The following is a 56,292-nucleotide window of genomic DNA, read 5'->3' as shown; positions in this document are numbered from 1 at the left end:
ATGACCTCCGCAGTTCCCTCTGGATGATTTCGTTTCCGCGCGCCAGCGGTGAGCCCGGGCGCCGCGCCTCGACTAATTATCCCCGGCCCGGCTGAATGAAACCTGACCCCCCTGCCCTCCTACACCTTCCGGTGAATGGATTTGTAGCTCAGGTAGGCGTTGAGGCCCTCGACGCCGTACTCGGTGCCGAGGCCGGAATCGTGACGTCCGCCGAAGGGCGCGGCGTGGTTGGAGGCGAAAAAGTTGATGCCTACCGAGCCGGTGTCCATCCGGTCCGCCACGGCCAGCGCCGCTTCCGGGTCTGCGCCGAACACCAGTCCGCCCAGACCGAACTCGGTGTTGTTCGCCAACTCCACGGCCTCATCAGCGCTGCCGCCGGCGTCGTTGTACTTCAGGATGCAGATGACCGGGCCGAAAATCTCCTCCCGGGAGATCCGCATGTCCGGGGTGACGTCGGCGAACACGGTCGGTTCCACGAAGTACCCGCCTTCGAGTCCGCCTCCCAGTGACGCCGCACGTCCGCCGGTGGTGGCGCGGGCGCCTTCGGCCAGACCCGATTCCACGTACTCCAGCACGGTCCTATACTGCGACTCGGTGGCGCACGGGCCGAAGACCGTATCCGGATCCAGCGGATCTCCCTGCTTGCCGGCGGCGATGGTGCTGGTGACCATGTCCACCACTTCCTCGTAACGGCTGGCGGGGGCCAGGATCCGGGTGGAGATGTAGCAGGTCTGCCCGGTGTTGCGCATCGAGGACCGGATCAGCACCTTGGACATCGCGTCCAGGTCCGCGTCCGGCAGCACGATCGCGCTTGACTTTCCGCCCAACTCCAGCGTGACAGGGCGCAGCAGTTCACCGCAGGCCGCCGCGATCTTCCGGCCGACCGGGGTGGAACCGGTGAAGGCGACCTTGTCCACGCCCGGGTGCTTCACCAGGGAGTCCCCCAGCCGGCCGGAGCCGGTCACCAGGTTGACGACGCCGGCCGGGACGCCGGCCGCGGCCACGGCGTCGATGATCACCCGGAGCGAGAGCGGCGTTGGCGACGCCGGCTTGATCACCACGGTACAGCCGGCCAGCAGCGCCGGAGCCAGCTTGATCACGACGAGGTTGATCGGGAAGTTCCAGGGCGCGATCAGCGCGCACACACCGATTGGTTCGCGTCGGACCACGGACTCGCCGCCGCCCTGGGGGAAAGCCCGCACGTCCTCGCGTTCAAGGTAACCGGCGAGGGTGGCGAAGTACCGGAAGATGCCCGCGGCGTTGGCCGCGGCCCCCGCGGATTCCGAGACCGGCGAGCCGTTCTCCCGGGTGTTCGTCAGCGAGAGCTCCTCGGCGCGCTTCTCCACTTCCTCGGCGATGCGCAGCAGGTACGCCGCCCGCTCAGACGGCGTCAGCCGCGGCCACATGCCGTCGTCGAAAGCCCCGCGGGCGGAGCCGACGGCGGCGTCGACGTCTTCAGGGGATCCGTCCGGAACGGAGCCCCAGACCTCGCCCGTGGCGGGATCGGTGACCGGGTTGCGGCCGGTGCCGCGTGCCGGGGTCCAGGCACCGTCGACGAAGATGTCCTCCACGTGCGTATACGGCAACTTGAGCCCGGCACGGGCGGCCACAGCGGGAGCGTCGTGCGTGGCCGCGGTCATCGGATCACTGCCGTCTTGAGCAGAGCGGTGGAGCGGTTCAGATCGGCCGCCGCCATGTCGTGGGCGGCCTGGGTGATGAGCTCGGGCACGATTTCCGCGGTTAGGCGGTCCGTGTAGGTGGCCGGGTCCATCTTGAACCAGGAGGAGGCCAGGGCAATCCCCGCCTGGTCGAAGCGCCACAGCCGGTCGGCGTCGCGCATCAGTGCGTCCTCCAGCGACTGTGCCACCGGGCGGGTGTCGTGGCCGTCGATAATCTCGCAGACGCGCTCAATGAATGCCTCGGAATAGCCCAGGCCCGGCAGCACCCGGCGGGCGACGTCGCAGCCCTGCTTCTCGTGTTCGAAGCGGATGGCGGCCTTGCGCCAGTCCCCCGCAAAGCCCTCGGAGATAATGCGGGATTCATCTACATGGGCCCAGCCGGTGTCGTGCAGCAACGTGGCCACCCGGACCAGCTCGGCGTCGGCCTCGGGGTAGGCGCGGCAGAGCCGCTCGGCGAAAGCGAGGGAGATCGGCAGGTGGATGTCGTTGCCGCGGGTGCGGGTCTCGTGCACCACGGCTTTCCAGAGCCCGTCAAGTTCCTGGAGCGCTGCCGGTGTCGTGGCGATCGGGGCGGTGTCCACCGGTCCCGGTGCCGGCACGGGGCGGACCGGGTACGCGGCGGCAAAGCGGGCAGCAGCGGGACTGCCTGCCGCCGGATTGTCTGCTGCCGGGTCGCCGGACACGATGTCGAGGGAATCCTGGCTCGCGGTGCCGGGGTCGGCAACCGGGGTCTTGGGGGTGGTCATAATGCTCCTTCGGGTGGGCCGGCCGGCTGGCTAGCTGTCCGTGGTGATCGTTTTGAGGGGGGTGGCCGGGTCCGCGGCGGCGTCGGCGGGGATGTTCTGCCCCTTGGCCAGGGCGTTTTTCACGGCCATGAAGTCCAGCGGCGCATTGACGCAGTCCGCGGCGATGACCTGGCCCTGGCGGTAGTAAAGGACGCTGAATTTCCCGCGTTCCTCGTCCCGCCGCAGCACGGTCCGGTCATAGCCGTTGCAGAGTCCGGCGATCTGGAGTTTGAGGTCGGCCTGGTTGGACCAGAACCACGGGATGCCGGCGTATTCTTCCCGCCGGCCGGTGAGTGAGTAGGCGGCCACCTTGGCGTGTTCGATGGCGTTGTTGACGCTCTCCAGCCGGATCCGCTCGCCGGGTTCCGAGCCGGGCACGGGGTTGGGCATATTGGCGCAGTCTCCGATCGCCACCGTGGTGCCGTCCGAGGCCAGCGCGAAGCGGTCCACGACGATCCCGTTGTCCACGGTCAGGCCGAGCTGTTCGGCGAGTTGGGTGTTGGGGATGACGCCGATGCCCACCAGCACTATCTGCGCGGGCAGCACAGTGCCGTCCTGGAGTTCGACGGCGGCAACTGAAGTTCCGCCGTCGGCCCCGGTGAAGCGCCTGGCGCTGGTATTCAGCCGGATGTCCAGGCCCCGGGACCGGTGTGCCTGCAGGAAATACTCGGCGGTTTCCTCACCCACGGCCCGGCCAACGAGCCGGGGGCCGAACTCCAGCACTGTGACGTTCTTGCCCATCTTCTGCAGGCTGGACGCAGCTTCGAGGCCGATGAACCCGCCGCCGATCACCACAACGTCCTGCGCGTCCCCCACCCTGGCCTTGAGCGCCAGGGCGTCGTCAGCGTTTCGCAAGTAGAGCACGCCGTCAAGATCCCCGCCCTCGATCTCCAGTTTCCGGGCGCGGGCGCCCACGGTGAGGGCCAGCCGTTTGAAGGGGAACTGCTTGCCGGAGGATGAGTGCGCCACGCCGGAGCCGTCGGCCTCCTTGTCGATCCTGACGATGTATTCGCCCTTGACCAGGTCCACGTTGTGTTCGGCCCAGTACTCGTTGGAGCGGAAGATCAGGGATTCGCTCTCCACCGTGCCCTGCAGGAACTCCTTGGACAGGGCCGGGCGCTGGTAGGGGCGGTGGTCCTCGTCGCCGAGCAGGGTGATGTGCTCGTCGAAGCCGAGCGCACGGAGGGAAACCGCGAGCTGGACACCGGACTGGCTGGCGCCGATGATCAGCAGGCCCGTGCGGGTGGGGACGCTGTGGTCCGTAACGGGAGCCGGCTGCTCGGCAGTGTGGGCGCCCATCGCTACACCTGGGTTTCCGGCGTGGTGACGAACAGTTCGAGCTCGTCGGTCAGCCGGAGCTGGCAGGACAGCCGCGAGTTGTCCTCGCGGTCCACTGCGGTGCCGTAGAGCATCTCGTCCTCCATGTCCTCCATCGGCGGAAGCTGGGCGAGGCAGTCCTCGCGGACGAACACATGGCAGGTGGCACAGGACAGCGATCCGCCGCATTCGGCCACGATGCCGGGGACGCCGTTGCGCACCGCGGTCTCCATGACGGAATCGCCGGGATTGCCCTGGACGTCGCGGACAGCGCCTGCGGCGTCGGTGAAATGGACCGTTGGCATTGGTCCTCCTTAGGGTTGGACTCGGGGTTGAAAGCGGGACGTTGAGTGAAAAGGGGCGGTCAGATGAACTGGCGGCCGCCGTCGACCACCATGGTCTGGCCGGTGTAGTAGGAACTGTCCGGCCCGGCCAGGAAGAGCGCCGCGCCCACAATGTCCTCCGGCTGGCTGGCGCGCTTGATGGCGCCCCGGTCCACACCGTAGTTCTCGGCGTTCTCCATCAGCCCGTAACTGGCCTCGGTGAGGGTGAAACCGGGGGCAATCGCGTTGACGGTGATCCCCCGCCGGCCCAGTTCCTTGGCCATCACCCGGGTCAGGGCCACCACGCCGCCCTTGGAGGCGACGTAGTGCAGCCACTGCTCCGAGCCGCTGAAGATCGTGGCGCTGGAGAGGTTGATGACGCGCCCGCCCTCGGGCAGGTACGGGCTGGCGGCCCGGGTGACGAGCCAGGGGCCCTTGAGGTTGACGTTCATCACCAGGTCCCATTCGGCCGGGTCGATGTCCTCGAACGGGCTGCGGGTCACCCCCGCGTACACCGCGGCGTTGTTAAGCACGACGTCGATGCTCCCGTTGCCGAATTCCGCGCAGCTTTTCGCGAGGGCCTCGGTGGAGGCAACGCTGGTGACGTCGGCGTGGAAGGATGCCGCGTCGGCCCCGGTGTCCAGGACCAGCTTGGCCGTTTCCTCCGCGCCGTCGAGGTTCACGTCCGCCACCGCAACGCGGTAGCCGCGGCGGCCGAAGCCGAGCGCGAACGCCCGGCCCAGGCCGCCGGCGGCACCGGTGATCAGGACGGTGCGGTCAGGGTTGCCGCTTTGGCCCGAACTTGCATCGTCTGCAGGGGGCATCGATGCATCAGACATGGCTGTGACTGTGCGCGCCCGGTCCTGCGACGACCAGTTCGTCTTCGGCGTCGAGGATCTGGACCGTGCCCTTGGTGCCGTCCACCCGCAGCCGCTGGCCGGTCTTGATGGTGGTGGACGCCGAGCCGGTGCCGGTCACGGCCGGGAGGCCGTACTCGCGGCACACGATGGCCGCGTGGCTCATCATGCCGCCAATGTCCGTGACCGTGGCCTTGATCTTGCCGAAGATCGGGCCCCAGGACGGCGCGGTGACCGTGGCGACCAGGATCTCGCCCTGTTGCACCTCGGAGAGCTGGTCCGCATCGGTGACCACGCGGGCCAGGCCTTCCACGACGCCGGGCGAGGCGGCCATGCCGCGCAGGCCGCCGCCTTCGACGGCCTCGCCTGCGCCCAGCCACTGCTGGACCTGTTCCGTGGTGATGCCCCAGAGCATCCGGGTGAAGGGTTCGGTGATGATTTCCGGCGGGGTGTTCAGGGCCGGGGCGGGCCGGGCGGTCTTGAGCGCGTCCACGATCCCGCGGCGGCGTTCGATCTCCTCCGGCCAGTAGTCCGGGCCGATCGGCTTGGCGCCGACACCCCAGCCGGTGACCAGGTCGAAGAGCGCGTCGCGGACCTCGTTGCGGCCCAGGTAGAGCAGGTCGTCCGGTTCGGTCCAGAAGCCCTCGGCCTGCATCATGCGGCTGAGTTCGCGAATCTTGCGCCAGAAGACGCCCATGGTCCAGTGCTCGATGTAGAAGTTGTGGTTCTCCACGTACGGGTAGGCGGTGGCGGCAAGCCCGCGCTTGGCGTCGAAGAGCGCCTGGTTTTCGCCTTCCAGCAGATCCCGGTATTCCTCGATGATGCGGTCACGCTCGATGATCAGGGCCTCGATCGGGCGCATGATCTCCTGGCCCTCGTCCACGCGGCGGATGTAGTCCGCGATGTAGCCGAGCGGGATTTCCTGGTGTTCGTTCCAATACTTGTCGTGGCCGTAGAAGCCGTTGCCCACGGTGAAGTTGAACCACGGGTCCTTGGCAGCCTCGTACTGGGCCGTCCAGCGGTCCCCGCCGGGGGCCGCCGCGATGGCACGCAAGGTGGCGTCGACGTCGTCCGTGTTGCTGAAATGCGGCTGCAGCCCCAGTTCGACGGCGAGTTTGGCGAGCTGCTTGAGCTCGTCGTCCGGGCGGAAGAGTTCCATGTCCACACCCTGCACCATGGTGGCGATGGACTGGTCCGGGATGTTGGGAAAGACCTGCTTGCAGAAGTTGAAGAAGTCCAGGTAAGCGATGTAGCCGAGGTTGAGGAACTCGAAGTGGTACTGCCAGTTCTGATAGGCCAGCTGGATCAGCCGGTCGTAGCTCTCCAGCAGCTTCTCCGAGCCGTCCTTGCCCTTTCCGGAGAGGATGTCCTCCATCGGGACCATGTCCGGGAGTCCGGGGAAGGAGATGGTTTCCATCTCGTCGATGGTGCCCTTGACCTTGACGTGCCACTGCTTGAGGAGCTTGTCCCAGTTCTGGAAGTAGTGCCCCACGCGCTGTTCGAACAGGGGCACGCGGGCGGCGATCTGGTCCTCCGGCACCGGAATGGGCGACATGTAGAGGTATCCCAGGTGCACCCGGAATTCGATGCCGTTGGCGTTGGGGATCATCAGGTGCCGGGCGTTGTACTGGCCCAGGCACTTGACAGCGAATTCTCCGCCGATGGTCTCGAAGGGCTTGAAGACGGTGGGCCAGTGCTGGCTGTCGCAGAACCAGAACTTGGCGTCTTCCTGTTCCTTGAGCTTGTCCTGGAAGACCAGGTAGTAGGGGTAGATCTTTTCCCAGCCCTCGGCGCCGGCGGGGACCGCAAGCTCGGAGGGTTTGGGGAAGGACTTCAGGGACATGGCGGTCCTTTCAATACGGGCTCGGCGTTGAGCCTGGGTGATGGAGCGGACGAACGGCAAAAACGGGTGTTAGGCGGACGGCTTGAGCGTGCCGGCACTGAATCCGCTGAAGTAGCCGCCGGAGACCACCGGCTGCGGGGCAGTGTGAGTGGATGCCTTGGAGGAGTGCACGGTTTCGGGGCGGGACTGCAGCAGCAGGAGGTTTTCGCCGTCGGGCAGGTCCGCGTCGAGGGCCCACTCGATGTCCTGCGGGCACTTGTAGTGCTTCTCCGCACGCTTGGCCATCTGCGCGACGGCGGTGAGCTCGGCGTCGCTGAGGCTGCGGCGCCCGCGGCGTACGGCGTCGACCTCCTGCTCCACCAGCCGTCCCGCAACGGCATCCGGGACGAGTTCGGCATGCTTGTCGCCAAGGTGCTCGGAGATGACAGTCAAGGTGACCTTGTCCAGCATGATGTTGTCCGGGGTGACCTGGCCGGAGACCACCATCTCGCCGACCCCGTAGGAGGAGTCGATGGTGATCTTGGACCGGTCGCCGTTGGTGGGGTCCATGGTGATGGCGACGCCGGAGACGCGGGCGTTGACCATCTTCTGCACCACGACGGCCATGGAGAGGCCTTCGTTGGGGATGTTGTTCTTGAGCCGGTAGATGATGGCGCGGGAAGTGAAGAGCGAGGCCCAGCACTGCCGGATGTGCTCGGTGACGGCCTTGACGCCGGCGAGCCAGAGGTAGGTGTCCTGCTGGCCTGCGAACGAGGCATCCGGGAGGTCTTCCGCGGTGGCGCTGGAACGCACGGCCACCGGGACGGGTGCGTCGAAGCGGGACATCAGGGCCTCGTAGGCACCGACGGTGAGTTCACGCATCGCCTGCGGCACCGGGCGGGAGCAGATGTCCTCGCGGATGGCGGCAGAGACCTTGTCCACCTGGCCCATATTCTCTGGGTCCAGGTCGGCGAGGAGCTGGTGGATGTGCCGGGTGATGCCGGCTTCCTCCATAAAAGTGTCGAACTGCGCCGTCGTGACCACAAAGCCGGGCGGGACGGGCATGCCGGCGGAGGTCATGGTGACCAGGGAGGCACCCTTGCCGCCGAGGTTTTCGAGCTTCGGTTCCAGGCCGCCGTCGAAGAACTGGATGAATTCGTTGCTTTGCATATTTCTCAGGCCTTCCAGCTGACGGGGACGGACTCGGGGACTCGGAAGGAGAGGTTTTCCCGGAAGGTGATGGCTTCCGGGTTCTCCAGCTGCAGCGCCGGGGCGAGCCGTGCCACTTCCTCGAGTGCGATCTTGGCCTGGAGTTTGGCGAGCATGTTGCCCAGGCAGTAGTGGATGCCGAACCCGAAGGAGAGGTGCTCGCGGGCGTTGGGGCGGGTGATGTCGAAGTCTTCGCCGGCGTTGAATTTGGTCTCGTCCCGGTTGGCGGAGCCCATCAGGAGCAGCAGCTGCGCGCCCTCCTCAATGGGCACGCCACCAACCTCGGTGTCCTTGAGCGCCTTGCGGCGCCAGCCGACGATCGAGCCGGCGTAGCGCAGGACCTCGTCAATGGCGGCGGGGATCTTCTTGGGGTCCTCGACGAGCTGCTGCCACTGCTCGGGCCGGGACAGCAGCTCGCGCAGGGCGTTGGAGATCAGCGTGGTGGTGGTCTCGTGCCCGGCGAAGAGCAGGCTGTAGAGGACGGAGGCGATCTCGTGGTCGGAAATCTCCGCACCCTCCTGCTGCGACTTCACCAGGTCCGCGGTGAGGTTGTCGCCGCCTTGCTCGTGGGCCACCTTGACCAGCCGGAGACATTCCTGCCAGTACTCCACGAGGTTGTGGGCGTGCGGAATTTGTTCCTCGTCGCTGAGGTCGCCCCAGGTCATGGCCGCGCGGGAGTCGCTCCAGCGCTTGAAGGTGTCCACCTGGGAGACATCCGCTCCGATGAGGGTGAGGATGGTGATGGTGGGGACGTCGTAGGCGAGGTCCTTGACCATGTCCCCGCGGTGTTCCGGGCGCGCCAGCATCTTTTCGATCAGTTCGATGACGTTCTGCCGGATGAAGGGCTCCAGCGCCTTGTAGCGGCGCGGCGTGAAGGCCTTTTGGACCACGGCGCGGATGCGGGTGTGCTCCGGAGGGCGGCGGGCGGACAGACCCGAGTAGGCGGTGAAGCCGCCGTCTTCCATGATTTTCTTCGCGGCGGGGCCGCGTTCGCGGACGGGGGCCTGGGCGTTTTCGCTGGAGAAGGTCTCCCAGTCCTCGAAGACAGCCTTGATGTCGTCATAGCGGGAGACGACGTAGAGGCCGACCCGCTCGTCGAACATCACGGGCTGCTCGGCCCGGAGTTCGGCGTAGGCCGGGAAGGGGTCCTTCATCTGGAACGGCTCGTAGCCGTGGTGCCCTGCGGGTGCTTCGGCGCCGTGTCCAAAGGGACAGCGGCCGGCCGTTTCCGTCGAGGGTGACATCTAAGCTCCTTGGTTTTCGGTCCCGCCGGCAGCGCCAGTGCATGCCGGGGTTCTTATTCACCAGTGTGGCCCGCATCACCCGCCCGGGGCCGAACTTCTTCCACTGAGCGGAAGCGACTTAGTCTGCGGGCCCTGCGAGACGGGAAACGCGGCTTAGTCGGTAAGCGCGGCGTGGCTGCCCAACAGTGTTTCCAGCGGAATCCGCGCCGTGGCGCGCTCAATCTGGGCGGCGATCCCCCGCAGGACAGGAAGGTGCCGGGTCATCGTGGCAGCCTGGTCGGTGGGCAGCACAAGGCCGATGGACGCTCCAATCCTGCCGGTATGGAACACCGGGACGGCAATCGAGCAGGATCCCAGCCGGACTTCCTCCAAGGTTGTGGCGTAGCCCTGCTCACGGATCCGGGTCAGCTCTGCGGCCAGCTGCTTGGGGTCCACGTGGGTGTGCGCGGTGTGCCGCTCCAGCTGCCGGTTCAGGTAGGCGTCACGGACCCAGTCCTCATCGAAGGCGAGGATGACCTTTCCGACGGCGGTCGCGTGCATGGGAAGCCGGCCGCCGACCCGACCGGCGCGGGGCACACGCCTGGAGCCGTAGACCCTGTCGATGTAGAGCACCTCGTGGCCGGCCCTGACCGCCAGGTGCGCGGTTTCGCCGGTGAGCGAAAACAGGTCCTGGACAAAGGGCCGCGCCGCGTCGCGGAGCTGCCGCCCGGTGTTCTGGGCGAGCTCCCAGAGCCGGATGCCCAGCTGGTAGCGGCCGTTGGGTTCGCGGGACAGGAGTCCCCAGTCGGTGAGCTCGGTGACCAGCCGGTGGGCGGTGCTCAGCGGCAGCCCCGATTTTTCGGCAATATCGGTCAGGCTAAGGGCACCACGGGACTTTTCGAAGGCTTCCAGGATGGAGAGAACCTTCGACGTCACGGTCCTGCCGGGTTCGCGGCTGCCGCCGGCCATCGTGGCTCCTTCCAAGGTGCGCGCCCACTGCTTTGCATACTGCGGGCCGCCTCCCGGCGGTCCGATCAGAGTCTAGTCTGCGGTGCCGGGGCAGCGGGTCCGGGACGCAAAAGGCGGGAGGACGACGGCGGTACGTGCCGCCGTCGTCCTCCCGCCTTTGCTGTTCTACTGTCCCTGGACCGGCACCCCGAGCAGGTCATCGATGCTGCCCAGAACCCTGTCCGTGACCTCCTCGATTCCGCCGATCCCGTCCACCTGCGCGAGGATCCCGCGGCCGGCATACCTGGCCACCACGGCCTCCGTCTGCTCGTGGTACAGGTCCAGCCGGTGGCGGATGACGCTTTCGTTGTCGTCGCTTCGGCCGGTTTCCCTGGCCCGGCCCAGCAGGCGGGAGACCAGTTCCTCGTCGTCGGCCGTCAGCTGGAGGACCACTCCGAGCTTCCGGTCGCCGGATGCGAGGATTCCGTCGAGGTAGTCCACCTGCGCAACGGTGCGCGGGTAGCCGTCAAGCAGGAAGCCCTCTTTGGCGTCGTCCTGGCTGAGGCGGCTCCGCACCATTTCATTCGTGACGCTGTCCGGCACGAAGTCTCCGTTATCCATATACTTCTTGGCCTCGACGCCCAGCGGGGTCCCGCCCTTGACGTTGGCCCGGAAGATATCGCCGGTGGAGATCGCCACTACGCCGAGGCGTTCCGAAATCCGTTCCGCCTGGGTTCCCTTGCCGGAACCGGGCGGACCAATAATCAGCATTCTCGTCATTCACTATTCCTTTGCTGGTTATATGGACGTCTTCGTCCTGGCCCGATGCTACTGATCCGGAGGTTGCGGCCGGGCTGCATCGGCGCCTCACAGCAGGGTACGACGGCGGAGGATCCCCGCGGCTGCGCGCCCGCCTTTTGTGCTGTTACCGGTAGTGCTGGTGCAGTGAGCGGCGTCGCCGACGTGGCGTATGACGAGGGGCGACCGGTAAATTTGGGGCGATGATACACATTGATCAGGACAGCCCCGCGCGCGCGGATGTCCACCGGCTCCTGAGCGAGCACCTGGCGGACATGTTCGCCACGTCACCGGCCGAAAGTGTGCACGCGCTGGACCACTCAGCGCTCTCCGGACCCTCAATTACATTCTGGACGGCCCGCGAGGAAGGCGAACTCCTCGGGTGCGGCGCACTTAAACTCCTCGATTCCCGGACCGGTTCAGCGAAGCACGGCGAAATCAAGTCGATGCGCACCGCAGCAAGCGCACGGGGGCGCGGCGTCGCCACCATGATGCTCAGGCACATCGTGGACGAAGCCCGAAGCCGGGACTACAGGCGCATCTACCTTGAGACGGGAACAGAGGAGTATTTCGCTCCCGCAAGGCGACTATACGTCCGCACCGGATTCACCGAATGCCCGCCCTTTGCCGGCTATGCCCTGGATCCGAACAGCGTTTTCATGGAACTCCGCCTCTAAGCAGTCAGACAGCGCCGGGCTGCCACCCCTCCCCCGCACCTCCCACCCCTCCCTGCTAGCATGTGGGCGAGGTGGCTCATGGAAAGCAGGACGGCAGGGCGTGCAGCGGCCGACGCGATGGCCGCTGTTGCCGCGTACGGGGTGGCAGGAATATGGCTCTCCACGTTGCACTCCCCCGGTATCGGACTACAGTCTGTGGGCCTGGGCGCCGGCGCTGTGGTCATTGGAGCCGCCGCCAACTCCGTCATGCGACGCACTCCCCGCTTCTCCACAGCCGCCGACCGGGTAACCCTGTTGCGGGCAGTCCTCGTGGCCCTTTGCGGGGTACTGGCCGTGCCTGTGCTGGTCGGCGGGCAGCGCCCGGACCAGCTCCTCGTCATCGTGGGTGCCGTTGCCTTCCTTCTCGACGCCGTTGACGGTTTCGTCGCCCGTCGCACACGGACAGCCTCGACGGCCGGGGCACGCCTTGATAGCGCTACCGACGCCGCTCTGGTGCTCGTTCTTTCTGTTGCGACGTGCGCGGTCATCGGGCTCTGGACCCTCTGCATCGGTGCGCTTTACTACGTTTTTGTGGCCGCGGGACGCCTCCGGCCCCACCTTCGCGGCCCGCTTCCGCCCAACGCTGCGCGCAAGGCAATCGGGGCCTTCCAGCCGTTCGCGCTGCTTCTTGCGCTGACCCCGGGTATCCCGCCCGCTGTTGCTGCCGCAGCGCCCGCGCTGGCCCTTCCGCTGCTTGTTTTCTCCTTCGGCCGCGACGTCGTCGCGCTGGAACGCCGCCGCCGTCAACCCCGCACGCACCCGCATTAGGTGGGTGTCGCCGGAATTGTCCCTTGGATGAAACGCCTTTGTTAGCGTGGCAATGTCTGGGCCGATGCAGCTGTTAGTCGTCCAGGCGCACGCCGCGGACCAGCAGAAGCGTTCCGCCCACAACGACCGCTGACGCCAGGAACACTCCGGCCGCCCCGAGCCCAGCCGCCACAACCCCGATGGCGCTGGGCAGGACCACCTGGCCCACCCTGTTCCCGGCAAGCCGCAGGGCCAGGGCCTTTCCGCGCTGGCCGTCCGGGGCCTGCGCCGAAAGCCAGGACATGGTCAGCGGCTGGCCGATGCCCAGCCCGAGGCCCAGCCCGGCCATCACCATGAAGAGGAGCCACTGCGGCATCGGAATCGCGGCGACGGCCAGTGCGACGGTGGAAAGCGCGAGGCTTGAAGCCATGAGCCGCCCCCGGCCGAACCTCCGGGACAGGCGCCCGAGCCCCAGCCTCGAAACCATCGAGAACCCGGCCCGCACCGCGAGCATGAGGCCCACTGCGGCCGCACTGAACCCGCGCTCCGTGCCGAGTGCCGGCAGGTAGACCACGGTCAGGTCCACCACGGCCAGCACCGTGGCGCTGGTAGCCAGTGCCCGGACCAGCCCCGGCGTCCTGAGCAGCGATGCGACACTTCCTTGAGGGCCGTCTGTTGCTGCGGCACCGGACTTCCTTCCGGTGGCCTTCGTCGAGATGAGGAAGGTGGTGAGGAAGAGAACCAGGCTCATGCCGGCCGAGAGGAAGAAGATTGCCTGCGTGTCCGGACGGACGGAGGCTCCACCAACCACGGAGATTGCCAGCGGGCCCAGCGCCTGGCCCAACGACGCCGCGAAGGTCAGGTATCCGAACGCGGAGTCAAGCCCTGACGCCACGGCATTGTTTGCGACGACAGCCTGCTGCCCCACGACACACGCCAGCTGTCCTGCGCCAAGCAGCGCCGTACCGCCAACCAACGCAGGGACTGAGGTCCCCCAAAACAGCAGGAAAAGGGAACAACCAAGTACGACGGCGGCCCCGGTCACCATGAGCCGCCTCTCACCTAACCGGTCCACGAGGGCGCCGGTTGGGACTGCCAGGAGCAGGGGAAAAACAGCGTAGCTGGCCGCGAGGACGCCCAGGGCATATCCCGGCACGTCCAGTTCCAGCGCCCGGTAAGTGGTTGCCGGCCGGACCAGGAAGGTCACGGCCTGGATCAGAGTCGAGTGAAGGAGAAGTGCCAGCGCTGAACGGCGGCCCAGTTCACCGATCACGGGGTGACGGGTGCGGTGCCGGAGACGGCCCGCACCGCTGCATCCCGGGCGCCGACGACATGGTCGAAAGCGATTTTGGCGGCTGCTTCCGGCTTGCCCGAGGCAATGGCCTCCACCAGGATGCGGTGGTCGGCGAGAGCATGGTCACGGCGTTCCTGCGTGTTGTTGGTGAAGTGCCGGTAGCGCTCCATCTGGCTGGAGACCTGGTCATGAAACTTCCGGGCCCACGAATTTCCGGCAATGTCCGAGATAGCGGTATGCAGCGACATCCCGTACTTCATGGCTTCGTCGGCGAACTCCACCATGGCCGCATTGCGTTCCACGATGCCCTCCAGGGCCGCGATATCGGCCGGCGTCGCTTTGGCGCACGCTTCCCGGGCCATCAGGGACTCCAAAGCCGCGCGTACGCCGTAAAGCTCGGCGATCACCCCTTCGTTCAGGTTCGGGACCAGCACGCCTCCCGTGGGTTGCTGTTCCAGCAGACCCTCCGAGATCAGCCGCCGGATCGCCTCCCGCAGCGGCGTCCGGCTGACCTGAAGCGCCGTCGCCATTGCCGGTTCGAAGATGCGTTCGCCCGGCTTCAGTTCCAGAGTGAGGATCCGGCGTTTCAGCTCTCCGTAGACCAGATGTGCTCCGGTATTCCGGGACTGCGATTAGACCATCGACGACCTCCACCATCTCGAACTTGTATACAACTATACAAGTACAGTCTTTTGCGACGGTAAAGGTGCGGATGTGTCCTATGAAGCCCAGTCGGCGTCGTCGAAGGGGCGTCCGCGGAAATGAGCGCGGAGATATTCCCCCACGACGGCAGCCCCCAGGTCCCCGGCCTCGGGCGCAACGACCCGGCCGTCGATTCGGCGGGCCATGCGCTGGACGAACCGCTCGAGCCCCGGGTCACTCCCCAGCCGGAAGAACGTGGCCTGCGTTCCTGCGCGGCCGAGACGGTCGAGCTCGGCGATCGTGACGCGGATGGTCTCCGGGTCCGGCGGGTAATCGAACCAAGAGTCCCCCTCCGGCAACAGGTGCGCGGTAGGCTCGCCGTCGGTCACCACGAGGAGGACGTGTTGCATCGACGGATGCTGGCGGAAGAAGCGGTTGGCCAGCAACAACCCGTGATGGAGATTGGTTCCCTGTTCCCGCCGCGATGCCAAGGCCGTAAGTTCGCCGATGTCCATGGTCTGCGCGTAGCGGCCGAAGGTGATCAGCTGCAGCCGGTCCCCGCGAAACCGGGTGGATACGAGATGGTGCAAGGCCAGTGCGGTGCGTTTCATCGGCACCCACCGGCCCTCGGCGGCCATCGAGAACGACACGTCGACGAGCAGGACGACGGCAGCCTGGGTGCGCGCCTCTGTCTCCGTCACCTCGATATCTTCTACCTCGAGGCGCACCCCTCGGCCCGGGTCACCGCCGCCGGCCATGGTGCGGCGGATCGCGTTTGTCATGGTGCGGGTAACGTCCCACGGCCCGGCGTCCCCGAACTCCCATTGACGGCTGGAGCCGGTCTGCTCTCCGGCTGCCCCGGCGACGCGCGTGTCCCGGCGCCCCTGCCGGCCGGACAGCTGCCTGGCGGTCTCCCGCAACAGTGACTTACCGAGCCGTCTCATGGCCTGGGGGGACAACCGGAGGTCGCCGTCGGCGCCGCGCCGCAGGTAGCCGCCGTCCTGCATGGCCCGCTCGATCTCGGCGAGCGTGCGGGCTGACACGGCGGCTTTTGGCCCGAGTTGGCGGGCCAGTGCATCAAGGTCCAGATCGTCGAGACGTGACCCGTTGTAGGACTGCGAGAGCTGCTCGGCCAGCTCGTCGAGCTCGGCGATGTCCTGGAGCACACCGGTGCCGTCGCCCAGCCCGAGTCCTTCCTGGCCCTCGAAGCGTTCGGATCCATTCCAGTCCTCCCCCGGGCGCAGGGCACGCAGGCTGGAGTCCAGCTGATCGAGCTGGGCCATGAGTTCGGGCGAGCCGAACGCCTGGGCGGACAGACGCATCAGCTCATCGCGCTGCTCCGCGGACATGGACTGCAGGAGCCGCTGGGCAGCAGCTGCGCGCTTGGCCAGTGCGTCGATCAGTTCCTCGACGGATTGTGGATTCTCCGGAAAGAAGTGGCCGTGCCGGGCCATCAACTCCTGAAAGTCCGTGTCGGTGTCTTGCCCGTGCCGGTGCTTGTCCAGTAGCCCGTTGAGGTCACGCAGCATCTCGTTCACCGCCTCGCGGTCCTCGTCTGTGGCGTTCTGGAGCGCTTCCTTCATGCCGGCGAACCGCTGGTCGAGGACCTCACGGCCCAGCAGATCCTTGATCCGCTCGTAGGCTTCCCGGGCGGTGCCCGACTGCCAGTCATAGGAGGCGAGTTCGTTGACCGCTGCCGCTGTGGACGAGGGCAGGTTCTGCAGCTGCATCTCCCTGAATGCGCGGTCTGTGTTGTCCATCATGGCGTCGCGGGCGAGCTGCTTGCGCTCCTCAAGCACCGCAGTGTCGAGGAGTTTCTTGACCTCGCTGAGGGTGCCGTCCAGCCGGTGGCGGCCCAGGAGTTCACTCCGGCGTTGCTGTACGCGGCTGGCGAGGTCGTCGAGCCCTTCACGGTTCCGGCCGCCGCGCCGCAGGAACTCCTGCAGGGCGCGCCGGGGCGAGTAGCCTGCCATGACGTCCTCGGCGATGGCGTCGAGCGCCTCGGCGAGGTCCACCGGCGGGGCGAGCGGATCGGGTCCTCCCCTGTACCGGCCGTATCTGGACCGGTTGTGCACACCCATGATGCCGCCTATCCGTAGCCCTGGTTCCTAGCCATAGACCGTCTCCTCGTCGTCGGACTCCTTGGAGATCCGCCGGGCGAGGTAAAGGCCTTCCAATGCAAGTTCGATTGCGGCGGCACGCTGTCCGTCGTTCATGGCGCCCAGGCGCCCGCTGATCTCGTCATAGAGGCCGGATGAGTTAAGGGACGGGAGGTTTTCCAGGAACTCCCGTGCAGTGACCTGCTCTCCGGTGGTCACTGTCCTGTGGCCGTCGAGGGCCGCCACCAGCGGACCGAGGTCGATTCCGTGGTAGTGCGCCCGCACAGCTTCGGCCGTGGCCGTGCGCAGGAGGTGGTCGAGGACCGCCTGTTCATGCCCTTCCTCACCGGATTCAAACTCGATCTTGCCTGTGAGGACTTCCACTGCAGTCTCCAGGTCAATGATGCGGGCGACGGCCTCGTCCTCGCCGCGCACGCTGGCACGGCGCAGCGCCGCAGCGGCAACGGTTTCCGCGCCCGCGATGGCGAACCGCGCCGAGACTCCGGAAGTCTGGCTGATAGCCGGGGACTGCCGCAGCGCCCGGGTGTAACGCGCCAGGATCTCAAGGATGACGGGCGGGACGTCAGCCACAAGCCGCCCCTCCTGCCGGATGACAGACACCTCGTCCTCCAGCTCTATCGGGTAGTGGGTCCGGATCTCGGCGCCGAAGCGATCCTTCAAGGGCGTGATGATCCGGCCGCGGTTGGTATAGTCCTCCGGGTTGGCGGACGCGACGACGAGCACGTCGAGGGGCAACCGCAGCACATAGCCGCGGATCTGGATGTCGCGCTCCTCCATCACGTTGAGCATCGCGACCTGTATCCGCTCGGCGAGGTCGGGCAGTTCGTTGATGGCGATGATGCCGCGGTTGGAGCGCGGGACGAGTCCGTAGTGGATGGTTTCCGGGTCCCCGAGCCGCCGGCCTTCAGCCACCCGCATCGGGTCGACGTCGCCGATGAGGTCGGCCACGGAGGTGTCAGGCGTAGCGAGCTTCTCGACGTACCGTTCCGAGCGGTGCCGCCACGACACGCGCAACCGGTCCCCCTCGGTCAGCACACGGGCACGGGAGTGCTCCGTGATCGGCTCGAAGGGGTGTTCGTTCAGTTCGGAACCTTCGATCACCGGGGACCACTCGTCGAGCAGACCCACCAGGGTGCGGAGCAGCCGTGTCTTGCCCTGACCACGCTCACCGAGCAGGACGACGTCGTGGCCGGCGATCAGCGCACGCTCGAGCTGGGGAAGAACAGTCCGGCTGAAACCGTACATCCCGGGCCACGGATCACGGCCGGCGGCAAGCGCGGTGAGCAGGTTGCCGCGGATCTCCTGACGCAGATCCTTGAGCACATGGCCTGCTGCACGCAGTTCACCAACGGTGAAGATATCGGGACGATCGCTCACTCCTCTACCGTAGACCTCCACTGTGCCCGGAATCGAGGGAATCTCCCCGGTTTTTCACCCGCAGGTGCTGGCCGTGGCCGCTGGTGGAGACGACCCTGAGCACTGTCTTCCTCACGAAGATGCGGTACCTGTGGCATGATGGCGGCAACTGTCCAGCAGAGGGGGGTCTCGTGATCAGTCGTACGCCGGTGCTTATTGCATGCAAATGCCGGACCCGGTAACCGGGAAGGCCCGGAACCAAGCGGCGGTCACGAGGGAAAGGGTGCAGCGCCTGCGGCGCATCCGGAAAGTTCTTCCGGCCGACATCCGCAGGATCCCGGCCGGATGCTGGCTGGCTCTGGTCGTCCTCGCGGAGGTGCTGCTTGCTCTTGCAGTGCGAGTCCCCTCGTTGTTCGCACCGGAAATCCGCGGCGGGGCGTCTGAGCGGCTCTGGGTGCTGGATATTGTGGCGCTGTCATTAGTGCCGATCGTCGTCTTCGCGGCCATCCAGCTGAACCGCCAACGGCAGCGGGAGCGCGCCCAGGCGTCAGAATCTTCCGGGTACATCGAGAAACTGATGCGAACGAGCCGCGAGTGGCTCTGGGCAGTCGACCATAACGGGACGATCACCTTCTCCAGTCCGATGTGCGGGCCACTGATCGGCTACACACCATCAGAGCTGGTAGGAAGTCCAATCGGCCTGGTCCTGGATCCCGCCGACCTGGCCGCTGCCCTCAAGTCACAACCCGTGGTCGAGGACGAATCCAGCTTCAACGGGCTGGTCCTCGTCTGCCGGCACCGGGACGGCAGCCGGGTGCTGATGGAGGTCACCGGGCACACGGTATACGGAGCCGAGGGAACCGGGAAAGGCTTTGAAGGCACTGCCCGCGCCCTTGATAGCCCCTCCCCGTCGGACCGTGCCGCAGAGCGGATCCGGGAGCGAGTCACGGCCTTGGTGTCCGGCCAAGGCATCGTCACTGCCTTCCAGCCGATCCGATGCCTCAGAAGCGGGACTGTCATCGGCGCCGAAGCCCTGAGCCGGTTTCCCACATCCGACGGCACCACCACCGAGGCCTGGTTCATGCAGGCTGCTTCCATCGGCATGGAGGCAGAGATGGAACTGCTCGCGTTGCGCACCGCTCTGCACACAGCGGCTGCTCTGCCCCGGGGAATCTTCGTTGCCATCAACCTCTCTCCGGGCGTATGTCTGGACCCTCGCGTGCTGGAGTCGATCTCGCAGGGCACAATCCACCCCTCGGGCTTGGTGCTCGAAGTGACAGAACGCCAGAAAGTGGACGACTACGGGCAGTTGCTAAGCGCGCTTGCACCGCTGAGGAGTTCCGGGGTGCGGGTGGCCATCGATGACGCCGGGGCAGGATTCGCCTCCATGCAGCACATCGTCCAGCTCAAGCCCGATCTGATCAAACTCGACCGGACGATCATCAGAGACATCGACTCGGATCGGAGCCACCGCGCCCTAGGGGCCGCAATAGTCGGTTTCGCGGCAGAGACAGCCGCCCTCCTGGTGGCAGAAGGAATCGAGACCGCGGCGGAACTGGATGCCGTCACGACGCTCGGCATGACCGCCGGTCAGGGATATTTCCTCGGCAGGCCGTCCCTCGAACCCGCCGACTGGGCGCTCTGGCAGGACACCACGCAACCCGGTAGCGTCTTCTAGCCGTGAACCTCTGCGGTGCGGGGTGACCCGACGGATCCGCGATGGATCAGTCTGGCAGTAAGTTCTGTGACTGGTACCGATGGTTTGCGTCCTTCGATCTGTCGGATGAGGGCGTTGGCGGCCGCTATCCCCATCTCGTAGACAGGCTGGGCAATGACGGTGAGGGGCGGCGTGGTGAGGCGGGTCCATGCGAAGTCGTCGTACATCAGGAACGAGACATCTGTTGGAATAGACAGTCCCAGTTCCTGGATGGCCTCCACGATGCTCAACGCGATAAGACCGTCCGAGGCAACGATCGCTGTCGCCGCATCCGGGCCCTCCAACAGTTCCCTGGTGATCTTCTTGATGGATTCGGCGTCTCCGGCGTTGAGCCGCACCAGATCCTCAGGCTGGCTGAGGCCCTTCTCTTCGAAGGCCTGAAACATGCCCCGGCAACGCTCCGAAATCTGCGAGGAATCCAATTTCATGCCCGCAACGTAGGGCCGGTCCGTCTTGAGCGTCGAAACGAAGGCGATCCGTCGGTGCCCGGCATCAAGCAAGTACCGGGTCGACTCGTAGGAGATCGCTGTCATGTCCACGGCAATCGTTGCGATGTCGAGCCCTTCTGCTGCCCGGTCAAGAAGGACCAAAGGACGTCCCGAATCATAAACGTGCCGTAAATGTTCTGTCTCCACAGAGGACGCTGGCGCCACGATGAGGCCGTCTACACGCTTGTCCAAGAGCACTTGGACGGCCTCAACTTCGGCCGCCTTTTCCTCGTCGGTGTTGACCAGAATGACGTTGTAGCCGCTCTTCTTTGCCGTGTCAGTGATGCCCCGGGTGGCCAGACCGAAGTGGGGATTTTCAATGTCCCCCACCACAACACCGATAGTGTGTGATTTCCCGGTATTCATGCTGCGCGCGAGCTCATTCGGGCGGTAGGAAAGCTCCTCGGCCGCGGCCAGGACCCGCTCCCGCACATCCTCGCTCACTGCGCCGTAATTCCCCAGGGCGCGTGCGGCCTGGGCCTTGGAAACGTTGGCGGCCTTTGCGACGTCGGCGACCGTGATGTCGCGGCGCCTGGATCCATTACTGATCATTTCAGCCTTCCGAAAGGGGCCTTGACGGCCAATGTGGCTTAGGTTACATTCATAGCAACCCCTTATGAGTCCGGTCTCAATCTTAGCGATTGAGACCGGACTCAACAAGAGATTCCCACCATGAAAGGCCACAGGCCGCCTTCTGCTTCCTACGATTGGAAAAACCTTGAGTAAACGATTGAACTTCGGTCCCGGTGCGGTCGTCGCTGCTGCCGTCGCGGCACTCCTCGCCCTGTCAGGCTGCGGAGGATCGACTGCCGCATCAACCTCGACTGCGGCGGATAACCCCTACGGCCTGATACAGCCGGGCACCATCCGGGTAGCCAGCCTGGGAGACTCCAAGCCTTACACCTTCGCTGATGCGCAGGGGAACTTCACCGGCTTTGACGTCGAACTCTTCAAGGACGTGGCCCACCGTGCCGGCGTGGACAATGTGGTCTTCACCGGACAAGACTTCTCGGGGCTGCTGTCCGCCGTGGCCAACGGCCAGTTCGACGTCGGCGTGGCCGCCATAGGCATCACGGACAAGCGCAAGGAGACTGTTGAGTTCTCCGACGGCTACCTAGCCGGCTACCTGACCGTCATCACCACCAAGACCTCGGGCATCAAGGACGCCGAGGGCCTGTCCGGTAAGCGGCTCGGCGTAGTCCAAGGAACTCTCCAGGAAGCCTACGCGGTCAAGAACTTCACGTCGGCCAGCCTGGTGCGTTTCCCGGACAACAACACAGCCATCGCAGCCGTGAACAGCGGCACCGTGGACGCCCATTTCCTGGACTACGAGGCCGCCAAGGCCTATGAGGAACAGCACGGCCTGGTTAGCGCGGCAGACATTCCCTCCTTCGACGCACCGGCCGGGTTCGCCATCGCCAAAGGCAAGACAGCATTCAGGGACGCATTGAACAAGGGTCTGGCTGCGGCGATGGAGGACGGCACCTGGAAGAAGCTCTACCAGAAATGGTTCCCGGGCTCCCCGATGCCTGAGCAGTACTTGCCCAAGGCGGAGCAGAAAGCCACGCCGGCACCCAGCAAATAAGGCACCACAGCCGGCAAGCGATCCGGCACACGACCGGGCGGGCCGCCTACCGCGGCCCGCCCCGGGATTCACAAGCTACCTACGTCTGAGAGCACCCCATGGACTGGTTCAACACCATCATCCGCACCTTCTTCGACTTCGGCGCAATGGCCGAAGTCCTACCCCAACTGCTGGGGGTCGGTCTTCTTAATACCCTCATCATCTCCGTCGCCGCCACCATCATTGGCGTAGCGCTGGGCATGGTCGTCGCAGTCATGGGTATATCCCCTTCGAAATGGCTCCGCGTCCCGGCCCGGATCTACACCGACCTCTTCCGCGGCCTGCCCGCAATCCTGACCATCCTGTTGATTGGCCAGGGATTCGCGCGTCTCAGCCAGTCCATTTTTGGGCCTTCCCCCTACCCGCTGGGAATCATTGCGCTGAGTCTCATCGCCAGCGCCTATATCGGTGAAATTTTCCGCGCGGGCATCCAAAGCGTCGACAGAGGCCAAGGCGAGGCCTGCCGCGCACTGGGCATGAGCTATGCCAAGTCCATGGCCCTTGTCGTGGTTCCACAAGGGATTCGCCGGGTCCTACCTGCATTGGTCAACCAGTTCATCGCCATCGTCAAAGACTCCTCCCTCGTCTACTTCCTGGGACTGCTGGTTACTGAACGTGAACTCTTCCGAGTAGGCCAGGACGCCGCAGTACTTTCCGGAAACCTCTCCCCCTTGGTCATGGCGGGCATCTTCTACCTCATCATCACGGTCCCCCTGACCCATCTGGTCAACTACTTCGACAGCCGCTTCAGGACCGGCCGCCGCCGTCCTTCCGCCCCCACCAGCGGACTAAACGAAGTCAAGGAACTCGACGCGGCCTCGCCGCTGATCACCGGGAGCAACACGTGAACCTCACAAGCAGCACCAGCACGAACAATACCGCGCCGGACATCGAGACCTTCCACGGTTCCAGCCTGGAACTGAGAAACCTGACCATGGCCTACGGCGAGGTCGAGGTCCTCCGCAACGTAAGTCTCACTGTGGCCCCCGGCACCACAACGTGCATCATCGGGCCTTCAGGTTCCGGGAAGTCAACCCTGCTTCGCGGCATAAACCGCCTGCATGAACCCAAGAGCGGGGACGTCCTCCTGGCCGGCCAAAGCGCACTCGAAGTCAAGCCGGACACCCTGCGGGCCCGCATCGGCATGGTCTTCCAGCACTTCAACCTTTTCCCGGACCATACCGCCCTCGAAAACGTTGCCTTGGCCCTCTGGAGCGTCAAGGGCATGCCCAAGGCCGAGGCGAGGGAGCGCGCCCGGCGCCGCCTCGCCGAGGTGGGCCTCGCCGAACGTGCCGACCACCGCCCGCGCGACCTCTCCGGCGGCCAGCAACAGCGTGTCGCCATAGCCCGGGCCCTGGCCATGGAGCCCGAGGTGATGCTTTTCGACGAGGCCACCAGCGCGCTGGACCCGGAACTGGTCAAGGGCGTGCTGAACCTCATGGCCGGGCTCGGCAAACGCGGCATGACCATGCTTGTGGTCACCCATGAAATGGGTTTCGCCCGCAAAGTGGCCGATCAGGTCGTCTTCATGGATGAAGGCGAGGTGGTGGAGGCAGGCACACCGGCGGAAATCTTCGACAATCCCCGCAGCGAACGTCTACGGCGCTTCCTGTCGGAGGTGCTGTAATGCCTGAGATTCAAACGTCACCCATCAGGACCGCAGTCGTCGGTTTCGGGATCTCCGGAAGGGTCTTCCACGCACCTCTGATCGAGGCTGATCCCGGCTACTCCCTCGACGCCATCGTGACGGCGGATCCGGCGCGGGCCGCTGAAGCGGCTTTGCGCTACCCGGATACCCGGATCGTTCCCACACCGCAGGCCCTCTTTGCCCTGGCCTCGGACCTTGACCTCGTCATCCTCGGCACTCCGCCGCTCACGCACTTCGATCTTGCAGCAACGGCTATAGCCAGCGGACTCCACGTTGTGGTGGACAAGCCATTCGTCACCACAACGGCTCAAGGCGGTGAGCTCATTTCCCGAGCAGCCGACGCCGGAGTCCACCTGACGGTATTCCAGAACCGCCGGTGGGACGCCGACTTCCTGACTATCCAGAAGCTTGTCCGGGAAAGTTCATTGGGAACGATCCGCAGTTTTGAATCGCGCTTTGAGTGGTGGCGTCCGGGGGGATTCCGGAACTGGCGTGACACCGCCACGCTGACAGAAGGGGGCGGCATACTCCACGACCTCGGCGCCCACCTTATCGATCAGGCAATCCAGCTCTTCGGTCCTGTTGAGCACAGCTACGGGGAGACAGCCAACCACAGTCCGCACCCTGGGAGCGCCGATACCGAAGCCTTTGTGTCCCTGTTCCATGCATCCGGGGTCCGGTCCAGATTGTGGATGAACGGCATGGCCGCCCAGGTAGGCCCGCGCTTCCACGTCCTGGGTTCCAGCGCCGGCTACACAAAATGGGGCCTGGACAGCCAGGAACCGGCCCTCGCTGCAGGAGTGAAACCGTCGGATCCCGCCTACGGCGTTGAGCCCCAGGACTCGTGGGGGGCCCTGGGCATTGACGGCAGCACCACGCCCGTTCCTGCCGAACGGGGCAGTTATCCCCAGTTCTACCGCGGACTTGCCGAGGCCATCCACGGCCGGGGGAAGCTGCCCGTTCAGCCCGCCGAATCCCTTGAAGTCCTCAGCATCATCGAAAAAATCCACGCGTTCGCCTAGGCGCCGGGCCAACGCGCTCGCACCTGGCCAACCAACAAAAAAGAAAGGGAAGACGTATGTCCTCCACTGCCTCACCCAAGCGCGTCGCCGTCATCGGCGGCGGCATCCTTGGAGTCTCCACCGCCGTTCACCTGCTACGCCAAGGCGCATCCGTCGTCCTTCTGACCGAACGCGGCCTTGCAAGTGAGGCCACCGGCCGGTCCCTCTCCTGGCTCAATTCCGCCGGGGAACGCTCCACCCCGTATCACCAGTTGCGCCTCGCCGGGGTGGACCGGTACCGCACGCTCTTCGCTGCAGATCCCGGCAGGGAATGGCTCCAGTTCGACGGTGGCCTCATGTGGAACGCCGCCGGACAGTCGGATGCAACTGAGTCCCGCCACGCCTACGAAAAATCCGTCGGCTATGACTCAAAGCTGCTCGCACCCGAAGAAATCGCTGCCGTCACCCCCGGCATCGATTCACGTGCCATCGCGGACAACGCCATCTTTAATCCGGGCGAAGGCTGGGTCAGCCTCCCCGATCTGGTGGATTTCCTCATGGAGGAATTTCATACCCGCGGCGGCGAGCTGGTTCTCAACGCAGGTAAAGCGTCAGTAACCGTCAACGGGGGCCGGGCCACCGGCGTCGCAACAACGGGAGGCAAAACCTACGAGGCTGGCACGGTGCTGGTAGCGTGCGGTGCGGCAACTCCCGCCGTCGTCGCGCCCCTGGGCGTCCACATTCCCAATGGCTCGCCCGTCTCCATGCTTGTCCTGACGAAGCCGGTGGACCACTCGGTCCGGGCCGTGATGAACACCCCGCGGGCCGCCGTTCGCCCCAACCCCGGAAACACTCTCGCTCTGGACCACGACTGGTACGAGGACCGCATCACCGAGCACGGGGACGGGCAGTTCAGCATCCCGGATGACGTGGTTCAGGAACTGGCCGACGAGGCATCCAAACTCATCGCCGGCAACCCGGAACTCAAGCCAGCTTCCTGGAAGATCGGTTACAAGCCGATTCCCGGTGACGGGGAACCGGTCCTCGGTGAACTGGGCTCGGTTCCCGGCTGCTTCGTGGCCTTTACGCACTCCGGCGCCACGCTCGGACTCATCGCCGGCGAACTACTCGCCGGGGAGATCATGACCGGGAATAAGCACCCGATGCTGGCCACCTTCCGGGCCGAGCGCTTCTCGTAGCAACGGCGGGCCGGCAGGAGCCTTCAGGACGGCTCCTGCCTGCCTTTCGGCGCTCCGTGTTGCGGCCGCACTTTCCTGCTGACGCCGGAGCGGGCGTCGGATAAAATCAGGGTCCCACGGTCCATCAATCCGACGCCCCGGCGCTTCGGCGAGACCGATAGACCCGATAGATCGCCGGGCTGAGCAGAGAGGCCAGCCATGGATTTCGCCGCCGCCAATGAGAACCCGCTGGATCCCTTCCCCTATTACGAGCGAATGAGGGAAGCCGCACCCGTCTTCCACGACGAGCAATCGGGAAGTTGGCATGTCTTCAGGTATGACGACGTGCAGCGGGTCCTGTCCGAATACGCCACCTTTTCTTCCCGGATGGGCGGCGACGATCCTTCCGAGACAGGCCAGCTGTTCGCCTCGAGCCTGATCACCACAGATCCGCCGCGGCACCGTCAATTACGCTCGCTGGTGACCCAGGCGTTCACACCGAAAGCCGTGGACGCGCTTGCTCCCCGCATTTCGGAACTCACGGAAGAGCTTCTGGACGGGATCGTTTCCCGCGGTGGCGCCGACCTGATCGAGGAGTTGGCGTACCCGCTGCCGGTTATCGTGATTTCGGAACTCATGGGTATCCCCGCGGATGACCGGGACCGCTTCAAGCAGTGGTCCGATGTCATCGTCAGCCAAACGCGGACCAATGCGGCAACGGAAGACCACCAGGCCACTAACCGGGAAATGACGGGATACTTCCTGGACCTCATCGAACAGCGACGGCGGCGGCCCGGCGATGACTTGATCAGCAACCTGCTCAGCGCCGAGATTGACGGGCAGAAACTGAACGTGGCCGAACTGCTGGGTTTCTGCGCCCTGCTGCTCGTCGCCGGCAACGAAACAACCACGAACCTGATCGGCAACGCGGTCCTTTGCTTTACCGAGGTGCCCGGCACCATCGATCGGTTAGTGATGGAGCCGGCACTGCTCCCTCAGGCCATCGAAGAAGTGCTTCGCTTTCGGTCCCCGGTCCAGTCCATGTACCGGGTGACGGTCACCGACACCATCCTCGGCGACGTTCAGATGCCGGCCGGCGCACCCGTGGTGGCGTGGATCGGCTCCGCAAACCGCGACGAACGGCAATTTCAACGCCCTGCCGAGTTCGACGTCGACCGGGGCCAGATCCGTCACTTGGCATTCGGCCACGGCGTCCACTTCTGCCTCGGTGCGCCGCTTGCGAGGCTTGAAGCAAGGATCGCACTGGAAGCCATCCTGTCCCGGCTGCCTGGACTGGCACTCGCCCCGGGCGCGCACCTGGAACGGATGGACAGCACCATTGTCTACGGGCTGAAGGCGCTGCCTGCGGGCTGGCAGGCAGCCTGACGGCCGGCTGCCTGCCCCCTCACCCGGCAGGACGCCCCTCCTTCAGTGTCCGGGCTTTGGCGCGCGAGCGGCTGGGCTCTTCGATTGCGCCCATGTTGTGCAACGCTGGTTGCATGGATCTGGAGGTGTCACCCGCGCTCACTATTCCCGCCCCGGAACTCCGCTGGCGCTTCTCGCGTTCGTCGGGGCCTGGCGGTCAGCACGTCAACACCTCGGACAGCCGCGTCGAGCTCTCCTGGAACATCCGCGACTCGCGGGCACTCTTGGACGAGCAACGGCTGATGCTGCTCACGCGCCTCCAACGACGCCTCATTTCCGGGGTCATCACCGTGGCGGCCTCCGAGCAGCGCTCACAGCTGCGCAATCGCGAGATCGCCCTCGCCAAGCTCTCCGGCCTTGTGGCAGAGGCCCTTGCTCCCGAAGCTGCCCCTCGGCGTCCAACCAAACCCACCCGGGGATCGAACCGCCGGCGCCTCGCCGCAAAGGAACAAAGATCGGCGACGAAACAACAACGACGGCGGCCGTCCGCCGAATAACACGCCGGCTGTCTCCGTAGCGGATACCGGAACTACCGCCGCCCGCCCGCTCCGGGGTTGAGCCTCGCGACCGCCGTCGACAAAGCGGTGGCGAACCCGCACCAGAGTGCGTACGGGGCCAGTGCGACGCCGGCGCTGCTGTTCAGCTTGTACGTCCGCCGCACCAGGTCTGCACTGCTTGCAGCCAGCACGGCGGCCTCTGCCGCGGCCAGCCACGGCCGGCGGGCACGCCAGAAGACCCAACTCCACGTCGCGTTGAGAACCAGGTTCGCGGCCAGGGCGCCCCGGTAGGCGCGGATCTCCCGCCGCCCGTCCTGACCGCCCTCGGGGTCGGGGGCATCCTTACTGTCCAGGGCGACGGCGGAACTCACGGCAAGGTCCGCGTAAAGAGCGGTCCACACGACCGGAAAGGCAATGGCGGGCGGCTGCCAGTCCGGCTTGCGCAGCCGCTGGTACCAGCGGCTGTCAGGATCCGTCGCCACCGCACCGGCCGCTGCCGTAGCTGCGCTCGCGGCCGCCGTCCACGCTACAGTCAACAGTTTCATCGTTGATCCTCTTTCCCTTCGTCGTCGCCGTACCCGGGCTGCTTGTACGCCCATACGCTCGATAGTACGGTCCAGGGCCGCCTCGTCCGGTGTCGGGCGTCTCCCTTGGATCCAGGCCCGGGCCCCGGGTGGCAGCAGGGGCATCTGAGAGCCCGCAGGACCGTAGCCGTGGTCACGATGAGCCGATACCGGCCCCGTCGGGCTCCGGCCGGCTCTGGTCCGAGAGGCTGTCCGGAGCGTCCAGGAGCCGGAACGTCGCCCGGACGGGTCGGGAACCGGCGTGGAGCCCGAATGATCGGCACATGGCAAGGGCTTTCTTGTGGCGGCCGGCCGATGGTGGAAGGCCCCGTTTTGTCCAACCGTAGGCGGCGGCCCGGTCAGAGCATCGAAGTAGGCTGCTTCCTTTGAGGTCAACCGCTTACGTCCGGGCCTTCCGATTGGGCGATATCTTCCCGCACGTGTGCCCGGATGGCCCCGATCACGGGAGCCGACCCCTGTGTGCGGTACACATCTATAGGCCGGGACCCCAGCTGCACATTGGGGCTGCACATCCAGATCATGGCCTGGGCCGGCGTGAAAGCACTATGGAGGTGTCCGACGAGAGCGTCCAGGTCCGCAAGCTGAAGCCGGCCGTCGGCATTCGGCGCATCCTGGCCAGATGCCCACCGATCCAATAGTCCTGCACTGACGCCGAGAAGAGGAGCCGCAGCATCAGAGCCAAGCGAATTTATGAGCCTTTCGGCTATTGCCTTCGGGCTGTAGCCGGGAGCGTCCCGCAATTCCGCGAGACTGGCGAAAACTGTGGTGGCAGACAACGCCGGTTCTTCGGCGTTGGCTTCCTGCAACTGTTCCATGACGCAATGCTATGGATTGGCCGCCCCCTCGGAGTAGGGCCACAGGGCCTCCTGCGCGCTGGTTACCGGGAGCCCGCGACACAGCGGCGAAGGCGTCCGTCGGCTGGCGCGCTTTGACGGTGTTGGAAAGCCGCGACCCGCTCTACACTGTCCGGATGAAATGTACGGTCAGTGGAGTGCCTGTGCATTACGCCGAGTATGGCAGCGGCACGCCGGTTCTCGCTCTGCACGGGGCCGGCGTGGATCACCGCGAAATCGCTGGCGCTCTTGAACCAATACTGTGCAACCTGTCCGGATTTCGCCGCCTGTACCCGGACCTGCCGGGGATGGGCCGAACCCCCGCGCCCGAGGTGGTCACGAGCAACGATGACGTGCTGGACATTCTGCACGGACTGATCGACAGCGCTATTGGTGATGAACCGTTTCTTGTCATTGGTCATTCGTATGGCGGGTACTTAGCCCGTGCCGTTGCCAACGGGAGATCTGACCAGGCCGTCGGGCTGGCGCTCATCTGTCCGGTCGGCGCGCATACGCGTGACGTGCCCAAGCACGACGTCCTTGCGTCGATGGTCGACATGCCCGGCGACGTGGGACCGGACCTCGAGGCTTCTTACCGTAGCTACTTCGTTGTGCAGACTGCTGAAACCCTGCGCCGGTTCAGGGATTCCGTGGCTCCCGCAATGCCACTTGTTGACGAGTCCGCCCTGGCGCGAATCTTTTCGCACTGGGAGCTCCGGGATCGGCCGGAAGACGCGAAAGCCTACTCCCATCCCGTGTTGATCCTCGCCGGAAGGCAGGATGCCACGGCCGGGTACGCGGGCCCGTGGGGCTTAGTGGCGCAGTACCCTCGTGCCACGTTTGCGGTGCTAGATCGGGCCGGCCACGCGTTGATGCATGAGCAACCCGAACTCCTGCAAGCCTTCGTCGCCGAATGGTTGATGCGCGTGCGTGAGCACCCCGCCCGACAGTAAAACGACCCGTAGGGCAGTGCCCGCCCGGGGCTATCCCGGGCGGGCACTCGTATCAGCTCCGAAAAGTCAGCGCGCTTCTGCGCCGACGGCCGCTCCGGCCCCGGCCAGGCCTGCCGCGCCGGCGAGCCGGAGCCAGGTGTCCACCACGGTGTCCGGGTTCAACGAAACCGAGTCGATGCCTTCCGCCACCAGCCATTCGGCGAAGTCCGCATGGTCGCTCGGCCCCTGGCCGCAGATGCCCACATATTTGCCGCGCGCCTTGCACGCCTTGATCGCCATGCTCAGGAGCTTCTTGACGGCGGGGTCGCGTTCATCGAAGCCGCCCGAGACAATCGCGGAGTCCCGGTCCAGGCCAAGGGCCAGCTGGGTCATGTCGTTGGAACCGATGGAGAATCCGTCGAAATAGTCCAGGAAATCGTCGGCGAGCAGCGCGTTGGATGGAATCTCGCACATCATGATGACCTCGAGGCCATTTTCGCCGCGGCGCAGGCCGTTCTCGGCGAGCAGGTCGATGACGCCACTGGCCTCGTCCACGGTACGCACGAAGGGGATCATCAGTTTGACGTTGGTCAGCCCCATCTCGTTGCGCACGAAGGACAGGGCCTCGCACTCCAGGTCGAAGCAGTCCCGGAAGGACGGTTCCAGGTAGCGTGACGCGCCGCGGAAGCCGAGCATCGGGTTCTCTTCATGCGGTTCGTACGCGGGGCCGCCGATCAGGTTGGCGTACTCGTTGGACTTGAAGTCGGACATCCTGACAATCACCGGCTCCGGCGCGAAGGCCGCGGCGATGGTGGCCACGCCTTCGGCAAGGCGCTTGATGTAATAGTCGCGCGGGCTGTCGTAGGCGGCGATCCGCTCCCGGATCTCCGCAATGACCTCCGCCGGCTGGTCCTCCAGGTTCAACAGTGCTTTGGGGTGGATCCCGATCTGGCGGTTGATGATGAATTCGAGCCGGGCGAGGCCTACTCCGTCGTTCGGCAGCTGGGCGAACGTGAAGGCCTGTTCGGGCGTGCCGACGTTCATCATGACCTTGACCGGAGCCTCCGGCAGCTGGGTGATCTCGGTTTCCTCGACGCTGAAGTCCAGGAGCCCTTCGTAGATGACGCCGGTTTCACCGTCGGCGCAGGAGACGGTGACTTCGAGGCCGTCCGAGAGTGCTTCAGTGGCGTTCCCGGTGCCGACGACCGCGGGAATCCCCAGTTCGCGGGCAATGATGGCCGCGTGGCACGTGCGTCCCCCGCGGTTGGTGACGATCGCGGAGGCACGTTTCATGATCGGTTCCCAGTCCGGGTCGGTCATGTCGGCGACGAGGACGTCGCCGGTCTTGAAAGCGGCCATCTGGTCGATCGCGGTAAGGATGCGGACGCTGCCGGCACCGATGCGCTGGCCGATGGCGCGGCCCTCCACGAGCACGCGGCCGGTCCCGTTGAGGCGGAAACGGCTCAGGCTGCCGGACGCACGGCGGGACTGCACGGTCTCGGGGCGCGCTTGCAGGATGTACAGGCCGCCGTCAATCCCGTCCTTGCCCCATTCGATGTCCATCGGACGGCCATAGTGGTTTTCGATGGCGACCGCGTGGCGGGCGAGCTGCTCGACGTCGTCGTCAGTGAGGCTGAAGCGGTTCCGCAGCGAAGCCTCAACCGGTACGAAGTCGATGGTGCGGCCGATCTCCCGGCTGCTCGTGTAGGTCATCTGCAGGGCTTTTTCGCCCAGTCCGCGCTTGAGGATGGCGGGTCGGCCGGCCTGCAGGGCGGGCTTGTAGACGTAGAACTCGTCGGGGTTGACGGCGCCCTGGACCACGGCTTCGCCGAGGCCGTACGAGGAGGTGACGAAGACAGCGTCCTTGAACCCGGACTCGGTGTCCATGGTGAACATGACACCGGAAGCGCCCACGTCGGAACGAACCATCCGCTGGATGCCGGCCGACAGCGCGACCTCGGCGTGTTCGAACTTATGGTGCACCCGGTAGGCGATGGCGCGGTCGTTGTAGAGGGACGCGAAGACGTCCTTGATGGCGAGCAGGATGTTCTCGATCCCGCGGACGTTCAGGAAGGTCTCCTGCTGCCCGGCGAAGGAGGCATCGGGAAGGTCTTCCGCCGTTGCGCTGGAACGGACGGCCCAGGACAGGTCATCGGAGCCCCCGTGCTTGTCCACCAGTTCCTGGTACGAGGCGCGGATCTGCGCTTCAAAGTCCGGCAGGAAGGGCGTCTCGCGCATCAGGGTCCGGATTTCCTGGCCGGCCGCGGCGAGTGCCGTCACGTCGTCGGTGTCCAGCCCGACCAGCCGGTCGGCGATCTTCTGGTCCAGGCCGGAGTCAGCCAGGAAGGTGCGGTAGGCGTCGGCCGTCGTGGCGAAGCCGTCAGGGACCTGGACGCCGGCAGAGGTCAGGTTCTGCACCATCTCACCAAGGGAGGCGTTTTTTCCGCCCACCCGGTCCAGGTCCTTGAGTCCGAGTTCTGAGAACCACAGGATGTCTGTCGTCATAGTTGCTGCTCCTTTGCAGATGATGGCATGCAGATGTGCCGCCCCGCTCCCGGCGATGGCCGGTTGGTGGGCGCGAATCCTGTCCACAGTGACAGGTCTCGGACGCGCTTTCCACATGATGTGCGCCACACTGAGTTTGTGAAAATTTTCCCTAATGCTTGAGGTTCATGCGCTGCAGGATGGTCGCAGCCATTTCCTCCACGGACACCGTCGCTGAATTGAGGTATGGAATCCGGTGGGAGACATACAGCTGTTCGGCGCTGCGCAGCTCGAAGCCGCACTGCCGCAGTGATGCGTACGGCGAACCGCGGCGCCTTTCGGTACGGATTTGGCTCAGGCGCAGCGGGTTGGAGGAGAGTCCGAAACATTTCTCAACGAAAGGCCTCAGCGGCTTGGGAAGCCCTTCCCGCTCAAAGTCCTCGTCCACCAGCGGGAAATTAGCGGCGAAAATCCCATGTTGCAGCGCCAGATACATGGTTGTGGGCGTCTTCCCGCAGCGTGAGGGTGCCACGAGGATGACCTGCGCCTTTTCCAGCGCACGCAGGCTCTGGCCGTCGTCGTGTTCCATGGCGTACTCGACGGCGGCCATCCGGGACTGGTACCGCTCTGCATTGCCCAGCCCATGGGCCCTGCCGGGTTCGCCGCTGGCCGGGGCGCCAAGGGCCTGCTCCAGCTGTCCGACATGCGTCCCGATAAGATCCACGACGATCCCCTTGCACTTAGCGAGGGCCCGGCGGATGTCGCTACTGACAGCGGTGGAAAAGACGATCGGCCGCGGGCCGGTGGCGGCCAGGTCGTCGATGGTATGGACCACGGTCCTGGCCTGCTCGACGGTAGTAATGAAGGGGACGGTGATCCTGTCAAAGTTATTGGCGGGGAACTGCGTCAACAACGTGTTGCCGAGCGTTTCCGCCGTGATGCCGGTGCTGTCCGAAAGAAAGTAGACAGGCCGAAGATCGTCATTGGTCATGAACGCATTGTCCACCAGGAGCGGTCCGGTATCCCAACGCGGGGGCCGACGATGTCCCTGGTGGTTCGCAACAGCACCGCGCCAGCCGCGCCGCAACGTCAGCCGCTCAGTACTCGCCCTTGATCACGAAGTAGGAGCCTCGGATAACGCCTGCGAGCTTGGACTTCTGGCGGGCGAATTTGAGACGGGATGCCAGTTCTTCCGGAATATCCATGCCTTCAGCCAGTTTGAATCCAACCGCTCGTTTCCCGCCGTCCTCGATGCTGTACATGACGTTGATCGACAGACCCGACTCGTAGAACACGTAATCCATCCGCAGGCCTTCGACTTCGAAGGCTGTCGCTTCGAGCGGGCGGGAACCGATGACGATGTCGCGTTCCTCCTTGAGGATGCGGCTGACCCGGTCGACCACCTCCGGCATGTCGCTTGCGGGGCTCACGGTGAAAACGTGATCGTACTTGTTCCGGTAGTAGCGGCCCTCGTTGGCGCGCAACCCGGCGAGCGTCTCAGCCACCGGAGACGACTCAAGCCCGACAGTGGAAACGTTCTCGAAGTCAACAACGTACGGCATGCGTCCTCCTGGTGGGATGTGTTGGACCAACGATAACGCGACGATACGCCCCGCCAGCGTCCGAACGCTCCCGTGCGTGCTTGGTGTCCGATCGTGCGGACATGGCAGCACTGGTCGAGGAGGTTGCGCAAACCAGTCTTGAGGAGATCGACTACCTGAGGCGGCGAACTCAGAGCGTTTTGCGGCTGATCTTGCCCACGACGACCGGGTGGATGTGCCCGAGGTCGCGGGCATCGACCCGGCCTTGGTTGCCCCGGTTTTCGATCGGGAGCGGGCCTTCCAAAGCCTGCTTTGAATCGTTACATTGCTTGACTCCCGGCTCATCCGTAGTCCAGACTGGGTCGCAGAAAGCGCTTTCTTGGTTCAGCGGCCATTCTTTGCGTTCACGCGGAGTAGCCCGTAACCGTGGGCCCAGAGTCGTTCGGCGGGCAGCCGTCCCGCGGCCCCGGGCCGCCAAAACTGGGAGTCGGGCCGCAAGCTTGTGCCTTCGGGCAGAAACGGAGATCCATTGAGAACACCATTAGGCGCCGCCGCCAAGTCCCCTTCCCCAAGTGCGGGTCCTGTCCGGCGCCCAGGTGCGTTCGCGTCCCGGCCCGCCGCAGCCGGGCCGATTCGCGCTTCGTACGGAACTCCTTCCTGATGGGCGTCTCCCCCACCCAGGAAACAGTGCCAACCGATACGCGACAGGGCGGACTCCATGCTGCCGGCCTGCTGACAGACGGCCTCGCCCCCTGCCTGACGGCGTCTCTGCGCCCGGTGTTCAGGTGGAGGCTGAGCCAGTCGGAGGACGCCGATCCTGCCGCGGCCTGGCAGACCGGCTATGAGATCACCGTCGAGGATTCGGCTGGAACCGGGATCTGGCACTCCGGACCCGTCCCCTCATCCAGGCAGTCCGGGGTCCCCTACGGTGGACCGGAACTGGCTGAGGACGCCGACTACAGCTGGCGTGTCCGCGTGAATGACGCCGCCGGGAACCCCGGCCCCTGGTCCGAAGCGGCGGTCTTCAGTACCGGACTCTCGGACAGCGGGTGGGGCGCCCACTGGATCCACCGGGCGGCAGGCGGCCGGCCTCCGCTGGACGTCCTGGACGGCGCCCTTCGTGTGGCGGGCTCGCCGTTCCTTCCCGTCCCCTGCGGGCCCGTCCGGCAGTTCATCCTGGACGCCCGCCTCCGTCCGGTGATGGGATGGGCCGGTCTGCTTCTCCGCAGCAGCGGGCCCGGCACGGGGCTGCTGCTGGAACTGAACACCGCGGGCAACGTTGTGCTCCGCCGCGCCCCGGCCTGGGAAATCCCCGCCCCTGTTGCTCCCGACACCGAAGTCTTGGCCAGCGCACAGCTGGAACGCGACGCCGTGGCCAGCCAGGAGCGACTGCCCGGCAAGGACATGGTCCCGGGCACGTGGCAGCACCTGACCGTCACCGACGACGGCGACACCATCAGCGTGACCCTCGACGGCGTTGAGCTGCTCTCCGTGGCTGAACCCTCCCCTGCCGGAGCGAAGGGATTGCTTGCACTCCACCAGGGACCCCGCAGCCAAGCCGAGTACGCCTCCATACGCGTCACCGCCGCCGGGCCCACACCTGACAATGCTCCCATCAGCGCCATGCTAATCCTGGACCACAGATTCGACGCCGGACCTGAGGAAGCCCGTGCCTCCCTCAGCCATTGGGCGCGCACCACGGTTCACCGGCAGCCCGATGAATGGTCACTCTTCCGCACCACCATCCGGCTCACCGGCGGCGTTGCCCGTGCCCGTCTTTTCGCCGCAGCCAGCCATCATGCCCAGCTTGCCGTGAACGGCAGGCCCTGCCTCAGCACCACTTCATTCAGCTATCCTGGCGAAGGATATTACGACGCCGCCGACGTCACTGCGCTCCTGGCTGCCCACACACCGCAAGACACGGCAGCGCCGCCCGCCCAGGCGACAGACCCCGTCCGGCAGCAATCCACAGATGTTTCGCTGACGGCCCTGCTGCACTGGTACGGCCCCGGCCAGGGCAGGGCGGCCAGCGTCCCGGGCCTGCTGGTCCGGCTCAGCGTTGACTACACGGACGGACGCCGCGAGGTCTTCGGCTCCGGCCCGGACTGGCGCGCGGCCGAGGCCCCCTACCGGCAGGCCGGCTACCGCAACGACGAGGGCGATCCCGTTGAGCACCTCGACGGGCAGGCCGCGGTAGCCTTCGACACCCGCCAGGACATGGCCCTGGCCCTAAGCTACGGCCCCCATCCTGTCCCGGCATTCCCCGCACTGCACCCCCGGCGCACTTTCCTGTCCGAGACTTTTGTTGCCCCGGAGGCGTTCCTGACCGCCACCGACGGAACGCTGGTGGCGGACTTCGGCCGGATCATCCCGGCGCGCCCGGAAGTGGACTTCCGCGCCGGCGCGGCCGGGCGGACCGTGATGATCCGGGCCGGGTACTCCCTTGACTCCTGCGGCAGGGTGGACAGCGGCAAAACGGCCAGCCAGAACACGGACATGTCCTTCCCGTATACGCAGGCGGAAGGCCCCCAGCCGTTCCGCAGCAGCGTGCACCTGGGCTTCCGCTACCTGGAAATCCCCGGCGTGGAGGCGTCGGACCTGTCCCGGGTGGGCGCCGTCGTCGTCCATGGCCGGCACCCGCACGAGGGGAGCTTCAACAGCTCAGACCCCGCACTGAATGCCGTGTTCCGGCTGCTGCGCGATTCAGCACTGTACGGCGTCCAGGAACAGTTCGTGGATACGCCCACGCGGGAGAAAGGCCAGTTCCTGGCCGACGCCGTCAACATCTCCTACGCCACCATGGCACTCTTCGGCGAGCACGCCTACACGGCGCAGGCGCTGCGGGAGTTCGGCTGGTCAGCGGCGCGCTACTGGAACGCCTGCGAGGACCGGGGGCGCTACAACGCGGTCTATCCCAATGGCGACGGGAAGCGCGACATCCCCGACTTCTCGCTCATGATGCCGGAGTGGGCCGAGGAATACCACCTCCGGACCGGAGACCTCGCACTCGTGAAGGAACTGCTCCCGCACCTCCGGAACACAGCCGACTACGCGCTGCGGTACCTCGCCACGGACGGCCCGACGGCGGGACTGGTCACCGAACTGGGCGGCGGCTCCGGCCCCTACCTTCACGGCATCGTGGACTGGCCGGCCCCCGGCCGCTTCGGCTACGACATGGAGTGCGCTGCAAAGACCACCGTCAACGCCCAGGCCTACTCGGCCCTCATGTCCACTGCGCGGCTGTGCAGCATCGCCGGCCAGGAGGACGATGCCGTGCGCTACGCCGGACATGCCAGGGCCCTCGCGGAAACCATCCGCACGCGCCTGCGCGTGGACGGCGTGATGGTGGACGGGCTGCACGCCGACGGAACACCCAGCACCCACGCCTCCCAACATGCAACGTCCTTCCCGCTGTCCCTCGGAATCACCGATCCTGCGCACGCAGCGGCTGACGCAGACAGGATCGCGGCCCAGGGCATGCGCCAGGGACCCATGACCGTACACCGGTTGGTGCGCGCCCTGGTGGCCGAGGGACTGACCGACGCCGTCATCGATCTGCTCACATCGTCGGACCAGCCCGGCTGGGCACGGCTCCTCGAGCAGGGCGCCAGCTTCACCTGGGAAGCCTGGGAACTGGAAGACGGCACCGACTACAGCCAGTCCCACGCCTGGTCCGCCTCCGTGTTGAAGGAAATCCTGGAGTCCCTGCTCGGCGTGCGTGTGACGGTTCCCGGAGGCAGCGAACTGCTGATCGAACCGCCGGCCTGCCGGCTCGAGCACGCCCGGGGAAGTCTCCCGCTGCCCAATGGTGACGTTGCTGTTGCGTGGCGGCGGACCACGGCTGGAACGTACTTGGAGTGCACGGTTCCCGCCGGCGTCACCGCCATCGTCCGGTTGCCCGACAGCACCGCCCCGGCCAACGGACCTGCAACGCGTGACTTCCGGGTCCACGCGGGAACCTGGAACTTCACGCCGTCCTGCGAATCCTGACAGCAACCGGGTTAGCACCTTTCTAACCATGACCCGCGTGCCATAGTGTGGGCACGCCAGCCTACTGCCGAAGGTGAGGAAACCCGAGAGCAGGACACAGGACGTTTTGGGAGGGGTCAACCATGCTGATTTGCGCGACCTGCGCCGTCGAACGCGATGAACCCGCCCCGGAGCTCTGCCCGATCTGTACCGATGAGCGGCAGTATGTGCCCGAGGAGGGACAGAAGTGGCTCACACTGGACGGGCTGGCGCAGCAGGGTCAGCAGACGGTGTTGAGGGAGAACGAGCCGGGCCTTATCGGGATTAGGACAGAGCCTAAAGTCGGGATCGGCCAGACCGCTCAGCTTGTGGTGACACATGAGGGGTCGCTGCTGTGGGATCCGGTCGGCTATGTCGATGACAGTGCCGTTAACGCAGCGCTCGAGCGGGGGCCGGTCCTGGCGATCGCGGCCAGCCATCCCCACATGTTTGGTGTGCAGGTCGAATGGTCACATCGGCTCGGGGGCGTTCCTGTGCTGGTGGCGGACGCAGACCGGCGATGGCTGGGGCGCAACGATCCGGTCATCGAATACTGGTCCGGCAGTCACACTATCGCCGAGGGGTTGACACTGCACCAGACCGGGGGGCATTTCCCCGGCAGTGCGGTGGTGCACTGGGCTGCAGGAGCGGCCGGCAGAGGAGTCCTGCTGACCGGTGACAGCGTGTATCCGAATCCAGACCGTCGGTCCATCTCCTTCATGCGCAGCTACCCGAATCATTTGCCGCTATCCGGCGCGGTAGCGTTGCGAATCGCCGCGCAGCTCGGAGAACTCGAGTTCGACCGCATCTACGGCAACTTCAACAATGTCATCGCGTCCGGAGCCAAGGCCGCACTGCACGATTCCGCCCAACGGCACGCGGCTTGGGCGCGAGGAGACTTCGACCACCTGACCTGACCCGCCCTCTGGCTCCTAAGGGTTCGCCAGCTGGCTCAAGGCTGCTCCTGGGCCTCGACGAGCGTGGCCACCCAGACGGTCCGGGTGGCGCGGGGTTCGAGCTCGATGTCGTCGGAGAACTGCTCCAGCATGTCTTCTACGGTGCCGCGGTCATCCGCGGTGAGGGCCGCCAGGTGTGAGAAGCGTGCGAACCACTGCCGGGCATACTCCCGCGCGGCCGGTGTCACTGGTGCGGTGGCCATCACTTCGGACCGGCTGACGGCGAACCCGGCGGCCTCGATGACCGGCGTCCAGTTCGGGTGATGGTTCCACCCCTCGGCCGCCGCAGCGGAGTGGCAGCGCAGCTCCAGCAGCGCTCCGCGCGGATGGCTCAGGAAACGAGGCAGGGCGGCGAGCTCGACGACGACCAGCACCCCGCCCGGGGCCAGCGCCCGGCGGACCCCCGACAAGAGCCGGGCGGGGTGGGTCACGTGGTGGAGCGAGGACGATGCCCACACCAGGTCAACCGGCGCCTCGGCCGTTGCACCCGCCGCTATCAAGGAGCCGCCCAGGGCAGGGAAGCCGTGGTTGAGGTCGGCCTCGACCACGGCGAAGTCCTGCCCGCGCAGCAGCTCGAGCATCTGCGGGTCGTTGTCGACGCACGTCACCGCGGCGTCGGGGAATCGCTGGCGAAGGAGCCGGCTACCTGCGCCGGTGCCCGCGCCGAGGTCAACGATGCTGCGCGCAGCCTGCGCCCCGGCCAGGTCCAGGACGGCTGCGAGATGGTTGCCGAACACCTTGGCATCGAGGTCGAGGAAGCGGTTCTGGTCGTGGCTGTCAGATGCCATCATCAAGGCTATGGCGTCGGTGTGTCAGCACGATCTGAGAGACGGCTGCTTCCGAGGCGGCCGAGAAGGGGCCGAAGTGACCCTCGACAGCCCACCGGGTTTCCTCTTCGATGAGGTCGGCGTTGATCCGTGCGCCGCTCATGACACCCTCGGCCGCCGCGGTGATTACCTGGGCCATGAGGTTGGAGACATTGCCGGCCGCGTACACGCCGCGGACGGCCGTCGCACCCATGGCATCGGTCTCGATAAACCGTCCGGCCCCCGAGGGGTGCACCTGGGAACCTAGTCCGAGTGATTCCAGAAGAGCGGATCTGGCCTCCATCCGGGTTCCGACAGCGAGCGCCTGCAAGTCGAACGAGGGGCCCTGGCGGAGCGTGAGCCCTGTGAGGACGCCATTGACAGTGTCAACAGAAGCCACGGCGCCGTCAACGACCGTGACGGACCGGGCGGCGAGCTTCTCCCACTCTTCGTCGGTGGGTTCCACGGTGTCGTTGAGGAAGAGAGTGATATCCCGGGACCACTGCCTGAACAAGAGCGCCTGATGGACGGACAGCGGGCCTGTGCCCAGCACTCCAATCCGTTGACCGCGGATTTCCCAGCCATGGCAGTAGGGGCAGTGCACAACGCCCTTTCCCCATTGCTCCCGCAGCCCGTCGACGGGAGGCAGTTCGTCTGTCAGGCCGGTGGTGACGAGGAGGCGTCTGCCGCTGAACCGGCGGCCATCTCCGAGAATCACCTCGAATCCATCGAGGGTCCGACGTGCCGAGACGGCTTCACCGTCGATGACCGTTCCTCCGTAGGAGAGCACTTCGCTGCGCCCTGTGGACAGGAGTTCCCAAGGATCCATGCCGTCCCTCGAAAGATAGCCGTGTACGCCCGCGGCGGGTCCGTTGCGTGGAGTTCCGGAATCGATGACCAGCACCGGGCGAAGCGCCCGGCCCAGAGTCGTGGCAGCGCTAAGTCCCGCCGCGCCGCCACCGACAATTACAACGTCATAGCGTGTGGTGCCCATACAGATCTTTCCTACTTCGCGTCCTGGAGGTTCGCCGCCGGAGTCCTGCGGCGGTCACACCAGCTTCCACCGCACAATCGAGAATTGACAAACATGATTGCCGTTATGGCAAAGTGGGGTCATGGAAATTGAGCTTGACGACGTTCTCGGGGCTGTCGGCCCCCGGCTTCGGGCACTCCGCACGGAACGGAACCTCACCCTCGGGGATGTCTCCTCCGCATCCGGCCTGTCGGTGAGCACCCTGTCCCGCCTGGAATCCGGCCAACGCAGGCCCAACCTTGAACTCCTGCTGCCACTCGCGAGGATGTACGGTGTTCCCCTCGATGATCTTGTCGGCGCGCCACCCACCGGGGATCCGAGAATCCACCTGCAGCCCATCACCCACGGCGGCATGACGGCTGTTCCGCTCACACGCCGTCCGGGCGGATTGCAGGCCTTCAAGATGGTGCTCACAGGTGATGCCCGCGGGTCGGAGCCCGACCCGCGCGTTCACGAAGGCTACGAATGGCTCTACATCCTCAACGGACGGCTGCGTCTGGTGCTGGGCGACAAGGACTTCGAACTGCGCCCCGGCGAAGCCGCGGAATTCGACACCCACACACCGCACTGGTTCGCCAGCGCTGACGGCAGACCGGTCGAGTTCATCAGCCTGTTTGGACAGCAGGGCGAACGGATGCACGTACGCGCGCGGCCCAAGCCTTCATAGCCGAAGGGGGCCGAGCCGGTGAATGCCACGACGCGGAGGCCCAGGTGACTCCGGGTTCCGGCAGCCGCGACCTTTGCGACGGCGGCGTCCGCGCCGTCGGCCTCGTCAACAACGCGCATGCCGAACTTCTTCACGTAAAACTCAGCGGATGCCGCGACGTCAGGGGTGAAGACGAGTGCACTTATTGGATGAGTAAGGCTCCGGATGCTGGCCTTCTCTAATGAAATCCTGGTCTGACGGGCGACCCGTTAGGGAGTGTCTTGCGGCACGGATTCTAAACCGGGACAGCAAGACGTGCCGCAGCGGGGCAGCCGGAGTCTTGACAGCCGACTGCTATCAGGAATCATCGGTGGTGTCGCGAACGGGATGGGGCCACGCTGATGACAGACACAGGAGCTAAACAATGGGGACGATGATCGGCGCTGTGCACTCTATGGGGGGCGAGCCGCCTCGGCTCGAACGCGTGCTACTTCCCGAGCGGCATGAGTTCGAGGTGGTAGTTCCGGACGGCTCGGGGGTCCGGGGTTATGTGACCAGCTATGAGGTTTGGGACTCGTTTGTGCGGGTGAACGTGACTTTTATCGATCAACCGCTGCGGAGCGGGCGCGAAGACGCGCTCGTTCTACGGCTCTCAGACGGCACGTTCGCGAAGATGGTTCACGGGAATGGCGGCGGGAGTGACCGGTTCAGCGTTATGGGAACGGCGTTCGCCCGCCCGCTCGTCGCCCAGACTGCGACGCTCGGGCTCGGACGGGACCCGCGCAGACCCCCAGCGCCTCGCATTGTCCAGGATCCGCGAGGCGTGGTGCTGCCTGCTCGCGATCCTACCGAGGAGATGGTTTTCACACCGATCATGGACCTCGCGCTCCCGTAGAGGATCCGGCGGCGGGACTCACCATCCGTTCCCGTTATCCAAAATGGCGGAGCGTTGGCTTCTGGCGTCTCTTGCGGTCAGTGTTGGCTGGGCGTAACGTCCGCAGCATAAGGGCTGCCTTTGGAGGCCTCCATGCGTGTGCTGCTACGCCATTTCATCTCCATGACATCAGTCTTGGCCGTCTGCCTCGGCCTTTCGGCGTGCACCGTCGCCGAGGCGCCATCCCCCACACCGACTACGGAGGCCCGCACGGTCCCACCGTTACCCACGGTCCCACCGCTGCCGAAGAGCGGCGACATCGACGCTGGTACATACCTCGTCACCAGCTTCGCAGAGAATTTCGAGATCACCGTCCCAGACGGCTGGGTGAGTGAAGGCGGCGCCGGCGTGGGCAAGGACGACCCGGATCACCCGGATGAAATGGCGGTCTTCGTGGGTTGGTGGCCCTCCAACCATGTGCCGAGGGACGCATGCGCGTGGCAGGGCGCGCTCGTCGAGGTCAATCCGTCGGTTCAGGCTTTCGTCGACGCGATGACGGCGCAGACGTCAACGGCCAGCACCCCTCCCGTCGAGGTCATGGTGGGCGATTACGCCGGCGTCGAGTTCGACCACTCCGTCGAGGGCGACGTGGACATCAAAGCCTGCGACAACGGTCAGTTTTGCGTTCACTCAGAATATTCGAACCTATGCACCCGCTGGTACTCGAGCGCCGCTGAACGCGAAACCTACCGGGTGGTCAACCTGAACGGCCAGCGCGCTATGTTCTGGGTGGTCCAATTCCACGAATCGATCAATCCGGAGCTGACACGAGAGGCACGCGCCGTCTTCGACTCGATCGTGTTCAAGCTCCGACAAGTGACCAGCTGATGCGATAGGCGATCTCCTTACGGGACGGACGAACCAGGTACTGCCAACTTTGCCGCTGCGTCGTGATAAGTCGCGAACTTGGCGGATGCGCAGGACCAATTCAGCACAGCTCTGGGGCGTCTAGGCCATTTTTCGCGATCGGCGCGTCGAACTGCGCATGTTCCAACACCTCCTTCAGATTGGTGTTGCGACGTTCGTGAGAAGCCGCCCCGGATTTATACCGTGCCTGCCTCCCGCCGATCAAAGCCCTAGCGCCGGAGGGCCGGCGAGCGTAGCGTCGAACACAGAGTTGGCTTCGACGGCAGCGGCCTGGAACCGGGACCGCAGGGGCCTTGATTCCGAGGGAGGCCAAAATGGCTGGGTGGAACTCTGACACGGCGGCCGGTCCCATGGGGGCCGGGACGGTCACCCTGGTCGAGGGATCGTCCTTCTGTATCTCCTTGCCGAACGGCGACATCCACCCGGAACATCCCCATGGCCTTTTTGTCCAGGACACCCGGATCCTTTCCAAGTGGAGCCTGACCATCAACGGACAACCGCTCGAGCCGCTGGCCGCGGAGACGAAGGAGCCGTACCGTGCACTGTTTGCAGGCCGTGTTCCACGCACCGACGGATACGCCGACAGCCCCCTGATTGTTGAACGGCTCCGTGAGGTTGGAGCTGGAATCCGAGAGCAGATTACTGTCCGCAATTTCTCTTTGGACCCTGTCGAATGCTCTGTCTCCCTTACCGTTGAGGCTGATTTCGCCGATCTCTTTGAAGTCAAGGAGGCGCGGATCCAGCGGCAATGGAACGAAAACCGTCAAGCGGAAGGCCATGTGCTGACCATCCGGGCTGCCTGGCAAGACGTCCGGAAAGGCGTTGTAGTCCGCGCCCCGGGAGCGGACGTGACTCCGAACGCCATTACGTACCGGGCCTCTATCGCAGCCCACGGCCAGTGGAGCGCCACCCTCATCGCGGTGCCCGGCATGGACGGAGCCACCTCTGATTCGTTCGTGCATGCTGAGGGTGACGGGCTGTCCCCTAGTGACCGGCGCCGCCAGGAGTGGGTGGCCAGGATCCCGGTGCTCCACATGGGGAGCCCGTCGATCGAACGCACCCTAAGGCGCAGCTACGATGACCTCGGCGCCCTTCGCATCGAGGATCCGAACCACCCGGACCGGGTCGTGGTGGCCGCCGGTGCGCCCTGGTTCATGACTCTGTTCGGACGGGATTCGCTGTGGGCCTCGGAAATGGCGTTACCGGTGGACCCATCGTTGGCTTTGGGCACGCTCCAGACTCTGGCGGACCGCCAAGGGACCGTGGTCGATCCAATGAGCGAGGAGGAACCGGGAAAAATCCTCCACGAGGTCAGGCTCGATGTCTCCAGCGGACTATCCCTGGGAGGTAAGTCCGTCTACTACGGGAGTGTTGACGCCACGCCGTTGTTTGTTGACGTCCTCGGGGCGGTCAGCCGCTGGGGATTCGCCAAGGACACCATCGCCGCACTACTGCCCCACGCGGACCGGGCGCTGGACTGGATCCGTGACTATGGAGACAAAGACGGCGACGGGTTCGTCGAGTATGAGCGCCTCAACGACCAGGGGCTGATCAACCAGGGATGGAAAGACTCCTGGGACGGCATCAACTTCGCCGACGGCCGACTGGCCGAACCACCCATCGCGCTCTGCGAGGTTCAGGCCTATGTTTTCGCGGCGTACCTGGCGCGGGCATGGATGGCATACGACGACGGCGACACGGTTCTGGGCGACAAACTCGCCGGCTGGGCTTCGGCGTTGAAGAAGCAGTTCAATGAACAGTTCTGGATGCCTGAGCGCGGCTACTATGCAGTGGCCCTGGACGGCAAAAAGCAGCAGGTTGATGCCTGCGCATCCAATATGGGCCACTGTCTATGGCTGGGCCTCATCGATGAGGACAAAGCATCCAAAGTGGCCGAACGCCTCATGTCACCGGAGATGTTCAGCGGGTGGGGCGTGCGCACCCTCGCCAGCGACATGGGTGCCTACAACCCCGCCAGCTACCACAACGGCTCAGTCTGGCCGCACGACAATGCAATCATCGCGGCCGGTCTGCTCCGCTATGGCTTCGTGGCGGAAGCACAACGGATCTCCACGGCACTGCTGGAGGCTGCAGAATACTCGGACGGCCGGCTGCCGGAACTGTTCTGCGGCTTCAGCCGTGAGCAGTTTACTGAGCCAGTGCCCTACCCCACGGCCTGTTCACCGCAGGCCTGGGCAGCGACCACACCGATACTTCTGGTGACCAGCCTGATGCGGTATGACGCCCACGTCTCCCGCGGAGGCTTCTGGCTGGATCCGGTGCTTCCGGAATCGTACGGTGACCTCCACATCACCAACGCACCCATGGCCGGCGGCAGGATCACCATAGATATCACCGGGTCCGTCCCATCCGTCCAGGGCCTGCCCGAAGGAATGGCTTTCCACCGCGGGCACCGCCCATGGATAACAGAACTGGTCGAGCAAGCCAGTAAACGACTTCCGCAAGGCCGCCGCCGTCCTTGAGGCTCACGGGAGCCAACCACTACACGACGCATTCCCGCCGCGTCGCGATAAAATGGACCGATCATGATCGGTGCACCGCTCCGTCTTCTTGTGGCCTGGTTCGTCGCCCTGGCGACCCTCCTCTCGGCCTGTGTGCCTGCGATCAGACTCGATGAAGTCACCACCGATCAACCGATCCAGACCCCATCGTCCCGACCGGCCGCACGCGATGACGTCCGCCCTCCTCAAGGGACGCTATCCCCCACCCCGACATCCGTGCCCGCGCCGCCTCCGGTACCCCAAGCGTTCGCCCTCAACCTCTACCAGGAGGGGGACTTCGTGCCGCAGTACACCTTTGAATGGTGTGTGGCGGCAAGCATCCAGATCATGCACAACCTCATCGACAAGACGGGGACCGGGACGTGGGCGGATAGCGTTCAGCAAGGCGAACTCTGGGAGATGGCCCGGGCACGGTCGACCAATTCGTTCAACGGTGCCAACCCCCTAGGCTGGGCGCAAGTGCTCAACGAGGTCGGGATGGGCCCGTACGCCGTCGTCAGCATCGCTGACTACGGGGAAGCGCTGCAGACGGCTGCGCGTGCCATCGTCGACACCGGCCGGCCGGTCGGGCTGGTCCTGTGGCGCGGTCGCCACGTATCGGTGATGAGCGGCTTCGAATCACTAGGCGATCCCGGCCAGTTCCCGGAGTTCGCGGTCACCGCCGTCCGCGTGCAGGATCCGCTCTACCCGTACGGCGGCGAACAGTGGGGTCCATCCCCTGCGCCTAACAGCCTGCTCACTCCCGAGGAGTTGGCGACGCAGTTCGTCGTCCGCGAGCCGCGACGCTGGAGCACTGATCTGCCGACCGGCTACCTGCTGGTGCTGCCGGTTGCCGCGGCCTGATCCGATCTGGCGGACTCTCCCGCCAACGGCCGGCTCGCCTACCGCAATGAAGTGCTGAGCTAGGCTGATTGCCAGGGCTCTCACGGGTCCGCGTTGGGGAGGGTAATGAGCAGCTTCGACGGTGGGGCTTCGGGCAGTGATCTGGCCGGGAACAGCGGCGGCACTGAAGCTGTGGGTTCCGTCAAACTGGGGCGTTCAAGAATCAGACGGGCCTTGCTCTGCGTCGCCGGGCTGATTTGTGCCGTGCTCGGGTTGGGCATTCGTGCGTTGAGCGATGCTGCGTGGACCGGGCCTGCCGGTGACGGCATGTACGCGGCTCTGGTCTACATTCTCGTGGCCATCCTGCTTCCGTCAAAGCCCAAGATGCTGATTGCAGCCGCAGCCGTTACGGTCTGCGTGATGATCGAACTGTTCCAGCTCACCGGTCTTCCTGCCGAATTGGGAGAGTCCTGGCCACCCCTTCGGCTGGCCCTCGGAACCACATTCGGCACCGCGGACTTGTTGGCCTACGCCGTCGGTACTGCAGCCGCCTATGCGGTGGATCGGACGACCAGCGCGGTGGTGAACCGACTCCGCTTCTAGTAATTCACCGCAAACGGGCAGCCCAGCCGGACGCCGCATGGACCAGGGCCCCGGGAGCGGTCCTAATCCGGTGAGGATGCCGTACCGTGCGCGGCGGCCACCACAGGGTCAGCAGTCGAGCGGGTGGGGGTCTCGCTGTCTGTAGCGGGCATCGCGATCACGGCGACGACGGTGAGTACGGCGGCGGCCAGTACGGCTATGAAAACAGCCCCGGAGGCCACGACGACTGTGTGCGGGTCCGTATTGCCGCCCGGAGTGCCTGCGTAGATCGCGTTCGCAACCGCCCCGAAAACCGCGACACCGAGGGAACTACCGATCGACCGCGCGAAAAGATTGGTACCGGTGACAACTCCGCGCTCGTTCCAGTCGACGCTGGACTGGGCGGCGATAAGGCTCGGGGTGGCAACCAGTCCGAGCCCGAGCCCTACGATGAAGCAACTCGCCGCCGCCAGGAGAACGCTGGGTGCGGAGGCGGTGAGCGCAAGTACCGCTGTGCCGATGACGGTGATAGTAATGCCGATCATCGCGGTCTTCCGGAACCCCAACCGAAGATAGAACCGGCCCGATTGTGACGCACTGATCGGCCAGCCGATCGTCAATGCTGCCAGCGCGAGCCCGGCCAGGATCGGGGAGGTCGAGAGGGCTCCTTCGAGGAACGTGGGAACGTAAGAGGTGAGGCCAAGCATGACCGCTCCAACGCCAAAGGAGATCAGTGCCGTCGTCGCCAGCAGCCGCCGGGAGACGACCCATGGCGGCAGGACCGGCTCGGCGGCCCTGCGCTCGACGAGGATGAACACGGCGAACAAGAGCGCTCCGCCGGCGAACACCGCAACGCTGATGGCGGAGGTCCATCCCCACGCCTGGCCGCCTTCGAGGGCCCCAAGAATGATCAGCGTCAGCGAGCCAGTCAGCAGGCCCGCCCCCAGATAGTCGATTCGGTGCCTGGCGCGTTCGACCTTCTCGTGGAACGTCCGGCTCAGCATCCACCCTGCGATGAGGCACAGTGGAATGTTCACGAGGAAGATCCCGCGCCACATGCCCATTGCTGAAAACACGCCCCCGAGCGTCGGGCCAACGACCGAGGACACTGCCCATACGCTCGCAAGGTAGCCTTGCACCTTCGCCCGCTCAGTCAGCGAATAGATATCGCCCGCGATCGTGATCGCCATCGGCTGGACTGCTCCCGCGCCCAGGCCCTGCAGCACACGGAACGCGATGAGGGCAGGCATGCTCCATGCCACTCCGCAAAGGATCGAACCGAATAGGAATAGCCCGATGCCGATCAGGATGATCGGTTTGCGGCCGACGACGTCGGAGAGCTTCGCGTAGACGGGGACGGACACGGCCTGCGCCAACAGGTAGGCAGAAAAGAGCCATGGAAAGGACGCAAAGCCGCCAATGTCATGTACGATCGACGGCACCGCGGTCGCGACGATCGTCGAATCGATCGCCACCAAGCCCGTAGAGAGCATCAGGGAAATTAGTATAGGACCGCGCTTCGAGCGGAAGCCGACTCCCTCTGCAGGCATTGTCGTCACGTGATCTCATTCCCGTCGTCATCGATTAGCGCTGCGCGGAGACCCACTCCGGCTAATGGCACAACTGCCTGATTCAACGAAATAGTCCCGATCCGACAGGCATTCCACAACACGCTCGACAGCCTGGCGTTGGAGGGCCGGCAGGGGCCGTTAGTGGAGAACGACGCGGACCATGCCCGGATGGCCTGGGAAAATGAATTTCCACGCCAGTGTTGCGGCGCACGCCGTCAATGCCAACTCCGCCGCATGGTGGCTGGGTGTCAGGCGGCTCCTGCCCGGCACTTAAGCGGACCAGGCGAAGGGGGCAGAGAAGGAGTTCTTCCCGGCGTTATCCCAGGTCATCCCGAACACGTCGACGCGGGCGGTGCTTGATGTGCCGGCTGCCAGGGTGTCGGCCGGGAATCCGACCCCGCTGACTTTGACTCCTTGTCCTGTGGGATCAAGGGGAGACACGAAGTCCTCGACCACCATGTCGACCGCACTGCCAATCCGGACCTGGTGGACATGCCCGTCGTCTGCGTAGGCCATTTCCAAGGAGGCCATGCCCGCCATTTCACCGATCAAGGGGGCGAGGCCCTCCATCGGACCACCGAGCTGTCCGCCGAAGACTGCACCGAGAGCTTCGGCCTGCTCAGCTGAGGCGGCTGCATCCACCAGCACTCCGACCTTCCAGCCCCCGTCACTCATGAGGGCCGGAGTGTCGGCTACGACGCAGACTGTCAGACCGCCGACGTCGACTCCGTTTACTTCGCCCGTTTCGACGTGGAAAGCCAACGCCACGTCACAGCGTTCGTTATCCGCCGGCGCGGTCAGCCCTGAAGTGGAACACGGGCAGACCATGTCGCAGTTGCAATTCTCAAAATACGTGCCCTCGACATGCCACGGCATTTAGGGCTCCTTTCGAAGAGGCTCCCCCAAAAAAGTCTCCTCGCCGTCCTGAGCGGTGTCAACGGAACGCGGCAGCAAACCCCTGAGCCAGTTCCTCATCGGCCGAAACGGGCCTGTCTGTTCCAGTTCAGACTTTGTTTGCTTCGAGGACGAAGAAGATGAAGGACAGGAACGCTGTCCTCTCGCCGTTGAGGATGCGCGGCGGAAGGAGTTCGTGCGGTGTGTCTGGAGACGGCTCCGGTTCGCTCACGGTGGTGACGTGAAATCCCGTCGACGTGAAGGCGCTGATCATCGCGTGAAGTGGTCGGTGCCAGAAGGTCAGGACCGCAGGCTCGCCGTCGAACTCATAATCCTCCGAGTACTCCCGGATGGCGAAGTAGTCCTCCGTTGGTTGGTTGATCACGCTGACTGTGGGGTGGTTGACCGACAGGATCAGGCGACCACCCGGCTTCAGCACGCGCCGCAGTTCGGCAAGCGGTGCTGACCAGTCCTGCAGATAGTGCAGCACCAAGGAAGAGACAATGTCGTCGAAAGAGCCATCGGCGAAAGGGAGCGGCTTGCTGAGATCGGCCACGTACAGGTCTGCGGTCGCGCCCAATCGCTGTCTTGCCAATTCGAGCATCGCAGGACTGGAATCGAAGCCGGTCATGATCGCGCCTTTCGCGCTCAGTGCAGCGGACAGGGGCCCGGAGCCACACCCTGCGTCCAGGACCCGGTGACCGTCCACGTCACCGGCGAGGCCAATCATCGCCGGTCGCTCGTAGTAGGCGTTGAGGAGGCTGGCTTCGTTCTCGGCGGCGTAGTACTCGGCAAAATCGTCGTAGTGGTTGGCCTTCACTGCTTTTCCCCTTCAGGCGGAGTCTCACGAGCGGGACAATAGGGCTGATCCTAGCAAGCACGGACCGTCCTCCCCCTCCGCTTACGGCGCAGGCCCCGGGCCGGCCAACGGCACCGGCCGCCGCCGACAAATAGCCCGCCACGGGGCGGGACGCCCTCAACGGCCTAACGCCGATCAAGGTTGAGACGGGGAAACAGCGCCTCGGAGTTGCTGCGGTCTATCGCCGCGCGCACTGCGTGATCCAGCGGGTAATTCTCATACTGCATGTTCAGGAAATCGATCGCTGCAGAGGGGGCGAAGGGGAAATCAGTGCCGTATGTGATGCGGCCCGGGTCAGCTACCTCAAGCAGGCTGGGCAACGCTGCCGGGCTGGCAGACAGGGCAACATCGTAGTAAAAGCGTCGCAGGACGGACTGCTTCTTATCTCCCAACGCCGCCAGCGCGCTGAGAGCCAGCTCCCTGTCGAGGAGCATGGTCAGGAGGATTCTGTAGGCAATGAAGGGCACGAAGCCGCCCGCATGGGCCAGGATAAACCTGATCCCGGAGAACTTCTCCATCGCACCGGACAGAACCAGGCTAATCGCCGTGCGGGTGGTGTCGAGCATGAAATCCGCGGCAAAGGCCGGTATGCCCGGCACGGCCGGAGCAGGAAGGTCACCAGGGTGGATGAAGACCACGGCCCGCCGGTGGTGCAGGAACTCCAGCAAAGGCTCAAAACCCGGATCGCCGAGGTAGCGGCCGTCATTATTGGCCAGCAACACGATCCCGTCCGCGTGGAGGGTGTCCAGGGTGTACCGGGCCTCCGCAAGGGCACCTTCCACGTCGGGCAGTGTGAGCGTCGCAAAGAACCCGAACCGATCCGGCCGGGCGGCCACCACCTCCGCACAGAACTCGTTGACCTCCCGCGCCCTCAACCGCGTTTCCATCGCATCCCCGAAATAGACGCCGGGCGTGGACAGGGAAAGGATGCCAGTCTGCACGTCGTGCCTGTCCATGAACTTCAACGCGGAGCGCTCGGACCACGACGGCAGACCAATCCCACCGGGGTGTATCCCCTTTTCACGTATCCACCGCGCATACGCCGGCGGAACGATGTGCTGGTGAGTATCGATACGATACGGAGGGCCCATCCGAATCCCCTGCCAACATGCTCATTTCACTGATCTGCGGGCTATCAGCGGATTCTAGCAATCTACTCGCAGAACGGGCTCTAGTGCAGACCACGGGACGCTGCCTAACCGCGGTGGACTCGCCGCCGCGCAATCGGTTTCGGACCCGGGAACTCTACGGTTCACACCGCCGTCGAGCGGGTGGTTAGGCTGGGGGGATGGCGACAGTTATTCTCGTGCGGCACGGCCGCACCACAGCCAATGCCACTGGACTGCTGGCCGGTCGGGCCGTAGGCGTCAGCCTGGACCAGGTCGGGCGCGAACAGGCGGCTCTGACCGGAGACCGGCTCGCGGCCGTGCGCGTAGTCGGGGTGGTGTCGAGCCCCCTTGAGCGATGTCAGCAGACCGCCCAGCTCATCCTCGATCGCCAGGCCGGCAATCCTTCCGCGCCGGCCGATCCCGATCTCACCGAGTGCGATTACGGCCGGTGGCAGGGCCGGATGCTCAGTGAGCTCGCTACCGAAGACCTGTGGGCTGCTGTGCAGTCGCGGCCGTCCACTGTTGTTTTCCCCGGCGGTGAATCCATGGCGGCGATGCAGGCTCGGTCGGTAGCGGCGATCCGGCGCCACGATGCAGCCTTTGAAGCCGAGTACGGGCCGGGAGCCGTGTGGGTGGCGGTAAGTCACGGCGACGTCATCAAGTCAATCCTGGCCGACGCGCTCGGCATGCACCTCGACCTGTTCCAGCGTATTAACGTGGGCCCTGCCTCCGTTTCGATCGTCCACTATGGTGCTGTTCGGCCGACCGTCTATGCGACGAACACCGACGCGGGGGATCTGTCGTGGCTGTCGAACGGCATCACCTCCGGCGATGCGCCAGTCGGCGGCGGCGCAGGGCAAAAGGCGCAGTAGGCCTCATGTGCCTAAAATACTGACATGCCCACACTTGTTCACGAGTTTGCCTGGCCTGACCGGGTCGTCATCGGCACCATCGGCTTTCCGGGCGCGCGCACGTTCTACCTGCAGGTACGTGCAGGTAAGCAGATTGTGAGCATCGCGCTGGAGAAGCAGCAGTCAGCCCAGCTCGCCGAGAAGATTGACGAAATCCTCGATCAGCTCATTGCCCTCGAAGGCAACCCCTTCAGCGTGCCCACGGGTACTCCCATCGAACTTGTCGACAATGACCAGCTCGAGCCGGTCACGGAGCAGTTTCGAACCGGGGCCATGACGTTAGGTTGGGACCCGACGACGGCGCAGGTAGTCATAGAGGCATACCCACTCACCGAAGTCGATGCTGATGACCTCGAATCGCCGGCTGAGAACGGCCCTGACGTGCCCGAAATGTTGCTGGTGCGGATGCCTGTTGGTACCGCTCGGGCATTCGCCAAGCGGACCCGGGAGGTGGTGGGCGCCGGGCGTCCGGCATGCCCGCTCTGCGGTTATCCCGTAGACGCCGACGGCCACGTCTGCACCTTGCCTGAGGCCTGATGCCGGCACCCGACCTCCTGACTGACGAGCTGATCCTCACCGGCCGCATCACGACGGCATCGAACGCCACCTTCCTGGGCAGCATCGGCGACACAGCGGTCGTTTACAAACCGATTGCCGGGGAGAAACCGCTGTGGGATTTTCCCGACGGCTTCCTTGCCCACCGGGAGGTGGCCGCCTACCTGGTTTCCGAGGTCCTCGGGTGGAACATTGTGCCACGCACATGGCTGCGGGACGGTCCGTTAGGTAAAGGAATGGTGCAGCTGTGGAAGGAGCCAGACCCCGACCAGAACGCTGTGAACCTCGTTGCGGCGGGCGACGTACCGGAGTCCGGGTGGAAGCAAGTCCTTGAGGGTCAGGATGAGTACGGACGGACGGTCGCCCTCGTCCACGAGGACTCTCCGGCGCTCCGGCGCATGGCGGTGTTCGACGCCGTCGTGAACAACGCCGACCGCAAGGGCAACCACGTCCTGGCCATGACAGACGGACACCGGCACGGCGTGGACCATGGGCTCACTTTTCACCGCGACTACAAGCTGCGGACAGTGCTGTGGGGGTGGCTGGGCGACAAACTGACCGCCGAGGAACGCGACGGCATCGATCGAGTCATCGAAGGACTGCACGGCGGGCTGAGCCGAAGCCTGGCGGACTTGCTCAGCGCCGAAGAAATCGCATCGCTCGCCACGCGCTGCGCCCGGTTGCGCTTGGCAGGGCGGTTTCCGGCTCCGAGCGGTGAGATGTCGGCGGTGCCCTGGCCGCTGTTCTAAGAGAAATACGGCTACGGGCTTCGCCGAACGCTCAGGCGTGCCCGTTCCGTTCCGGCGACCCGGGGCCTATTGCTGAGCCGTTTCGGTGAGGGGTGACCTACACCTGCTAAAGTGGTGTTGAAATTCCAACACTCCATGTTCGCATAGCTACTCATGCGCATGGCCGCGACTTCCCGGGAGCAATATGGACCTGTCACCGTCCTTCAAGGCCTACGACGTGAGGGGCGTCGTCGGCGTTTCCATCAGCGAGGAAAGCGCCGAAGCCGTGGGCGCCGCGTTTGTGGACGTGCTGCGCCTGTCCGGCCAGACCATCGCTTGCGGGGGGGACATGCGGCCCTCTTCACCCGGTTTTAGCGGCGCCTTTGCGGCGGGCGCTGCCCGGCGCGGTGCGGACGTGAAGTCCCTGGGCCTTATCTCCACCGATGAGCTTTACTACGTGTGCGGCGCACTGGACATAGCCGGGGCCATTTTCACCGCGAGCCATAACCCCGCGCAATACAACGGGATCAAGATGGCCAAGGCCGGCGCCGTGCCGGTTTCCGCCGAAACCGGGCTCACGGCCATACGGGACCTGGCCCAGCAGTACGTCGACCGCGGGATCCCCGCTGCCGCGGTCCAGGGCACCGTGTCCACGCTTGACGTGCTCGCGGGTTACGCAGAAAAGCTCCGCTCGCTCGTGCCCTTGAATGCCGTCCGGCCGCTGAAAGTGGTGGTGGACGCCGGCAACGGCATGGCGGGGCTGACCGTTCCCGCGGTCCTTGGGAACCAGTTCCACCCCGCATTGCCGCTGACTGTTGTGCCGCTGTACTTCGAGCTCGACGGGACGTTTCCCAACCATCCTGCCAACCCGCTTGAGCCTGAGAACCTCCGCGACCTGCAGGCCGCCGTCATCGCCCACGGCGCCGACATTGGCCTGGCCTTCGACGGCGACGCCGACCGCTGCTTCGTGATCGACGAGAACGGAAGGCCGGTGACGCCGTCGGCCGTTACGGCATTGATTGCCGTGCGGGAGATCCGCCGCGCCCAGGCCGCCGGGGAAGCCGAGCCGGTGATCATCCACAACCTGATCACGTCACGCGCGGTGCCGGAAATTGTTGCCGCGACCGGCGGACGGCCGGTCCGGACCCGGGTGGGACATTCCTTTATCAAGGCTCGGATGGCCGAGGAGGGCGCCGCGTTCGGCGGCGAACACTCGGCCCACTACTACTTCCGCGACTTCTACAACGCGGACACGGGCATGCTTGCCGCCATGCACGTCCTGGCCGCCCTAGGCGAGCAGGAGCGGCCCTTGTCCGAACTGGCCCGCGAGTTCGACCCGTACGCGGCCAGCGGCGAAATCAACTCATCCGTTGACGGCGTCGACGGCAAGCTGGCGGACGTGCGGGCCAGCTACGCGAACGGTGCCGTAATCGATGAACTCGACGGGCTCAGTGTCAGCAGCGAGGCCGGGGACTGGTGGTTCAACCTGAGGGCCTCCAACACGGAGGAACTACTGCGGCTCAACGTCGAAGCCGCCGACGCCGCAACCATGGCCCAGGTGCGCGACGCCGTCCTGCAGCAGATCCGGGCCTAGCCGCCCAGCACCACGTTCACCGGCTCGTCCCCCGCCGGCAGCAGCGAGATCTGCATCGCGTCCGCCACCGGGGCCCGGGCCACGTGCCGGGCCACCCGCAGCGGCGCGCTCACACGGCAACCACGACCTTGACGTTGGCGGCACCCAGTGCGTCCTCGATTTCCCGGGGCGGCGGCGCGTCCGTCACCAGCACGTCCACGGCGTCGAAGGCGGCGAGCCTCGCCAGCGCGTACCGCAGCATTTTCTGGTGTGTTGCCACCACCACCACCTGTTCAGCTGAGTCCATAAGGGCGATCTTGGTGGCGCGCTCCACGTCCCGCTCAATGTAGAACGCCTCGTCGTGGAGCCCGCTGACCCCGATAAAAGCAGTTTTGGCCCGGAGGCCGGCGGCGGCGCTCACCGTCATGGGACCGTTGAACGCCTGGCTGTCCAGGAGCAGCTCACCGCCGAGGCAGATTGTCCGCGCCGCCGTCAGCTGCAGGCAGCGCTGGATGGCGGGGGCCGAGTGCGTGATGATGGTGCCCGCAAACGTCGGCGGCAGCTCCAGGGCAATCTGGTACGTGGTGGTCCCGGCGTCCAAGATGATGGCGTCCCGCGCGCCGATCATGGACACGCAGGCCCGGGCCACCCGCTGCTTGGCGTCAGCATCCTCCCGGACCCGGGCCGCGAAGTCCGCGTTCTGCCCGCTGGCATTGACGGCGCTGACGCCGCCGTGGACCACCCGCACCAGTCCCTTTTGGGACAGCACGCGGGTGTCCCGGCGCACCGTCATGTCCGAGACCGCGAACGTCTCGGCGAGGTCCATCGTGGAGATGAAGCCCCGCTGCTCGAGCTGGTCCAGAATGGTGCGCTGGCGGGGCGTCAATGGCGCCTCTTTCGGTGAGCTGCTCATATCCCCTTCTCCTGCTTCCCTTAACCGGGCGAATTTGACCTGCCAGGGCGTTGCAATTCCAACACAAATCTACTCAGTGACTGAGCCCGGCACCGGCATTCGTCAGCTCTACGGGGCGTCCTTCGATGATGGAGCGCTCGGCGGCCAAGCCCATGCGCACGGACTGCAGGCCGTCGGCAACCGTAACTTCCACCGGCCCGTCACCCAGGATGGCT

General features: G+C 65.3%; 51 protein-coding genes and 2 pseudogenes (1 of these 53 only partly in view). 24 read left to right on the top strand and 29 right to left on the bottom strand.

Annotated features, from left to right (window positions below; genetic code table 11):
- Positions 1-119: 119 nt before the first annotated feature.
- The 10 genes from JOE41_RS20820 to JOE41_RS20775 all read right to left on the bottom strand — a co-directional run bounded on the left by JOE41_RS20820 (position 120) and on the right by JOE41_RS20775 (position 10,934).
- Positions 120-1,640 (bottom strand): aldehyde dehydrogenase family protein, encoded by a 1,521-nt coding sequence (locus JOE41_RS20820; protein ID WP_209753476.1) that lies wholly within the window; start codon positions 1,638-1,640, stop codon positions 120-122.
- Positions 1,637-2,425, bottom strand: coding sequence for an HD domain-containing protein (locus JOE41_RS20815; RefSeq protein ID WP_011691847.1), 789 nt, complete (start codon positions 2,423-2,425; stop codon positions 1,637-1,639). Before JOE41_RS20815 ends, JOE41_RS20820 begins: the two co-directional genes overlap by 4 nt.
- A gap of 30 nt (positions 2,426-2,455) precedes the next feature.
- Positions 2,456-3,763 carry an NAD(P)/FAD-dependent oxidoreductase gene (locus tag JOE41_RS20810; protein WP_209753475.1) on the bottom strand — a complete coding sequence of 436 codons (1,308 nt, stop codon included), beginning with the start codon at positions 3,761-3,763 and terminating at the stop codon, positions 2,456-2,458.
- Between the two features lie 2 nt (positions 3,764-3,765).
- On the bottom strand, positions 3,766-4,086 hold the full coding sequence (locus tag JOE41_RS20805) for a 2Fe-2S iron-sulfur cluster-binding protein (RefSeq protein WP_011691845.1): 321 nt from the start codon (positions 4,084-4,086) through the stop codon (positions 3,766-3,768).
- A 59-nt stretch (positions 4,087-4,145) separates the two neighbouring features.
- Positions 4,146-4,943, bottom strand: a complete 798-nt coding sequence (locus JOE41_RS20800) for an SDR family NAD(P)-dependent oxidoreductase (RefSeq protein ID WP_245200779.1) — start codon at positions 4,941-4,943, stop codon at positions 4,146-4,148.
- Positions 4,936-6,804 (bottom strand): PEP-utilizing enzyme, encoded by a 1,869-nt coding sequence (locus JOE41_RS20795; protein WP_209753474.1) that lies wholly within the window; start codon positions 6,802-6,804, stop codon positions 4,936-4,938. The genes JOE41_RS20800 and JOE41_RS20795 overlap by 8 nt, the downstream gene beginning before the upstream one ends.
- A gap of 69 nt (positions 6,805-6,873) precedes the next feature.
- The gene (locus JOE41_RS20790) at positions 6,874-7,953 is read right to left on the bottom strand and encodes a PEP/pyruvate-binding domain-containing protein (RefSeq protein ID WP_209753473.1); all 1,080 of its coding nucleotides are present in this window, start codon (positions 7,951-7,953) and stop codon (positions 6,874-6,876) included.
- A 5-nt stretch (positions 7,954-7,958) separates the two neighbouring features.
- Positions 7,959-9,236, bottom strand: coding sequence for a cytochrome P450 (locus JOE41_RS20785; protein ID WP_209753472.1), 1,278 nt, complete (start codon positions 9,234-9,236; stop codon positions 7,959-7,961).
- 153 nt (positions 9,237-9,389) lie between these two features.
- The gene (locus JOE41_RS20780) at positions 9,390-10,184 is read right to left on the bottom strand and encodes an IclR family transcriptional regulator (RefSeq protein WP_011691840.1); all 795 of its coding nucleotides are present in this window, start codon (positions 10,182-10,184) and stop codon (positions 9,390-9,392) included.
- Between the two features lie 165 nt (positions 10,185-10,349).
- On the bottom strand, positions 10,350-10,934 hold the full coding sequence (locus JOE41_RS20775; RefSeq protein WP_198011584.1) for an adenylate kinase: 585 nt from the start codon (positions 10,932-10,934) through the stop codon (positions 10,350-10,352).
- A 230-nt stretch (positions 10,935-11,164) separates the two neighbouring features.
- On the opposite strand from JOE41_RS20775, the gene JOE41_RS20770 reads away from it, so the two are divergent.
- Positions 11,165-11,638 carry a GNAT family N-acetyltransferase gene (locus JOE41_RS20770; protein ID WP_209753471.1) on the top strand — a complete coding sequence of 158 codons (474 nt, stop codon included), beginning with the start codon at positions 11,165-11,167 and terminating at the stop codon, positions 11,636-11,638.
- A 78-nt stretch (positions 11,639-11,716) separates the two neighbouring features.
- Entirely contained in the window at positions 11,717-12,445 is a 729-nt protein-coding gene (locus JOE41_RS20765; protein ID WP_209753470.1) for a CDP-alcohol phosphatidyltransferase family protein, read from the top strand.
- A gap of 73 nt (positions 12,446-12,518) precedes the next feature.
- Here JOE41_RS20765 and JOE41_RS20760 read toward each other — a convergent pair whose 3' ends face one another.
- From JOE41_RS20760 to JOE41_RS20745, 4 genes are all read right to left on the bottom strand, one after another.
- Positions 12,519-13,697 carry an MFS transporter gene (locus JOE41_RS20760; RefSeq protein WP_209753469.1) on the bottom strand — a complete coding sequence of 393 codons (1,179 nt, stop codon included), beginning with the start codon at positions 13,695-13,697 and terminating at the stop codon, positions 12,519-12,521.
- The gene (locus tag JOE41_RS20755; RefSeq protein ID WP_209753708.1) at positions 13,694-14,323 is read right to left on the bottom strand and encodes a GntR family transcriptional regulator; all 630 of its coding nucleotides are present in this window, start codon (positions 14,321-14,323) and stop codon (positions 13,694-13,696) included. The genes JOE41_RS20760 and JOE41_RS20755 overlap by 4 nt, the downstream gene beginning before the upstream one ends.
- A gap of 114 nt (positions 14,324-14,437) precedes the next feature.
- Positions 14,438-16,441: a VWA domain-containing protein gene (locus JOE41_RS20750; RefSeq protein ID WP_209753468.1), complete on the bottom strand. Its 2,004-nt coding sequence runs from the start codon at positions 16,439-16,441 to the stop codon at positions 14,438-14,440.
- 27 nt (positions 16,442-16,468) lie between these two features.
- Entirely contained in the window at positions 16,469-17,857 is a 1,389-nt protein-coding gene (locus JOE41_RS20745) for a sigma 54-interacting transcriptional regulator (RefSeq protein ID WP_209753467.1), read from the bottom strand.
- Positions 17,858-18,062: 205 nt separating this feature from the next.
- On the opposite strand from JOE41_RS20745, the gene JOE41_RS20740 reads away from it, so the two are divergent.
- Positions 18,063-19,514 carry an EAL domain-containing protein gene (locus tag JOE41_RS20740; protein ID WP_209753466.1) on the top strand — a complete coding sequence of 484 codons (1,452 nt, stop codon included), beginning with the start codon at positions 18,063-18,065 and terminating at the stop codon, positions 19,512-19,514.
- Here the strand turns inward: JOE41_RS20740 and JOE41_RS20735 are convergent.
- On the bottom strand, positions 19,511-20,593 hold the full coding sequence (locus JOE41_RS20735; RefSeq protein ID WP_011691831.1) for a LacI family DNA-binding transcriptional regulator: 1,083 nt from the start codon (positions 20,591-20,593) through the stop codon (positions 19,511-19,513). The genes JOE41_RS20740 and JOE41_RS20735 overlap by 4 nt on opposite strands.
- A gap of 166 nt (positions 20,594-20,759) precedes the next feature.
- Between JOE41_RS20735 and JOE41_RS20730 the strand changes: the two genes are divergently transcribed.
- The 7 genes from JOE41_RS20730 to arfB all read left to right on the top strand — a co-directional run bounded on the left by JOE41_RS20730 (position 20,760) and on the right by arfB (position 27,414).
- Positions 20,760-21,626 carry an ABC transporter substrate-binding protein gene (locus JOE41_RS20730; RefSeq protein WP_011691830.1) on the top strand — a complete coding sequence of 289 codons (867 nt, stop codon included), beginning with the start codon at positions 20,760-20,762 and terminating at the stop codon, positions 21,624-21,626.
- A gap of 98 nt (positions 21,627-21,724) precedes the next feature.
- The gene (locus JOE41_RS20725) at positions 21,725-22,513 is read left to right on the top strand and encodes an amino acid ABC transporter permease (protein ID WP_011691829.1); all 789 of its coding nucleotides are present in this window, start codon (positions 21,725-21,727) and stop codon (positions 22,511-22,513) included.
- Positions 22,510-23,292 (top strand): amino acid ABC transporter ATP-binding protein, encoded by a 783-nt coding sequence (locus JOE41_RS20720; protein ID WP_307800734.1) that lies wholly within the window; start codon positions 22,510-22,512, stop codon positions 23,290-23,292. Before JOE41_RS20725 ends, JOE41_RS20720 begins: the two co-directional genes overlap by 4 nt.
- The gene (locus tag JOE41_RS20715) at positions 23,292-24,335 is read left to right on the top strand and encodes a Gfo/Idh/MocA family oxidoreductase (RefSeq protein WP_209753465.1); all 1,044 of its coding nucleotides are present in this window, start codon (positions 23,292-23,294) and stop codon (positions 24,333-24,335) included. The genes JOE41_RS20720 and JOE41_RS20715 overlap by 1 nt, the downstream gene beginning before the upstream one ends.
- A 56-nt stretch (positions 24,336-24,391) precedes the next feature.
- Entirely contained in the window at positions 24,392-25,513 is a 1,122-nt protein-coding gene (locus JOE41_RS20710; protein ID WP_209753464.1) for an FAD-binding oxidoreductase, read from the top strand.
- Between the two features lie 198 nt (positions 25,514-25,711).
- Positions 25,712-26,878 carry a cytochrome P450 gene (locus JOE41_RS20705; protein WP_209753463.1) on the top strand — a complete coding sequence of 389 codons (1,167 nt, stop codon included), beginning with the start codon at positions 25,712-25,714 and terminating at the stop codon, positions 26,876-26,878.
- Between the two features lie 113 nt (positions 26,879-26,991).
- Positions 26,992-27,414, top strand: coding sequence for an alternative ribosome rescue aminoacyl-tRNA hydrolase ArfB (gene arfB / locus JOE41_RS20700; RefSeq protein ID WP_043429721.1), 423 nt, complete (start codon positions 26,992-26,994; stop codon positions 27,412-27,414).
- Positions 27,415-27,446: 32 nt separating this feature from the next.
- Here the strand turns inward: arfB and JOE41_RS20695 are convergent, their stop codons facing one another.
- Together JOE41_RS20695 and JOE41_RS20690 are read right to left on the bottom strand one after the other, a co-directional pair.
- Positions 27,447-27,959, bottom strand: coding sequence for a TspO/MBR family protein (locus JOE41_RS20695; RefSeq protein WP_209753462.1), 513 nt, complete (start codon positions 27,957-27,959; stop codon positions 27,447-27,449).
- Positions 27,960-28,369: 410 nt separating this feature from the next.
- The gene (locus JOE41_RS20690; protein WP_011691821.1) at positions 28,370-28,813 is read right to left on the bottom strand and encodes a hypothetical protein; all 444 of its coding nucleotides are present in this window, start codon (positions 28,811-28,813) and stop codon (positions 28,370-28,372) included.
- Between the two features lie 182 nt (positions 28,814-28,995).
- Here JOE41_RS20690 and JOE41_RS20685 point away from each other — a divergent pair, with 182 nt between their 5' ends.
- Complete coding sequence (locus tag JOE41_RS20685) at positions 28,996-29,784, top strand: alpha/beta hydrolase (protein WP_307800733.1); 789 nt, start codon at positions 28,996-28,998, stop codon at positions 29,782-29,784.
- Positions 29,785-29,850: 66 nt separating this feature from the next.
- On the opposite strand, the gene ppsA is transcribed toward JOE41_RS20685, so the two are convergent.
- From ppsA to JOE41_RS20670, 3 genes are all read right to left on the bottom strand, one after another.
- Entirely contained in the window at positions 29,851-32,268 is a 2,418-nt protein-coding gene (ppsA, locus tag JOE41_RS20680; RefSeq protein ID WP_209753460.1) for a phosphoenolpyruvate synthase, read from the bottom strand.
- Between the two features lie 151 nt (positions 32,269-32,419).
- Complete coding sequence (locus JOE41_RS20675) at positions 32,420-33,238, bottom strand: pyruvate, water dikinase regulatory protein (protein ID WP_209753459.1); 819 nt, start codon at positions 33,236-33,238, stop codon at positions 32,420-32,422.
- Between the two features lie 106 nt (positions 33,239-33,344).
- The gene (locus JOE41_RS20670) at positions 33,345-33,809 is read right to left on the bottom strand and encodes a phage tail protein (protein WP_209753458.1); all 465 of its coding nucleotides are present in this window, start codon (positions 33,807-33,809) and stop codon (positions 33,345-33,347) included.
- Between the two features lie 68 nt (positions 33,810-33,877).
- Between JOE41_RS20670 and JOE41_RS21080 the strand changes: the two are divergent.
- The 3 genes and pseudogenes from JOE41_RS21080 to JOE41_RS20660 form a co-directional block, all read left to right on the top strand.
- Positions 33,878-34,071 (top strand): annotated as a pseudogene (locus tag JOE41_RS21080) (AarF/UbiB family protein); the annotation flags it as partial.
- Between the two features lie 404 nt (positions 34,072-34,475).
- Positions 34,476-37,778 (top strand): family 78 glycoside hydrolase catalytic domain, encoded by a 3,303-nt coding sequence (locus tag JOE41_RS20665; RefSeq protein ID WP_307800732.1) that lies wholly within the window; start codon positions 34,476-34,478, stop codon positions 37,776-37,778.
- Positions 37,779-37,900: 122 nt separating this feature from the next.
- Entirely contained in the window at positions 37,901-38,713 is an 813-nt protein-coding gene (locus JOE41_RS20660) for an MBL fold metallo-hydrolase (RefSeq protein WP_011691816.1), read from the top strand.
- Positions 38,714-38,748: 35 nt separating this feature from the next.
- Here the strand turns inward: JOE41_RS20660 and JOE41_RS20655 are convergent, their stop codons facing one another.
- Together JOE41_RS20655 and JOE41_RS20650 are read right to left on the bottom strand one after the other, a co-directional pair.
- On the bottom strand, positions 38,749-39,540 hold the full coding sequence (locus tag JOE41_RS20655; protein ID WP_209753456.1) for a trans-aconitate 2-methyltransferase: 792 nt from the start codon (positions 39,538-39,540) through the stop codon (positions 38,749-38,751).
- A complete protein-coding gene (locus JOE41_RS20650) occupies positions 39,530-40,552 on the bottom strand; it encodes an NAD(P)/FAD-dependent oxidoreductase (RefSeq protein ID WP_209753455.1) in 1,023 nt (340 codons plus the stop codon). Before JOE41_RS20650 ends, JOE41_RS20655 begins: the two co-directional genes overlap by 11 nt.
- Positions 40,553-40,673: 121 nt before the next feature.
- Here JOE41_RS20650 and JOE41_RS20645 point away from each other — a divergent pair, with 121 nt between their 5' ends.
- On the top strand, positions 40,674-41,258 hold the full coding sequence (locus JOE41_RS20645; RefSeq protein WP_209753454.1) for a helix-turn-helix domain-containing protein: 585 nt from the start codon (positions 40,674-40,676) through the stop codon (positions 41,256-41,258).
- Between the two features lie 59 nt (positions 41,259-41,317).
- Here the strand turns inward: JOE41_RS20645 and JOE41_RS21265 are convergent.
- Positions 41,318-41,443: pseudogene (locus tag JOE41_RS21265) on the bottom strand (VOC family protein); the annotation flags it as partial.
- 218 nt (positions 41,444-41,661) lie between these two features.
- Between JOE41_RS21265 and JOE41_RS20635 the strand changes: the two are divergent.
- From JOE41_RS20635 to JOE41_RS20615, 5 genes are all read left to right on the top strand, one after another.
- Positions 41,662-42,132: a hypothetical protein gene (locus JOE41_RS20635; protein WP_011691812.1), complete on the top strand. Its 471-nt coding sequence runs from the start codon at positions 41,662-41,664 to the stop codon at positions 42,130-42,132.
- 132 nt (positions 42,133-42,264) lie between these two features.
- Positions 42,265-42,999 (top strand): hypothetical protein, encoded by a 735-nt coding sequence (locus tag JOE41_RS20630; RefSeq protein ID WP_209753453.1) that lies wholly within the window; start codon positions 42,265-42,267, stop codon positions 42,997-42,999.
- A 353-nt stretch (positions 43,000-43,352) separates the two neighbouring features.
- On the top strand, positions 43,353-45,521 hold the full coding sequence (locus JOE41_RS20625; RefSeq protein WP_209753452.1) for a glycogen debranching N-terminal domain-containing protein: 2,169 nt from the start codon (positions 43,353-43,355) through the stop codon (positions 45,519-45,521).
- 63 nt (positions 45,522-45,584) lie between these two features.
- On the top strand, positions 45,585-46,403 hold the full coding sequence (locus tag JOE41_RS20620) for a hypothetical protein (RefSeq protein ID WP_209753451.1): 819 nt from the start codon (positions 45,585-45,587) through the stop codon (positions 46,401-46,403).
- 105 nt (positions 46,404-46,508) lie between these two features.
- Positions 46,509-46,985 carry a DUF2809 domain-containing protein gene (locus JOE41_RS20615; RefSeq protein ID WP_209753450.1) on the top strand — a complete coding sequence of 159 codons (477 nt, stop codon included), beginning with the start codon at positions 46,509-46,511 and terminating at the stop codon, positions 46,983-46,985.
- Positions 46,986-47,047: 62 nt separating this feature from the next.
- On the opposite strand, the gene JOE41_RS20610 is transcribed toward JOE41_RS20615, so the two are convergent.
- The 4 genes from JOE41_RS20610 to JOE41_RS20595 all read right to left on the bottom strand — a co-directional run bounded on the left by JOE41_RS20610 (position 47,048) and on the right by JOE41_RS20595 (position 51,379).
- Positions 47,048-48,514, bottom strand: a complete 1,467-nt coding sequence (locus JOE41_RS20610; protein WP_245201330.1) for an MFS transporter — start codon at positions 48,512-48,514, stop codon at positions 47,048-47,050.
- A gap of 291 nt (positions 48,515-48,805) precedes the next feature.
- Positions 48,806-49,411 (bottom strand): DUF1326 domain-containing protein, encoded by a 606-nt coding sequence (locus JOE41_RS20605; RefSeq protein ID WP_011691806.1) that lies wholly within the window; start codon positions 49,409-49,411, stop codon positions 48,806-48,808.
- Positions 49,412-49,538: 127 nt separating this feature from the next.
- Positions 49,539-50,249, bottom strand: coding sequence for a class I SAM-dependent methyltransferase (locus JOE41_RS20600; protein WP_011691805.1), 711 nt, complete (start codon positions 50,247-50,249; stop codon positions 49,539-49,541).
- Between the two features lie 164 nt (positions 50,250-50,413).
- Positions 50,414-51,379 carry an amidohydrolase family protein gene (locus tag JOE41_RS20595; protein ID WP_209753448.1) on the bottom strand — a complete coding sequence of 322 codons (966 nt, stop codon included), beginning with the start codon at positions 51,377-51,379 and terminating at the stop codon, positions 50,414-50,416.
- A 197-nt stretch (positions 51,380-51,576) separates the two neighbouring features.
- Between JOE41_RS20595 and JOE41_RS20590 the strand changes: the two genes are divergently transcribed.
- The 4 genes from JOE41_RS20590 (at position 51,577) to JOE41_RS20575 (ending at position 55,185) form a co-directional block, all read left to right on the top strand.
- Entirely contained in the window at positions 51,577-52,269 is a 693-nt protein-coding gene (locus JOE41_RS20590; protein WP_011691803.1) for a histidine phosphatase family protein, read from the top strand.
- A 24-nt stretch (positions 52,270-52,293) separates the two neighbouring features.
- Positions 52,294-52,845, top strand: coding sequence for a DUF3090 domain-containing protein (locus JOE41_RS20585; protein ID WP_011691802.1), 552 nt, complete (start codon positions 52,294-52,296; stop codon positions 52,843-52,845).
- Positions 52,845-53,612: an SCO1664 family protein gene (locus tag JOE41_RS20580; protein WP_209753447.1), complete on the top strand. Its 768-nt coding sequence runs from the start codon at positions 52,845-52,847 to the stop codon at positions 53,610-53,612. The genes JOE41_RS20585 and JOE41_RS20580 overlap by 1 nt, the downstream gene beginning before the upstream one ends.
- A 184-nt stretch (positions 53,613-53,796) precedes the next feature.
- On the top strand, positions 53,797-55,185 hold the full coding sequence (locus JOE41_RS20575) for a phosphomannomutase/phosphoglucomutase (RefSeq protein ID WP_209753446.1): 1,389 nt from the start codon (positions 53,797-53,799) through the stop codon (positions 55,183-55,185).
- Positions 55,186-55,294: 109 nt separating this feature from the next.
- Here JOE41_RS20575 and JOE41_RS20570 read toward each other — a convergent pair whose 3' ends face one another.
- Both JOE41_RS20570 and JOE41_RS20565 read right to left on the bottom strand, forming a co-directional pair.
- Positions 55,295-56,077 (bottom strand): DeoR/GlpR family DNA-binding transcription regulator, encoded by a 783-nt coding sequence (locus tag JOE41_RS20570; protein ID WP_011691799.1) that lies wholly within the window; start codon positions 56,075-56,077, stop codon positions 55,295-55,297.
- 73 nt (positions 56,078-56,150) lie between these two features.
- Positions 56,151-56,292: the final stretch of a Gfo/Idh/MocA family protein gene (locus JOE41_RS20565; protein ID WP_011691798.1), read on the bottom strand. 1,001 nt of this gene lie beyond the right edge of the window; 142 of the gene's 1,143 nt are visible here — the last part of the coding sequence; the start codon falls outside the window, past its right edge; the stop codon is at positions 56,151-56,153.

The sequence above is a fragment of the Arthrobacter sp. PvP103 genome (assembly GCF_017833075.1).
Classification (GTDB): domain Bacteria; phylum Actinomycetota; class Actinomycetes; order Actinomycetales; family Micrococcaceae; genus Arthrobacter.
This window is presented reverse-complemented; position numbering and strand designations above follow the sequence as displayed.

What these genes read in the sequence shown, in the direction of transcription:
- JOE41_RS20820 (WP_209753476.1), bottom strand. Translation starts at nt 1,640, where the DNA reads ATGACCGCGGCCACGCACGACGCTCCCGCTGTGGCCGCCCGTGCCGGG.
- JOE41_RS20815 (WP_011691847.1), bottom strand. Translation starts at nt 2,425, where the DNA reads ATGACCACCCCCAAGACCCCGGTTGCCGACCCCGGCACCGCGAGCCAG.
- JOE41_RS20810 (WP_209753475.1), bottom strand. Translation starts at nt 3,763, where the DNA reads ATGGGCGCCCACACTGCCGAGCAGCCGGCTCCCGTTACGGACCACAGC.
- JOE41_RS20805 (WP_011691845.1), bottom strand. Translation starts at nt 4,086, where the DNA reads ATGCCAACGGTCCATTTCACCGACGCCGCAGGCGCTGTCCGCGACGTC.
- JOE41_RS20800 (WP_245200779.1), bottom strand. Translation starts at nt 4,943, where the DNA reads ATGTCTGATGCATCGATGCCCCCTGCAGACGATGCAAGTTCGGGCCAA.
- JOE41_RS20795 (WP_209753474.1), bottom strand. Translation starts at nt 6,804, where the DNA reads ATGTCCCTGAAGTCCTTCCCCAAACCCTCCGAGCTTGCGGTCCCCGCC.
- JOE41_RS20790 (WP_209753473.1), bottom strand. Translation starts at nt 7,953, where the DNA reads ATGCAAAGCAACGAATTCATCCAGTTCTTCGACGGCGGCCTGGAACCG.
- JOE41_RS20785 (WP_209753472.1), bottom strand. Translation starts at nt 9,236, where the DNA reads ATGTCACCCTCGACGGAAACGGCCGGCCGCTGTCCCTTTGGACACGGC.
- JOE41_RS20780 (WP_011691840.1), bottom strand. Translation starts at nt 10,184, where the DNA reads ATGGCCGGCGGCAGCCGCGAACCCGGCAGGACCGTGACGTCGAAGGTT.
- JOE41_RS20775 (WP_198011584.1), bottom strand. Translation starts at nt 10,934, where the DNA reads ATGCTGATTATTGGTCCGCCCGGTTCCGGCAAGGGAACCCAGGCGGAA.
- JOE41_RS20770 (WP_209753471.1), top strand. Translation starts at nt 11,165, where the DNA reads ATGATACACATTGATCAGGACAGCCCCGCGCGCGCGGATGTCCACCGG.
- JOE41_RS20765 (WP_209753470.1), top strand. Translation starts at nt 11,717, where the DNA reads ATGGAAAGCAGGACGGCAGGGCGTGCAGCGGCCGACGCGATGGCCGCT.
- JOE41_RS20750 (WP_209753468.1), bottom strand. Translation starts at nt 16,441, where the DNA reads ATGGGTGTGCACAACCGGTCCAGATACGGCCGGTACAGGGGAGGACCC.
- JOE41_RS20740 (WP_209753466.1), top strand. Translation starts at nt 18,063, where the DNA reads ATGCCGGACCCGGTAACCGGGAAGGCCCGGAACCAAGCGGCGGTCACG.
- JOE41_RS20735 (WP_011691831.1), bottom strand. Translation starts at nt 20,593, where the DNA reads ATGATCAGTAATGGATCCAGGCGCCGCGACATCACGGTCGCCGACGTC.
- JOE41_RS20725 (WP_011691829.1), top strand. Translation starts at nt 21,725, where the DNA reads ATGGACTGGTTCAACACCATCATCCGCACCTTCTTCGACTTCGGCGCA.
- JOE41_RS20715 (WP_209753465.1), top strand. Translation starts at nt 23,292, where the DNA reads ATGCCTGAGATTCAAACGTCACCCATCAGGACCGCAGTCGTCGGTTTC.
- JOE41_RS20710 (WP_209753464.1), top strand. Translation starts at nt 24,392, where the DNA reads ATGTCCTCCACTGCCTCACCCAAGCGCGTCGCCGTCATCGGCGGCGGC.
- JOE41_RS20705 (WP_209753463.1), top strand. Translation starts at nt 25,712, where the DNA reads ATGGATTTCGCCGCCGCCAATGAGAACCCGCTGGATCCCTTCCCCTAT.
- arfB (WP_043429721.1), top strand. Translation starts at nt 26,992, where the DNA reads ATGGATCTGGAGGTGTCACCCGCGCTCACTATTCCCGCCCCGGAACTC.
- JOE41_RS20695 (WP_209753462.1), bottom strand. Translation starts at nt 27,959, where the DNA reads ATGAAACTGTTGACTGTAGCGTGGACGGCGGCCGCGAGCGCAGCTACG.
- JOE41_RS20690 (WP_011691821.1), bottom strand. Translation starts at nt 28,813, where the DNA reads ATGGAACAGTTGCAGGAAGCCAACGCCGAAGAACCGGCGTTGTCTGCC.
- ppsA (WP_209753460.1), bottom strand. Translation starts at nt 32,268, where the DNA reads ATGACGACAGACATCCTGTGGTTCTCAGAACTCGGACTCAAGGACCTG.
- JOE41_RS20675 (WP_209753459.1), bottom strand. Translation starts at nt 33,238, where the DNA reads ATGACCAATGACGATCTTCGGCCTGTCTACTTTCTTTCGGACAGCACC.
- JOE41_RS20670 (WP_209753458.1), bottom strand. Translation starts at nt 33,809, where the DNA reads ATGCCGTACGTTGTTGACTTCGAGAACGTTTCCACTGTCGGGCTTGAG.
- JOE41_RS20660 (WP_011691816.1), top strand. Translation starts at nt 37,901, where the DNA reads ATGCTGATTTGCGCGACCTGCGCCGTCGAACGCGATGAACCCGCCCCG.
- JOE41_RS20655 (WP_209753456.1), bottom strand. Translation starts at nt 39,540, where the DNA reads ATGGCATCTGACAGCCACGACCAGAACCGCTTCCTCGACCTCGATGCC.
- JOE41_RS20650 (WP_209753455.1), bottom strand. Translation starts at nt 40,552, where the DNA reads ATGGGCACCACACGCTATGACGTTGTAATTGTCGGTGGCGGCGCGGCG.
- JOE41_RS20645 (WP_209753454.1), top strand. Translation starts at nt 40,674, where the DNA reads ATGGAAATTGAGCTTGACGACGTTCTCGGGGCTGTCGGCCCCCGGCTT.
- JOE41_RS20635 (WP_011691812.1), top strand. Translation starts at nt 41,662, where the DNA reads ATGGGGACGATGATCGGCGCTGTGCACTCTATGGGGGGCGAGCCGCCT.
- JOE41_RS20630 (WP_209753453.1), top strand. Translation starts at nt 42,265, where the DNA reads ATGCGTGTGCTGCTACGCCATTTCATCTCCATGACATCAGTCTTGGCC.
- JOE41_RS20625 (WP_209753452.1), top strand. Translation starts at nt 43,353, where the DNA reads ATGGCTGGGTGGAACTCTGACACGGCGGCCGGTCCCATGGGGGCCGGG.
- JOE41_RS20620 (WP_209753451.1), top strand. Translation starts at nt 45,585, where the DNA reads ATGATCGGTGCACCGCTCCGTCTTCTTGTGGCCTGGTTCGTCGCCCTG.
- JOE41_RS20615 (WP_209753450.1), top strand. Translation starts at nt 46,509, where the DNA reads ATGAGCAGCTTCGACGGTGGGGCTTCGGGCAGTGATCTGGCCGGGAAC.
- JOE41_RS20610 (WP_245201330.1), bottom strand. Translation starts at nt 48,514, where the DNA reads ATGCCTGCAGAGGGAGTCGGCTTCCGCTCGAAGCGCGGTCCTATACTA.
- JOE41_RS20605 (WP_011691806.1), bottom strand. Translation starts at nt 49,411, where the DNA reads ATGCCGTGGCATGTCGAGGGCACGTATTTTGAGAATTGCAACTGCGAC.
- JOE41_RS20595 (WP_209753448.1), bottom strand. Translation starts at nt 51,379, where the DNA reads ATGGGCCCTCCGTATCGTATCGATACTCACCAGCACATCGTTCCGCCG.
- JOE41_RS20590 (WP_011691803.1), top strand. Translation starts at nt 51,577, where the DNA reads ATGGCGACAGTTATTCTCGTGCGGCACGGCCGCACCACAGCCAATGCC.
- JOE41_RS20585 (WP_011691802.1), top strand. Translation starts at nt 52,294, where the DNA reads ATGCCCACACTTGTTCACGAGTTTGCCTGGCCTGACCGGGTCGTCATC.
- JOE41_RS20580 (WP_209753447.1), top strand. Translation starts at nt 52,845, where the DNA reads ATGCCGGCACCCGACCTCCTGACTGACGAGCTGATCCTCACCGGCCGC.
- JOE41_RS20575 (WP_209753446.1), top strand. Translation starts at nt 53,797, where the DNA reads ATGGACCTGTCACCGTCCTTCAAGGCCTACGACGTGAGGGGCGTCGTC.
- JOE41_RS20570 (WP_011691799.1), bottom strand. Translation starts at nt 56,077, where the DNA reads ATGAGCAGCTCACCGAAAGAGGCGCCATTGACGCCCCGCCAGCGCACC.